Genomic DNA, 56,430 nt, shown 5'->3' on the forward strand with positions numbered 1-56,430 from the left:
GCCTGATGCGCCGAACCGTGACAGTTGGAGAATGTCTTGAATTTGCCGGCTACATCTGCAAGGCCGGTTACGGTCTCGTCTGGCATGAAGGAAAAAACCGGCTTGCGCATCGGGTTTCATTCGAGCTACACAATTCTCCGATCACCGGAACGCAGGACGTAATGCACTCCTGCGATAACCGGAAGTGCATCAACCCGGCGCATCTGAGCCTCGGTACGCGCTTGGACAACATGCACGACATGATCGCCAAAGGGCGCGACCGTCATCCGAAAGGGCTGCACGCTGGCAACGTGAAAGCAACGCCTGAAATCGTTGCTGAGATTCGTCGTCGATTCAAACCGTATAGCCGTACCGATGGGTCAATGGCACTTGCGCGCGAATATGGTCTTTCACAAGGAGCTGTGTGGGCGATTCTCGAAAGGAGAACATGGAAATGAGCGTCATGGCCAACAGCTACTTCGGACTTCTTCGGCAGGCGACGGCCAGCCATCAGGATCGAGCTCAGCTATCGAATGTCGTGCGAGCCCGCGGCCATGCGGTCGACGTTGCCTTCACAAAGACCTTTCGCGGCTCTGCCGTATAACCATTCATCGCGAGACGATCATGAAACAAGTAATTCAAGACGAAGGCGCGCGTCCGATCAAGATCTGGACAGATGAAGTCGAAGACAGTGCGCTGCAGCAACTTAAGAATATCGCGCGCTTGCCCTTCATCGCTGGGAATGGCGTCGCCTGCATGCCGGATGTTCACGCTGGCATCGGCGCGACGGTCGGCACGGTAATCGCGACAGACAAGGCCATCGTGCCCGCCGCAGTGGGCGTCGATATCGGTTGCGGCATGAATGCTGTTCGTCTGTCGCTGAAGGCATCCGATCTGCCGGATTCGTTGCTGGCCATTCGTCACCAGATCGAGCGCGACGTGCCGCTTGGTGCCGGAGGTTCCCATCAGTCCAACCGTCTGCCAGCGCTGCACGCAGGGCTGCATGATCGATATGCGGAGCTCGCGTGGAAGCATCGCGGCATCCACAACAAGAACATGCACGCCCAACTCGGCACGCTGGGTTCAGGCAATCATTTCATCGAGCTTTGCATCGACGAATCGCAGGACGTGTGGGTGATGCTGCACAGCGGCTCTCGCGGGGTCGGCAACCTGATCGGCCGATATTTCATCGAGCGCGCCAAACGCCGCATGGAGCAGTATTTCGTCAGTCTTCCCGACAAGGACCTCGCCTATTTTCCCGAGGATACCGACGACTTCAAAGACTACGTCGAGGCAGTGCAGTGGGCTCAGGACTACGCTCTGGAGAATCGCCGCGTAATGATGGAGTCCGTGATTGCCGCCCTGCGCCGGCACATCCTGGTCGACTTCACGATCACTCAGGAAGCGATCAACTGCCACCACAACTACGTCGAGAAGGAAAACCACTTCGGCCGAAATCTGTGGGTGACCCGCAAGGGCGCCATTCGAGCGCGCGAAGGCGATCTTGGGATCATTCCGGGATCGATGGGCCAGCGTAGCTACATCGTGCGCGGCAAGGGAAATCTCGAATCGTATTGCTCGTGCTCACACGGCGCTGGCCGGAAGATGAGCCGTGCCGCAGCGCGCCGGACTTTCACGATTGCCGATCTGGAAGCGCAGACGGCTGGCGTCGAATGTCGCAAGGACGATGCGGTACTCGATGAGATCCCGGCATCGTACAAGGACATCGACGTCGTGATGGAAAACCAGCGCGATCTGGTCGAAGTGGTGCACGTGCTGAAGCAGGTCCTTTGCGTCAAGGGTGCATAACCATGAACGAACGTTCCCCGATCACCTGGGAAGTGTGGCCCATCACCAATTCGGGACGGTGCTGCGGCCCGTCTGTCTGGGTCAAGGCACGCAATCGTCACGGCGCCGAGTCCGCCGGCAAGCGCTGGATGCGCACGCTCGGCAGATGCGCGCGCCAGGTGCATGCCGAGGTCTATCGGCCTGAGCTCGACCTTGAGATCCGGATGTACGTGCGCCGAGCATGAGCGAGCGCGAGTGGCACATCCACATGGCGAAGATCTACCTGAATCAGGCGATGGTCGTGCGCCGGCAGGGTATTCACCACGGCTGGCACGCGACACTCCTGCGTTGGGCCGCTTCACGCCGCCTTAAGGCCATAGCGAAACCCACCGAGCCCGCGCAACTAGATTTGTTTTAGTGAGACGAGAATGACCGAATTCGCCATACCGCAGATAGTTCGCCGAAAGTCCACTGGAGAATTTCTCATCACGCAAAAACGCTATGGCGCTACGGAGCATTATCCGGCTGGCTACAGGTGCTCACCGCTCAATAGCCATTCGACGATGGGATATCCAGACGATGACCTGGAGTCCGCACCGCCCCGCAAGTCAGGCGTCTTCGATTACGAGATCGACATCGTGCCGCGAGCGAGTGGGCTACTTGATTGGGAGCACGTCGAGCCTGCGAGGCTCGATCATACGCTCTCAAACGTCGCCGCATGTGCCGGGTGGGTGGCAATGCCGGGTATCGGATGGGTGACGAAGCCAGGATCGAACAGAAAGTCTTGGGCGCGCATCTTTCTGCATACGGCTCAGAACGGCGGCTATACCGGCCAAGCGCATGCGATCGTGTATGAGAGCGGCCCATACGAGTACCCGAAGCGCCTGCGTGAAGCCGTGATTCAGGCCGCAGTAGAGGCTACGCACAAGCGCAATGCGTCGCGCGGAAATCTCGCGGCAGCCGTGCTGGAGATGGAAGCGACGAAGTGCCACGAGAAAGAATGCGCGCTCCCGTCGGCGTGGCTGCTATCGATCTGCAAGCACGAGGTCATCGATTCGAGCACGCCATCGGGACGCATGCGCGGTTGGCATCCGGCGCATTGCTCGAAGTGCGGTATCAACCTGTCGGTCGATTCAAGCGATTAACGGAGCAAGCGATGCCCTGCACACCCTTTCGCCTGCCAGGCGGCATCAGCGGAATCGTCTGCACGCGAGGCCGCAAGCGTGTGCACCGCTGCTCTGTCGACGGCTGCAGCGCGCCGAGCGGCTTCCAGTGCGACTACCAGACGAAGCCGGGAAAGACCTGCGACCGGCACCTGTGCGCAGTGCATGCGCATCAGGTCGGAGCCGACGTTCACTTCTGCCCTGCGCACCTCGCGGAGTCGAGCGGCAAGAAGCAGGGCGATCTGTTCGCGACCACCACTCACGAGGATTGAACCATGGATGCGAAAGAACTGAAACTTGTGCCGATCGAGCCGGATGACGAGATGCAGACCGCCGGTGCTCTAGCGGTCCGCATGGACGCGACGGCTATCAACCGAATCTGGACTGCCAATGCGGTGTTTCGCGCGATGGTTGCCGCCGCACCCGCCGCTCTCCCTTCCGATGCAGCGCAAGCGCCGATCTATCAGGCAAAAGATCGGGACGCCGCAAAATGGCTTGACTGTAGCGAGTATGCGCACGCGCAGATGAGCAAGCAACCGGAAAGCTTCGATACACGTATCATCTACGCCGCTCCCGTCGCCCCTGCTGCGCCAGCACCGACCCATCTAGCAGACGGAACCGTGATCGACAAGAGCGTGGTGAAGCGGCTCGCTGTTCAGTTCGGCTTGTTGCCCGATGAAGCAGACCATAGCGATGAGCCGCGCCTCGACAAACGCGCCAAGGTCGGCAACACGCGCTTCGGCGTCGGCGTGAAGTGGTCTACGGTAATCGGCGCGGCCATCCGTCAATACGAATACGACGTGACGCCTGAGAAAGAGGCTCAACGCATCGCAGACGGGAAGGCGTTCTGGACTGACATCGTGCGGGCGTCAGCAGTACCGCAAGCCGGACTGACGGATGAGCAGATGGAGGCGCTGTCCGATTTCATTTTCCGCGACATGGGGAGCCCGAGCGACTGGACCGGCTTTGACCTCGATGGTGCGCGACGCGCGTTGCTCGCCGCTCATGTCACCGACCAGCGCGTGAGCGAAGATGCTGCGCTAGATCTATTGCCCATCACGGCCAAGGAGTGCGAGGCAGCACCACAATCCGGGGCGACGCTGAGGAATGAAGACACGACAAAAGGCTCTATCAGCATCCCAAGTGTTCAGCTGCATGGCGAAACCGGAGTTTTGATCACTGCCGTCTGGTGGGACAAGGAAAAGCCTTGGTTTCTTAATGTTCAGTTGTGCAATCCCTAAAGGACCTCTAGCCATGCCCCTCGTAGCCCTCATAGTTCTTCTCCCCATCTTCGAATGGCTTGGCGATCATGAATATTGGATTATCGGCGGCAGCGTCTCGCTGATTGCACTCGTCGCGTCTGTCTGGATTCGAGAAGCAAGGAGGGGGTCGTGACGGTCTATGTCGACCAGATGCGCGCCAAATATGGCCGCATGTTGATGTGCCACATGGTTGCCGATAGCGACGACGAGTTGCACGAGATGGCCGCAAAAATAGGCGTCGCACGCAAGTGGCACCAGAAGCCCGGCACGCCGCATTCCCACTACGATGTGTGCCAGGCGATGCGCGTGCGCGCGGTGAAGCTCGGTGCCGTCGAGATCGATAGACACGGGCTGGCCGAATTCATCAAGAGGAAACGGGCCGCCCTACAGGAGCCAGCATGACGACGCACAATGGAATGTTCTGGAGGCTGCGCGAGCTCGTGGACGCGCTCCCTGACGTCGACTTCGAGATCTGGACGAGCAATAGCTGGCGACGCGTCTATTTCGAGCGCGGATGTCCGGCGATAGAGCCTTGCGTGCAGCGCACGGACAACCATCCCGACCTGATGTTCGCGCCGGGCGTGGCCGCATACCTGGAGGCCGTTGGGCCGAAGCGCGTGCGCATGCTGCTTGACCTGATTGACCAGCAAGCGCGAGACCTCGCCGCCATGATGGAAGACAACGCGGCGCAGGCCAAGCTGGCGAGGGAAGCCTGCATAACGGCCGCGCAATGTACTTCGCTGCTACGCGACGTCGCGGCTCTCAAGCGCTATAACGCGAACAAGGCACGGCCGCATCTCGTGAACAACTACCACGTCCTGTCGGCGCCGCGTGACTTGCTGGACCGTATCGATGCGGTACTTGCGCAGAAGGAATGATGATGAGCGAGAACAGCAAGATCGAGTGGACAGATCATACGTGGACGCCGGTAGTCGGCTGCGATGCGGTGAGTCCCGCGTGCGCGAACTGCTACGCCGCGCTGATGGCCGCGCGCCTCGACGCGATGGGCATGGAGAAGTACCGCGGCGTCGCGGTGCGCGCCGGCGGCAAGGGCAAGTGGACGGGCAAGGTCAACTTCAGCGAGGCCGACCTCGTGAAGCCGTTGACGGTCAAGAAGGCGGCGCGTTGGTTCCTGACCAGCATGGGCGACGTCGCGCACGAGAAGCTGTCGGCCGAGCAGATCGCCGAGATGTTCGGCGTGATGGCGGTCGCAGGTGCCGAGGGACCATTCCATCGTGAGCAGGACGGCTACACGATCGACGGTTACTGGACCGCTTCAGACGGCAAGAAGGTGCCCGTCAAGTGGCCCAACATGCTCAGCGGGCCGCATACCTTCATGGTCCTCACGAAGCGCACTGAGCGGATGGCAGACCTGCTGTCGAGCTCGCGCTTCCTCAATTTGGTTGCTGGTGCTGCCTATCGCTGGGCGCACAACCGCGTCGCCGCCGGAGTGCTTTCGGATGGCATTGAGCATGGCCGCTGCTGGCCGCTGCCGAACGTCTTCATCGGGTGCACGGCAGAGGATCAGGAACAAGCTGACCTGAGGCGCCCGCACATGGCGCGCATCGCGGCGGATGGCTGGAACACGTTCGTGAGCTACGAGCCCGCGCTCGGCCCGGTGGACTGGACCGGTTGGGAATTCCTGAAGCAGTTGATCAGCGGCGGCGAGAGCGGGCCTAAGGCGCGGCCGTCACATCCGGACTGGCATCGTGACGCGCGCGACTTCGCTGGCGAGCATGAAATCGCCTACCTGTTCAAGCAATGGGGCGAGTGGGCGCCCGGTGAGAACTGCGGCGGCCCGATGAAGCGCACCGAGCATGTCGCGCACTGGTTCATCGATAAGTGGATGTTCAGCACGCTGACACCGAGCGGCTCGGCCGGCATGCACTATGACGATGAACCAACCGTCTATCGCGTCGGCAAGCGCACGGCTGGCCGCCATCTCGACGGCCGCACGCACGATGAATTCCCGGAGGCGCGATGACCGAGAAGGCGCTCAGCCTGAAGGAAGCCGCCGCGCTGCTCGGCGTCTGCTACTCCACCCTCTACACCCACAAGGAGGAGATGGGATTCTTCAAGGTGGGAGGACAGTGGCGCATTTGGCCAGACAAATTGAAAGGTGCGACGGAGTACAATCCCGACCGACCGGCGCGGACGGAACCAAGGAGTGAAAAATGTCAATCCGTAAGCGCAAAGGCTCCGACGTTTGGCACATTGATTTCCGCGCGCCAGGCGGCGGCCGAGTTCGACAAAGTACTGGAACAAGTGACAGGAAGGAAGCGCAAGAACTGCACGACAAGCTGAAGCACGAGGCATGGCGTGTGGCGAAGCTGGGCGAGAAGCCGCGCCACTGCTTCGAGGAGGGCGCGGCAAGGTTTCTCAAGGAAAGGATGGGCAAGACCACGATCACGAGCATGGCCGCCCAACTGGAGTACTTCTGCGGGATTTTCTCGGGGCGCGACCTGGCGTCGCTTACCCGGGCCGAGATCATGGCCGCCCTACCGGTAGATGCCGTTCGCAAGGGCCGCAAGGCCCCGCTGACGGCAGGCACTCGCAACCGGTATCTCTCGACGATTCGCGCGATGCTTTACGATGCCGCGGACAAGTGGGATTGGATCGAGAAAGCGCCCGCGCTGCCCGAGCTCGAGGAGCCAGCGATCCGCATACGCTGGATTACGCGAGACGAGGCGAAACGCCTGCTGCGCGCCTTGGGTGACGACTGCATGCGGGACTGCACGGCGTTCGGCTTCGCGACGGGGCTGCGGCAGGCCAACATTCTGAAGCTGGAATGGGCGCAGGTTGATCTCGTCGCGAAGCGGGCCTGGATTCACCCGGATCAGGCCAAGGCACGCAAGCCTATCGGCGTGCCGCTTAACGAGGAGGCGCTCACGATCCTGCGGCGGCAGATCGGCAAGAGCGATGAGTATGTGTTCGTGAGCGCGGGCGAGCCGCTCGATCGATGGGACGCGTACTGGTGGAAGGTGGCATGCAGGAAGGCGGGCATCAAGAATTTCCGGTTCCATGATGTCCGCCATACCTGGGCTAGCTGGCACGTGCAGGGAGGCACGCCGTTGCAGGTGCTCAAGGAGTTGGGCGGATGGGCGACATTTGAGATGGTCCTGAAATATGCGCACCTTGCCCCTGACCACCTTGCGCAGCATGCTAGCGCAGTTTTGATGCACGAACCACCGAAGCTCGTGGCAGTGAGCTAAGTCACGGCACGCTTTGGGCACAAACCCGGCGCGACTTTTCTTGAAAATCGCTAGAATCCTCACCGGGTAAGGGCTTGAGAGAGGCTGGCAGATGAAGGCTAACGGAGATCTGATCCGCTACGCGAGTGAACACGGGTTCGCATAATGGAACGGCGCATCGCCTCGATGGCTTCGCCCCTCGGCGCGCTCAAGGCGCTCGAGCGCAACCTGAAGCGCGAGCGGCGCGTTTTCGCCATGCTGATCGCGCTGCTCGCCTTCGCGGGGCTCGTTGCCGCGTGCGTGGCGGCGTTCAGCATAGGCGCGGCCTCGCTCTCGAGCCAGGCCGCGCAGCTGCGCACGATCACGGCGCAAACGAACGAGTTCGTTTCGCGGCGCTATAACTTCCTGTCTAGCCTGCGGCTGCTCTTCTCGCTGCAGGAGGAAGGCACCTTCACGCCGCCGCCTGCTCCCGCGGCACAGCAACGCTGCGCGCCGGCCTTCGCGGGCCTCGCGGGCGCGCCCGAGCTGCGCGCGCTTTGCGAGCGCGCGGCACAGCGCGCTTCGGACATCAGCCTGAACGCGCCCATGCTCTTCGTGCTGCTCGACGGCAGCGCCGCATGGCAATATCAACTCGCGCCCGACCCGCACAGCGCCAGGCACGAGCCGTTGCGCGAGGGCGCGGATGACGCGCGCATGCTGGTGGACGCCGCGCTCCTGCGCATGAGCGCGCGCGGCATCGACCCGCTGGGCTCGGGCCGCTGGCGCGATGTGACCTGGTTCCGCCCGCCGGCCGGGCTTGGTTTTTCTCCCCAGCTCGTGCTGGCGGCGGCGACCGTTCTTAAGGACGACAAACCTTATGCGCTCGTGATCACGAGCGTCGACCTGGCCGCGCTGCCGCACGCGCGAGCCACGAGCTCGCCGGACATCGAGCCGACCTTGTTCGACGGCGACGGCACGATGCTGGCCGGCACCTTGTCCGCGCCCGCCGCGCAATACGTCGATCGCGTGGTCGCGGCGCGGCCGGTCGAGCGCTTTCATTTGCTGCCGCGCTTCGGCTGGGTGCTGCGCGAGCAGCCGCTCGAATATCAGTTCGGCCATTACACGCTCGCGCTGCCCTGGGACGCGCAATTCGCGCTGATCCGCACACCGCTCGCCGTCATCCTGCTGATGACGGCGGCGCTCGTGGCGCTGCTCGTGGCGCTCGCACGCTACTGGAACCGGCATGTGCTCGAGCGCACGTATGCCGAAGCCACCCGTGCGCTCGAAGGCGAATTGCTCAATCACCTGCTCGTGCAAGCGACGCCGGTCGGCTTGTGCATCGTGCGCCAGCGCGACTTCGAAATCGTGATCGCGAACCAGATCGTGCGCAATGTGCTCGGTCTCGACACTCACGCCACCCGGCTGCCCGGCGCGCTGTGCGTGGAGTTCGAGAAGCACATGCCCGATTCGCCCTCGACGGACGCGGAGACCCCAATCCACGTCCTGCCTTTCTCGCTCGTGCGCGAGGACGGCGAAAGCGTGCATCTGGAAATCACCTACGCCCCCGCATCCATGAACCGCGAGGACGTCATGTTCTGCGCTTTCGCCGACATGTCGAAGCACTACGAGGCCGAGCGCCTGTTGCGCGAAGCGAAGCGCACGAGCGATGAAGCCGCGCGCAGCAAGGTGAGCTTCTTCGCGGCGATGAGCCACGAGATCCGCACGCCGCTCGCCTCGCTCGTGGGCAACATCGAGCTGGTGGCGCGCGGGCCGCTTGCGCCCGAGCAGCAAGCGCGCGTCCAGGCCATGCAGGTTTCCTCCTCGGAGCTGCTGCAGATCGTGAGCGACGTGCTCGACTTCTCGAAGATCGACGTCGGCGCGATGACACTTTCTGAGGAGCCCGAATCGATTGCCGTGCTGCTTGTGCGCATCGCGCTCGCCCATGCGCCGCTCGCCGCGCGAGCGCAGTTGCCGTTCTACCTCGTGATGGACCGCGCCATTCCCGCGCGGCTTTATTTCGACCCCGTGCGGCTCGCTCAGATCGTCAACAACCTCTTGAGCAACGCGTTCAAGTTCACGCACTCCGGCAAGATCGTGCTGCGTGCGCACTGGCGCGACGAGGCGCTCGAAATCAGCGTGGCCGACTCGGGCGTGGGCATGGCGGATTCGCTCAAGGCGCGGCTGTTCCAGCCGTTCACGCAAGGCGACGAACACCGGCTCACCGAGGCGCGCGGCACCGGCCTCGGCCTGTCGATTTGCGGGCGCCTCGCAAAACTCATGCACGGGCGCTGCGAGGTGGAGAGCACGCTGGGCGTGGGCACGCGCGTCATCGTGACCCTGCCGCTGCGCACGGACGGCACGCTCACCGCGGGCGAGGAGTGGACCCTGCCCGACGTGCATCCGGCCATGCTGTGCCGCGCGCCCGAGAACCACGAATGGCTGACGAATCTCTTTGACCCCAAGGTCAGCACGCCGACCTGGCTGAACGCAAACGAACCACCGCCGCGCGAAGGCACTTGGGATTATCTGCTGGCGACGGGCGAGCATTCGGCCGAGGAAGTCGAGCGCCTGTGGGGCAGCACGGCCAACGTCGTGTGGCTGCGCCAGGATGGGCCGCTCGTGCCGCTCTCGCGCGCGGACGGCAGCGTGGAAGTGAGCCTCTACAGCCTCGCGGGCATTCGCACCGCCACGCAGATGCTGCGCGAGCGGCCCGGCGCGGCGGCGAACGCGCCCGCCGCCATGCTGTCTGGCGTTGGGCATGGCGTTGGCTCTCGCGCCGCTTCCGCCGAGGCGCAAGCGCTGCAAGGCAGCGATTTCCGGCGGCTGAACGTGCTGATCGCGGAAGACAACCTGCTCAATCGCAGCTTGCTGCGCGATCAATTGCGCACGCTCGGCGCGAACGTAACCGAAGCGAAGGATGGCGAAGAAGCGCTCGCCCGGCTCGACGACGCGCACGTCGACGTCGTGCTCACCGACCTCAACATGCCAAAGATGAACGGCTACGAGCTGCTGCACGCCGCGCGCGCGAAGCAGGCAGCGCTGCCGGTCTACGCGGTGAGCGGCAATGCCCTGCCCGAACAGATCGCGCAGGGCCGCCAGTCCGGCTTCACCGACTATTTGAGCAAGCCCGTGCCGCTCGCGGAGCTCGCACGCGTGCTCGCCGACGTGGCGGCCAATCTGCGCGACGCGGCGCAGGCCGCTGTCGCAGCGCCGGCGACGGCACAACCCCTCGCCGCTCACGCCGGTAGTCGTCCCCAGACGAGCCAGCCCGGAATAGGCCAGCCCCAGATGGGTCAGCCCGAAATGGGCCAGCCCGACGACGATGGCGGCGACGGCGTGCCGCGCTTTCCCGCGTTATCTCCCGCGATGGTGCCGCTATTCGTCGAGCAAGCCGACCACGATATCGCCGACTACGCGCAGATCGCGTCCGCGCGCGATTTCCAGCGCCTGAGCGACTGGGCGCATCGCGTCTCGGGCGGCCTCGCCGTGCTCGGGCCTTCGATGCTCAACGAGGCCTGTCTGGAACTGCGCGCGACGCTGCGCGAGGCCGGCAGATGGACCGATGAAGCGGGCGAGCTCTCGGAGGCGGTGGCGGCTGAACTGGAGGCATTGCGCGAGCAGGCCGCGACGCGCGATTCGGCTTGAGTCTGCTCGATGGGGCTCGATGGGGCTCGATGGGGCTCGATGGGGCTCGATGGGGCTCGATGGGGCTTGAGTCGGCTCGATGCGGCTTGACGCGGCCCGATTTGGCCCACGCGGAGCGCGGCCGCTACACGCGCGGCACAAGCCCGCCGCGAGCCTGGCTCAAGTGAGCTTCTGAAGAAATGCGGGGGTAGCCGCAGGCGCCTGCTCGGGGCACTCACCCTGCTGGCTGCGGATGCACCACAGACGCAGCGCGCTGCCCTCGAGGGGGCAGCCGACCGGATTGTGCGGCGTCGCATGAGTGCGCGCTTCGAGCCGCAATGCGTACCCGTCGGGTAATTCGATACCGCAAAAGGTCGCCCGCACACCGCTTTCGCGGGCGGTCGGCTTAGGGTCCTGCGCCGCGCCGCCATGGCGCAGCGCGCGAACGCCACAGGGCTCGGCAGTGCGGGCCATCCATCTCAGGCTGGGCGCCTGGCGTAATAAAAAGACGGGCATGATCGTTTGCCGCGAAACCAGCGGCGCCATAATCGTTGCAGATAGCAACAATAGTCGCTCGCCGTGCCTGCGCTCGCCATAGAACGCTTTCGAAAAGGCCGGCGCAATCCGGTTTGCGCACCCTCGCGCACGTTCCCGCACCCAATACGGCAAGGCTTATGGCCGTCTTCAGCATGCCGGCCCGCCTCCTCGACTCGTGCGCATCATGGTAGACTGCGCCGCGCTTTTCGCTCACTCCGACATGAAATCACGCAAGCACTCCCTGTTGACCGCATGGCTTGGCCTCGTCGCCATGTGGCTCATCGTGCTTGCGCCGCTCGCGAGTCAGCTGGTTGCCGCGCATCAGGCGCACGTGCCCGACGCGGCGCTCTGCTCGGCGATTCAGCCGGCCTCCACCGCGCCGCATCTTTCGCACGACGATGCATTCGGCGCTTGCGGCTACTGCCACCTGCTCGAACATCACGTCGCGATGCCGGGCGTTCCTGTGCCCGCGCCCTCGCGCGCACTCGTGGCCGCGCTCGATCGCGTCGCGCCGCTCTCCACCCGCCACGCGCCGTTCGGCGCCTTCCCCTCGGGCAGGCCGCGCGCGCCACCGTTCGTTTCCTGACCGCCGTCATCGGCCGCACGTTCGCGTTTCTCTCGCCCGCCCGCGTCTCCAGCCTGCCCGCGCCAATCCATGATCGAGCGCAGGCGCCGGCTTTGTCGATAGCCTCGGCAATGCCCGTTGCCGCGTGCGCCCCGAAACGCGCGCTGTAGCACGCGCTATCCCGCTCGCGGCGGCAAGCGCGGCGCTCACGTGCGGCCGCACGTTCATCGCCTTCGGGAAACCTCATCATGTCCACGCCCGCCCCGCGCGGCGCGCGCATTTGCTCGCACCTGCATGCGTGCCCTCGCACGCGCTTCAAGTCGCCCTTCAAGTCGTCATTCACGTCGCCCTTCACGTCGCCCTTCACGTCGCCCTTCAAGCAACCTTTGAAGCCACCATTGCGCCCGCGCGTGCGTGCAAGTCTCGGCCTTGTGCCGCTGTCCCTGCTCGCGCCGTTTGCCGCTCTCACACCGGTTGCATCCTTTGCGGCCGACGCCACGCTGCCCACCGTCACCGTGAGCGCATCGAGCGGCGGCACGGGCGGCGCCGTCACGCCCGCCGTCGATCCGAACCTGCCCGCCACGGTCGAGACCGTCACGCCCGAGACGTTCGAAAACTGGAACGTGGTCAACACGGAGGACGTGCTCAAGTACATGCCGAATCTGGCGGTGCGCAAGCGCTTCGTCGGCGACCTCAATTCGATCATCGCCGTGCGCGGCACGAGCAACACGCAAAGCGCGCGCGGTCTCGTCTACGCCGATGGCCTGCTGCTCTCGAATCTGCTCGGCAACAGCTACTCCTTTCCGCCGCGCTGGTCGATGGTGTTTCCCGACCAGATCCAGCAGGTGGACGTGATCTACGGACCGTATTCGGCGCTCTATGCGGGCAACTCGCTGGGCGCCACGGTGCTGATCACGACGCGCATGCCCAGGCACTTCGAAGCCAACGCGGATGTGAAGGCGTTCACGCAGCACTTCAGCCTCTACGGCGTGAACCAGAATTTCAACGGCAGCGAAATGAGCGCCTCGATAGGCGATGCGATCGGCAAGTTCTCGTACCTGCTCGGTGTCAATCACCTCGAGAATACGAGCCAGCCGCTACAGTTCGCGACGCTCGCCCAGTCGGGCACGCCCGCGAAGCCCGGTGACATTCCCGTACACGGCGCGTACTTCTACAACAATCAGACCAACGCGCCTACGGCGGTTCTGGGCGTGAACGGCGAAGGCATCGAGCACACGGTTCAGGACCAGTTCAAGTTGCGCATGCAATACGATTTCACGCCCACCGTGCAAGGCGGCGTGACGCTCGGCTACTGGCACCAGACCTACGACAGCCAGACCTCGACGTTCCTCTACGATGCCAGCGGCAACCCGGTCTACAGCGGCAAGGTGTCGATGGGGGGCTACGAGTACACGATCCCCGCCGCCGCGCTCGCGCCCAGCCGCGGCTGGAGCGAAAACTGGCGCTATGGCGTCACGCTGCGCACGCATCAGGCGAGCGGCTGGAACGCCGAGGCGATTGCTTCGTACTACGACGTGAGCAACAGCGTCGCGCGCACCGCCGGGTCCGGCGGCCCCGGCGACGGACCCGGCACGATGACGCTTGGCGACGGCACCGGCTGGAAGACGCTCGACCTGAGGACGACATGGACGCCCGAGCGGCCCGAAGCGGGCCTCGGCGCGCACTGGCTCAGCTTCGGCTACCACTACGACAACTATTTCGTCGACAACCAGACCTGGCGCACGCTCGCCTGGCGTGACGGCGGCGCGGGCAGCTTCGCCAACGCGTTCGCGGGCAAGACCGAGACGCAGGCGATCTACGCACAGGACGCGTGGCGCTTCCTGCCGCGCTGGAAGCTCGTCTACGGCGTGCGCTACGAAGCCTGGCGCGCCTACGACGGCTACCAGGCACTCGGCGCTTCGAGCGTGCCCTATGCGAACGCCAGCGACCATCACCTCTCGCCGAAGGCCTCGCTGTCGTTCGACCTCACCGACGACCTCACGCTGCGCGCCTCCATCGCGCGCGCGTATCGCTTCCCCACCGTGAGCGAACTGTTCCAGGGCCAGGTGAACGGCTCGTCGATCGTGAACAACAATCCGAACCTGCGCCCCGAAGACGATGTTTCGAAGGAGCTCAGTGCCGAATGGGCGCACTGGAACGGGCTATGGCGCTTCACACTCTTTCAGGATGACGTAAAGAATACGATCTTCAACCAGACCGACACCACGGTCATTCCCAGCGTGACGAACTTCCAGAACATCGGCAAGGTGCGCTCGCGCGGCGTGGAGACGAGCTACCAGGGGCAGGACGTGATGTTGCGCGGCCTCGATCTGGCGGCAAACGTGGCGTATACGCAGTCGAAGATTCTGGCCAATGCGCAGAATCCCGCGAGCGTCGGCAAGTACTTCTACCGGATTCCGCTGTGGCGCGCGAATCTCGTCGCAACGTACCGCTTCGACGCGCGCAGCGCGCTCACGCTCGCGGCCCGCTATTCGGGGCGCCAGTACAACACGCTCACCAACACCGACACCAACCCGAACGTGTTCGGCGGCACGAGCACGTACACGGTCGCCGACATCAAGTACACGTTCCGGCCCACGAAGAAGAGCGAGATTGGCGTGGGCATCGACAACCTGTTCGACGCGCGCTACTTCGTCTACCACCCCTATCCGGGCCGCACGTACTACGTCGAAGCGAAGCTCGGCCTATGAACCCGCGCCTGCCTTCGTCCCTGCAGCAATCGCAATCGCAACCCCCGGCCCGGCGCGCGTCGCACGCCGCCGCGCCGGACCACGAGGAGCCTCCGATGTCCGCTACCCTGCCCGCTTCCGGCACGCCAGGCACGCGCGCCGCCCCCGCTGCCGGCGCCGTTCAACCCGGCTATCGCACGCTATGGCGCTGGCATTTCTACGCCGGCCTGTTCGTCATGCCGTTTCTGATCGTGCTCGCGATCACCGGCACGATCTATTGCTTCCAGCCGCAGATCGAGCCGTTGCTGTATCCGCACCGGCTCGTGGTCGCGCCCGCCGCGACGCCGCGCCTGAGCGCCGACGCCCTGCTCGCGCGGGCGCGGGCCGCGCTGCCGCCGGGCGCCCGGCCCGTGCGCGCGCATATCGAAGCGGATCCGGCACGCAGCGCGGAGTTCGTGTTCGCGCTCGACGGCGGCGCCAAGGAGAGCGTCTATCTGAACCCGTATAACGGCGAAGTGCTTGGCACGCTCGACGTGGAGCGCCGCTTCATGCAGGTGGACCGCATGCTGCACCGCAAGCTGCTGCTCGGCAAGCCCGGCGAGCTGCTGATGGAGCTGGCCGCCTGCTGGACGCTCGTGATGATCGTGACCGGCGTTGCGTTGTGGTGGCCGCGCCAGCCCGGCGAGCGGGGCCTGGCATGGGGTTCGACGCTACGCGCCGCGCTGTGGCCACGCCTGGGCGCAAAGGGCCGGCCGTTCTGGAAGAGCCTGCATGGCGCGATCGGCATCTGGCTTGCGGTGGGTGCGCTCGCGTTCGTCGTGAGCGGCTTGCCGTGGACGGGCTCGTGGGGCACGCAGTTCAAGGCGCTCGCGACGCGCGCGAGTCTCGGTGCGCCGCGTGGCGCGTGGGGCGGCGGCCTGGCGCTGCAGTCGACGCCGCCCGGCGCGCAAGGCACGCCGGCGAGCGCTGCCGCGGGCCACGCCGAGCATGCCAATCACGCCGCCGCCGATGAGCACGCGGGCCACGACATGGCGTCGATGCCCGGCATGGTGATGGACGACCTGCCGCTGCCCAACGTGCCATGGGCCGTGGGGGCGGTGCCGGTGCCGCAGTCGCCCGGGGGGCGCGCGCAGCCCGCGTCGCACTGGACGCTCGATCAGGTAGTCGCGCAGATGCGCGCACTTGGCGTGCAGAGCGGCTACGACGTCGCGCTGCCCGCAACGGCAACGGGCGTCTATGTCGCGTCGTACTTTCCAGCGGACCCGAAAGAAGAACGCACGGTCTATATCGACCAGTACAGCGGCAAGATGCTCAAGGACATCCGCTACGCCGATTACGGTGCGGTTTCACAGGCCATTTCGTATGGCACGTCGCTGCACATGGGGCGTTACTTCGGCCTCGCGAACCAGCTGATTTGCGCGGCGATCTCGCTCGGGCTCGCGGCGCTCGCCGTCACCGGCTTCGCAATGTGGTGGCTGCGCCGCCCCGCCCGCGCGTCTCGCGGGCTCGGTGCGCCCTCGCGCGAGCGAGCCGCGCCGCCCATGCGCGCCTGGAAAGCGGGGATCGTCATCCTCGGCGTGATCTTCCCGCTGATGGGCGCGACGATCGTGGCCGTGTGGGTGCTCGACCGACTCGCTTTCGGCCGCTCGAACGATCTTTCGTCTTCCTGACAAAGCGGCGATCGCGCCTATGCGAGGCTTGCTTTCACGCTCGAGCAGCGTTGAACGCGCTGCGGTAATCTGAGGACACAATTGCCCTTGAACCCGGCCCTGCAATCCGGTTTCCAAGCAATATGAGGTCTCGCATGGGAGCGGAGTAAGCGCTTTGCACTAACTCCGGCCGACCGCGAAGCATGGGACCCGCGTAAGAGCCTTGCATGGGGCTGGAGTAAGTGCTGAAGCACTAACTCCAGCCGACAGCTAAAGCACTAACTCGGGTCGACCGCAAAGCATGGGACCCGAGTAAGCGCTAAAGCGCCAACTCGGGTCGACCGCGAAGCATGGGGCCGGAGTAAGTGCTGAAGCACTAACTCCGGCCGACAGGAGGTAACAGTGTTCCGGCTCATTTCTGCATTGGGGATAGCTGCGGCGCTTGCAGGCTGCGTGGCGTACCCTGGCTACTACGACGGCACGTACGGCTATGGCTACCCCTATCCCTACGATTACGGCTATCCGTACGGGTACGGCTACCCCGCCTACTATTACGGACCAAGCTTCGGCTTTGCCTACTGGGGCGGCGGCGGCGGATGCTGCTATCACGGCGGGCACGGAGGCTGGCATGGCGGCGGCGGTTGGCACGGAGGCGGTTGGCACGGCGGCGGTGGCAGCAGCTGGCAAAGCGGCGGCAGTCACGGCAGCGGGCACGGGCACTAGCCCCGCACCCGCAAGCCGTGACCACGTCGGCGTGGGCCGATGGCGCTAGCGGCCCAAACGCAGCGCAAACGCAGCCCGAGCGCCGCCAGGCGCGCCCCAAAGCAGCCCGCGCCAAACGCCCCCCCAAACGCGCCTTAAACGCGCCCGTTCACCGCAATCCCGGCGCCAGTGACCGCGCGCGCGTCCGAGGAAATCAGGAACGCGATCACCGCCGCGATTTCATCGGGCTGCACCCAGCGCGTAAAATCGGCGTCGGGCATGTCCGCGCGGTTCTGCGGCGTATCGATGATGCTCGGCAGAATCGCGTTGACCGTCACGCGCTTGTCCTTGAGCTCTTCGGCCAGCGCCTCGGTAAGCCGCGCCACGCCCGCCTTCGAAGCCGCGTAGGCGCCCATGCCAAGCCCGGCCTTCTGACCCGCACCCGCGCCGATGTTCACGATGCGGCCCGCGCCGCGCGCGAGCAGGTGCGGCAGCGCCGCCTTCGACGCATTGAGCGCCGTCTTCACATTCAAGTCGAACATCAGGTCCCACGTGCGCGCGTCGCCGTCGGCGATCGTTTCCCAGCGGAACGCGCCCGCGATGTTGATGAGCGCGTCGAGTCCGCCGAGCGCCTGGCTCGCCGTCTCCAGTGCCTGGTTCGCCGCGCCGGCGTCGACGAGGTCGATGCCGCCGATGCGCACCGCCTGTGCGAGCGTGGCGGGCCACGCGTCGTCGGCGGGTGCCGCGCCCCGGCCGATCAGCGCCACGCGCGCGCCGCGCGCCGCGAGAAACTGCGCGCTCGCCATGCCGAGACTGCCGAAGCCGCCGGTGATCGCCACCGTCTTGCCATTCACTGAGTTATCCATCTTGAGCGCCTGTGAGTCTTGCGTTCGGGTGGTTTCGAACGATGGGTTGAAAATCGCCGCGGCGCCCGGTATTGCGCCAGCCGCCGCGTGCCGCCACGGTAACCGAGCGCGCCGCTCCCATCAACTGCAGCATCCATTGCCGCGTCATCGGTGCGCGGCCATGCGCAGGCGCGCTGCGGGCAGCAACGGCTTGTTTGCCTCAGGCCTCGGTGCGCACCGCTGCCAGACTGCGCCGGCGCAGCTCCTCGGTGGTTTCGCCCTTGCCGTCCGCGCGCCAGCCCGGCGGCAGGATCGCGTGGCGCACGGCCGTCCACACATTAGGCGCGGTAGCGATGTCACGCGCGAGGCTCACCCAGTGCTCGAATTCGACGACGAGCGGATTGCGCGAGCGTGTGGGCGTGACGAGCCCGTAGCGGCACGGCTCTTCCGCGCGCTCGGCCACGTAGGTGCCGAACAGGCGGTCGAACACGATCAGCACGCCGCCATAGTTCGCGTCGAGATAATCGACGTTGGACGCATGGTGCACGCGGTGCGCCGAAGGCGTATTGAACACGTATTCGAGCCAGCCGAGCTTCGGCATCCAGGTGTTGTGCAGCCAGAACTGATAGAGCAGGTTGAACGAGAGAATCGCCACCGCGATTTCGGGGCGTACGCCGAGCCAGACGAGCGGCGCGAAGAAGATGACCGGGCCGGCAAGCTTGCTGGTCCACCCGAGCCGATATGCCGAAGACAGCGTGAGCTGATTGGGCGAATGGTGCACCGCGTGCGAGGCCCAGAAAAAGCGCATGCGGTGCGAGGCGCGGTGATAGCAGTAGTAGCAGAATTCCTGGCCGACGAAGACGAGCAGCACGAGCAGGACGTTATCGATCGTGAGCGTAAAGAGACGATGCTCCCAGGCGAAGTGGAAGACCGGCGTGGCGAGCGAAATGGGCAGGAGCGCGAAAAGTTTTCGTCCGACGAGATCGGCGAGCGAGAGCCAGACCTCGGACCAGTCGAAGGGAGCCTGGCCGTCGCAGCGTTTGCGCAGCCAGAGCACCGCCGCCTCGATCAGCGAGGCGGCAACGATGAAGAGCGTGACATAAGACGCGAGTTTGCCTGTCGATAGCATGTGAATAGTGTGCGAGTAGTAGCGCCTGGCGCGGTGTTGAAAAGGACGCGTCGTGCGCTGCGGGATCGGCCGTCGCGTCGGATGAACCGCACTTTAGTGGCGCGGGACGCGCAGAACCACTCACAAAATATGTCGCCGCATGTCGTGCGTGCGCCGTGAAATACCGCGACATGGTTTTGCGCGAGACTCGCCCAAGGGATCGCCCTATAGTTCGTTCCGCTGACACGCCGACTGCGTGCCCCGAACCGAAACGCAAGGATCCCCGATGAAATCGCTCACCCGCTCCGCCCTCGCCGCCGCCCTCTTCGCCCTCGCCAGCGCACCGGCTTTCGCAGGCTGGTCTGGCCACGGCACGGCCTACACGCCGCACGGCACGTATAACGGCGCGCATTACGGCTCGTGCGGCGGCGGCAGCTGCTCGCATGCGGGCGGCGTGGCCGGCCCGTGGGGCGGCGTCGCGACCAACACCGGCACTGTCACGCGCACCGCGCCGGGACAGTTCTCGAACAGCGGCACGGCAGTCGGCCCGAACGGGCGTTCGGTCGAGCATTCCGGCGACACGAGCTGCGCCGGCGGGACCTGCTCGCACACCGGCACCATGACGGGCGAGGACGGCCGCAGCGCATCGACCTCGGGCAGCGTGACGCGCACGGCGCCGGGCCAGTACTCGTCGACGGGCACGGTCACCGCCGCGAACGGCAATAGCGTGAGCCACAACGCCTCGACCAGTTGCGCCGGCTCGACCTGCTATCGCTCGGGCACCGACACGGGCAGCGATGGCGGCACGGTCACGCACTCGGGCAGCGCCACGCGCGTAGCACCTGGCGTGGTGACGACGTCGGGCGGCTCGACCGTCGTCCATGGCGGCACGGTCACGACGGGCGGGACCACGGTGGTCCAGGGCGGGTCCACGGTGGCCGTGGGCGCCACGGTTGCCGTCGCGCCGGTCCCGGCGCCCGTGCCTGCGCCGGTGGTTGTCACGCCGCCGCCGGCCAACACGGTCTATGTGGCCCCGCCGCCGGCGCCGAACACCGTCGTCGTCGCCCAGGCACCCAAGACCGTGTACGTGGCGCCGCCGAAGCACGTTTATGTTGCACCGCCCGCGCCGAAGGTCGTGTATGTGGCGCCGCCCGCGCCCAAGGTCGTGTACGTCGCGCCGCCCGCGCCGCGAGTCGTGTATATCGGGCGCCCGCTGCCGCACGCTGTCTATGTCGCACCGCGTCCGGTCTACGTCGCGCCCGCCCCGCGCGCCGCGATCTGGGTGCCGGCACACTGGGCAGGCCGCGTCTGGGTGCCTGCGCATTGGGCCTGATAGCTAACGCGTGGTGCCCGTTTCCACGGGCGCACCCCGACCGCCCCGCTGTGTCCTGAGTGCCCACCCGGCAAATCCGGGCGCCACGGCCACGAACAGCGCGGCGAGCGTCGTGGCGTCGGGCGCGCGCAGCGCCTGCAGATAAGGCGCCAGATAGGCAAACAGCGTGAAATGTCCGCCGATCATCGCGATCGACACGCACTGTGAGGCCATCAGCCGGCGCTCGGGGAACACATTACGCGACGCCCGCGCGCCGCGAGTTCCCGCGCAACGTGCGCGACGCGACGTTCGTGCGCGCGCATCTCATCTAATATCGAAGGAGCCGCCGCGAGCCGATAGCAGCCCTTATCAATGGGCTTGAATCGCGCACCCGAATAGCGGCGCCGCAGCGCCCCCAGGCATCCCCACCACGAAGCGCAACGACCACCGCCGGAGGCGGCCCATGGAGCAGGCAAACCGGATCATCGTGCTCGACGACGAAGCCGAGCTGCGCCACATGCTGCAGCGCTTCTTGAGCGGGCATGGCTTCGAAGTGCGCGCCGTCGCCGACGGCAAGCGCCTCGACCGCATGCTGCAGCGCGAGCCTTACGACCTGCTGGTGCTCGATCTCATGATGGAGCCCGAAGACGGCCTGAGCGTATGCCGCCGGCTGCGCGCCGAAGGCCACACGCTGCCGATCCTCATGCTCACGGCCAAGGGCGATGCCGCCGACAAGGTGATCGGCCTCGAAACCGGCGCCGACGACTACCTCGCCAAGCCCTTCCTGCCCGACGAGCTCGTCGCGCGCGTGAAGGCGCTGCTGCGCCGCCAGAAGATGGCCGCGGGTGACCCCACCGTCACGACACAGCGGCTGCGCTTCGGCGATTTCGTCTTCGACGTCGGCCAGCAAACGCTCCTGCGCGACGGCGTGCCCATCGAGATCCACTCGGCGCAAATGCTGTTGCTGCACGCGCTCGGCTCCTCGCCCAACCGCGCCGTGAGCCGCGAGAACCTGCTCGCGCGCGCCCGCGGACGCGACCACGCCGCGCTCGACCGCAGCGTCGACGTGCAGATCCTGCGGCTGCGCCAGATCGTCGAGGAAGATCCCGCCAAGCCGCGCTTCATCAAGACCGTCTGGGGCATCGGCTACATGCTGGTGGCCGGCGTCGACCGCTGATGCGCCACTCGTTCATGCTTACGCCCTCGCGCTGGCTGCCGCGCTCGCTCCTCTCGCGCAATATCGCGCTGCTGGTGGCGCTCGTCGCCCTCACTCAGGTGTGCTCGTTCGCAGCGCTGCTGCATTTCGTGCAGCGCCCGCGTATCGAGCGCGCCTCGATCATCTTCGCCGATTACGTCGAGATGCTCGACGGCACGCTCGCCGCGATGCCGCCGGCCGAAGGCCGCGCCGCCGCCGCGCGCCTGAATGCGCGCCATGAGGCGCCCGCCGCGAGCGTCGACTTGCCCGGCGTGAATCCGCTGCACGTTTTCCAGACGTGGCAGCGCGACGTCTTCATCGAGGCGCTCCAGCGTCATCTGCCCGCCGACATGCCGGTGCGCTGGGAAACATCAGACGAAGAGCGCCTGTGGATACGCGTGCACGCGGCGGGCGAGCCCATCTGGGTGGCCCTGCCGATGACCGCCGACGCGCGCGCGAGCGGTATCACCACGGCCATCGTGCTGTCGATCGGCCTCGCGCTGCTTGCGGCGTTCACGGGCTGGCTGATCCAGCTGCACCTGAACCGCCCGCTCGACGATCTCGCTCACGTGGCGCGCCGCTTGAGCGCGGGCGAAGCGCCCGCACCCCTGCCCACCGACGGCCCGACCGAGATCGCTCAGGTTAGCCAGGCGTTCAATCAAATGACCGCCGCGCTGCAACAAGCCGAAGCGACGCGTGCGCTGATGCTCGCCGGCGTCTCTCACGACATCCGCACGCCGCTCACCAAGCTGCGCCTCGCCATCGCCATGGCGCTGCCGCGCGGCACCAACGACAAGCTCGTCGATTCGGCCGAGGGCTATCTCGACCACATCGACACGATCCTCCAGCAGTTCATGGACTACGCGGGCAGCGGCGAGCGCGAAGCACCACAGCCGGGCGACCTCAACGCGCTCGCGGGGCAACTCGTGGCCGACTTCGCGGGGCTCGGGCACGAATTCGACTTCGAGGAAGGCGAGCTGCCGAGCTTCGCGTTCCGGCCCGTGGCCGTCATGCGGCTCTTGATGAACCTGATGCAGAACGCCGTCGTATATGGCCGCACGGGCCTGTGCGTGCGCACGTGGCAGGCCGACGGCCACGCCTGCGTGGCCATTTGCGACCGCGGCGGCGGCATCCGCGCAGAAGAACTGGAGCGGCTCAAATCACCCTTCAGCCGCGGCACCAACGCGCGTGGTCACTCGGGCGGCACCGGCCTCGGGCTCGCAATCGTCGAACGAATCGCGCGGCTGCACGGCGGCTCGCTGACCTTCGCCGACCGCGCTGGCGGCGGACTCGAAGCCGTAGTGAAGCTGCCGCTCGAACGCGCCCCGTTTGCGCAGCCCGCTGCGCACGGGTGACGCGCGGGCGACACAGGGGCGAAACACGGGCGAAACATATGGGCGAAACACAGCGACATAATTTGCGCGTGGCATGAGCAAGCGCCTCCCCCCATACTTGCGCCTGTACCGAGCGACACGCGCTGCCACGAGACAAGAGCAGGCAAGACGCCCAGCCGGCCCTCATGAACCCGATCCAATATTTCGCCATCCTGATTAACTGGCGAATGGCGGATCCAGCACCCAGGCGACCCTAGATGAACACGATGCTCCGCTCCCTCTTCAACAAGACCCGTCGTTGCGCGGGCGCGGCCCTGCTCGCAGGCTCGCTGTTCGCTTCGGGTTGCGCGTCGGCCGCGAATGCGCTGCAGGCGGCCGGCCCGCTGCCGCAAGTGCGCGCCGAGGTGATCTACGTATCCGCGTTCGAGATCTCGCCCGATGTCGTGAAGCTCGACAGCGGCATGGCGCAGAAGCTCAAGATGATGGCGAGCGGCGAGTCGTCGGCGCAGCAGCAGCAACAGATGGCGCTCGCGGCGCGCGAGAAGCTGGCCGACGACATCGTCGCCCAGTTGCAGAAAATGGGCCTGCCCGCCATGCGCGTGGACGGCCCCGTGCCGGCGGGACGCAGCGCGATCGTCGTCGAAGGCCGCATCGACACCGTCGACGCGGGCAGCCGTCGCCGTCGCGTCCTGATCGGGCTCGGCGCGGGCAAGAGCGAAGTGGGCGCGACCATCGCCGTGTCGTACCTGCCGGCTAACGGCGCGCCCCAATCGCTCGTCACCTTCGAGGCGAAGGCGGACAGCGGCCATATGCCTGGCATGGCGGAAACGGCGGGCGTGGGCGCGGCAGCGGGCCATGTGGCCATGTCGGCGGCGGCGGGCGCGGGGTTGCACGGCGCGTCGGAGGCGAAGCGCGACACGACTTCCGCCGACGCCGGCAAGCTCGCCACCTCGATCGCCAAGCAGCTTGCGCAGGCCGCCACGCAATACGGCTGGGTGCCGGTCAGCAAGGCCGGCTGATAACAGCCCGAAAACGCAGCAACTTGCAGACCCGTCCGGCGGCGCACATGCGCCGCCGTTTTCTATTGCGCGGTCTCGCGGTAATGCGCGAACTTCAAGGTCTGTCCGATGCCCGGATTGAAGCAGTTGCACGGATCGAGGCTTTCATAAAACGCCTTGAGCGCGGGCTTCGCAGGATGGAGCGCGCAGTGTGAAGCGAACTGCGCGTGCGTCCACCTGGATGGAGCAATGGTCAATTCAGCCCGTGCCCATGCGGGTCTCGTCGACGAACTTCTCGGTGGCGTCGTCGATCTTGCGGCCCTTGCGCCCTGCCGGGCCGTGGATATAGATGGTCTTCATGTCGACCTGACGCTCGCCGGTCATGCCGGGCGGCGGCGTCATCTCGTAGTGCACCTCGCGCGCGTGGTCGGCGAGCTGCAAGCGCGGATCGAACACCGAGTTGAACTTCCACAGCATGCGCACGAAATTGGTCTGGCCGCGCAACAGCAGATGCGTCGCCAGCCCGAGCGCACCGCGCAGCGCCGTCCAGCCGAGGTGCTTGCGATTCAAAACTTGTTGCGTGCGCACCAGTTCAGCGTAGAACTCGGGCAGCGGCAGCTTCGTCGGCACCACGGCATGCTGGATGTCGTAGAGCCGGTAGTCGAGGCTCGTCAGGCGCCGCGCCTCCTGCTGCCAGTTTTCGGTGCCAGGATACGGCGTGTTCACGCTGATGTTCACGATCTCAGGAATCTCCATGCACCACTGGCGTATCGTCTCGAAGCGTGCGTGGTCCCAGTCGGGGTCCGCAATCAGGTTGACCGCGACCGTGATGCCCAGCGAGCGCGCGAACTCCAGCGCCTCGAAATTGCGGTCGAGGCTGATGCGCTTGCGAAACGCCTTGAGTCCCGCGTCGTCGATTGCTTCGAGGCCGAGGAACATGTACTTCAGGCCCAGCGTCTGCCACGCGCGGAACACCTCCTTGTTGCGCAGGAGCACGTCGCCGCGCGTTTCGAGGTAGTAGCGCTTGTGAATGCCGCGCCGGCGGATCGCGTCGGCGATCGCCATGCCGTGCTCGGCGTGCACGAAGGCCACGTCGTCGACGATGAACACACCCGGCTCGCGCAGCGACGCCAGCTCCTCCACCACGACCTCGGGGCTGCGCGTGCGGTAGCTGCGCCCATAGAACGTCCACGCGCTGCAGAACGTGCAGTCCCACGGGCAGCCGCGCGCGAACTCGATCGAGGCGCACGGATCGAGCGTGCCGATGAAATATTTGCGCCTGTGCCGCAGCAGATCGCGCGCGGGCCTCACCGGGTCGAGATGCTCGACGAAGTGCGGCGGCGGGCCGGACCCTTCGCGCGTGACCACGCCCGGCACCGCGAGCAGATCGCCGTTTTGCGCGACAGCCTCGAGCAGCGTGTTGACCGACGCCTCGCCCTCGCCACGCAGGACGCAGTCGATGGCGCCATCGGCGTGACGCAGCAGATCGTGCGCCGTGAACGACACGCTATGGCCGCCCACGAACACGAAGCACCCAGGCAGCGCGGCCTTCACGGCCCGGGAGAGGTCGATGATCTCGGGAATGTTCGCCAGATAGTTGCCCGAAAAGCAGAGCGCCTCGGGCTGCCAGCCGCGCACCCTGCGCATCAGGTCGCGATGGGTCTCCACTTGCAGGTCGATGAGGTGCACGTCGTGGCCCGCGTCGCGCGCCGTGCCGGCAACCGATTCGAGACCCAGCGGCTCGAGCCGCAGGAACACGCGCGTATACATCAGCCCGCTCGGGTGGACAGCGAGCAATCTCATGAAGCCTCCTTGCGAGGCGCCTGCCCGACGCGGTGTGCGTCGCGGCGCGCCTGCCGTCCGGCACTGTTCCGGCACCGCTCCGGCACTGCTGCTTCGTGCGAGTCTACGCGCCTTCGCACCGCGGCGCTCGCTGCGCCGCTGTGTCGAGTGCGACGAATATCGGTGTGCGATCGGGCGTCCGTATGCCAACCGTCGCCGGCCGGCGGCGCCCGGCCATGCAAGGCGTCACGGCACGCTGCGCGCCTTTGGTAGACTGGGACTCCCACTCGCCCATCGCCCGAATCGCCATCCCGCCGTGTCGAATTCCCGCTCGCTCCCGCGTCTGTTGACCGAAATCCGTGCTTGCCGTGTCTGTGCCGGGAGCTTGCCGCTCGGCCCGCGTCCGGTGCTGCAGGCGAGTGCGAGCGCGCGGCTCCTGATCGTCGGCCAGGCGCCCGGCGCGAAGGTTCATGCCTCGGGCGTGCCGTGGGACGACGCGAGCGGCGAGCGCCTGCGCGACTGGATGGGCATCGACGCGCAAACGTTCTACGACGCCGCGCGCATCGCCATCGTGCCGATGGGCTTTTGCTATCCGGGCCGCGGCAGCGGCGGCGATAACCCGCCGCGTCCCGAATGCGCGCCGCTCTGGCACGAACGCCTGCTCGCGCTCATGCCCGACGTGCGCCTCACGCTGCTGGTGGGCCAGTATGCGCAGCGCTATTTCCTCGGCAACCGGCGCAAGGCCTCGCTCACCGAGACCGTGGAGGCCTGGCGCGAGTACGCGCCCGCCTGTGTGCCGCTGCCCCACCCCTCGCCACGCAATACGCCGTGGCTCCAGCGGCATCCGTGGTTTGCGCACGACGTGCTGCCCGCGCTGCGCGAGCGCGTCGCCGAGGCCTTGTCGATCACGCAGCAAGCGGGCGCGGATCCGCACAAAAAGGAGAACCAGAAGATGACCCATCCAGCGATCACCGTCCAGCGTGTCTACGAACCGCTGCCCGAGGACGGACAGGCGTGCTTTCTGGTCGACCGCCTATGGCCGCGCGGCATGCGCAAGGAGAAGCTCGCGCACGTGAGCTGGGTGAAGGACGTCGCGCCAAGCACGGAATTGCGCCAATGGTTCCACAAGGACCCCGCGCAATGGGACGAGTTCGAGCGCCGTTATATCGCCGAGCTCGATGCGAACCGTGCCGCATGGGAGCCGATCGCCGAGGCGAGCAAAACGCGCCCGGTAGTGCTGCTCTATAGCTCGCACGAAACCGTGCGCAACAACGCCACCGTGCTGCGCGACTATTTGATGAAGAAGCGACGCAAATAACGCCGCGCGCCGTCCTCGAGCAGCGACATCCCAGCCCGACGAAACTCCACTATTGGACCACCGGCACGCCTGCAAAGTGCGTTAATGTACGAGCAGCGCTTATCCCACGGAGAACCCACATGAAAAAGATCGTCGTGAACGCCGGCCCGTACCGCTTCGTCGGCCGCCTCGAGGAAGAGAAGGCACCGCTGACCTGCCAGCGCTTCCTGCAGTTGCTGCCGTTCAAGAACAAGGTGATTCATTCGCGCTGGAGCGGCGAAGCGGTGTGGATTCCGCTCGGCGATTTCGATACCGGCCTCGATTTCGAAAATCATACGAGCCACGCGTCGCGCGGCGACATCCTGCTGTATCCGGGCGGTTTCAGTGAGACCGAGTTCCTGTTCGTGTATGGCAGCTCGATCTTCGCAAGCAAGATGGGCCAGCTCGCTGGCAATCACTTCTTCACGCTGCTCGAAGGACACGAGCATCTCGCCGCGTTCGGCAAGCTCGTGCTGTGGGAAGGCGCGCAGGACATCGAATTCCGCCTCGCCGACGAATGACGTCCGCGTGAGGCTCAGCGTGGCGGTCGCGCTGAACGTGGGCGCGGCGCTCGTGTATTCGGCACGCGTGCTCGACGCGCTCGGCGACTGAGCGGTTGCGCACGGCCGGCGGCACGCACCCAGCGCGAGCCGGTCTCGCGAAGCAATGTCCCGTTACATACGCAGCCGCGCCTCCAGACACATATCTGCTACCGTTACGGTTACGAATTGGTTGAAATCGCAATAAATATTCGTCGGGCAGTACCCATCGAGGAGGAACAGCGATGCGCAAGCAGCTCGTCGGCGCGGCGCTCGCCGGTCTGGCCGCAGTGTCGGCAACACCGGCGCTCGCGCAGACTCAGGCGTTCACCAGCACGACCGTCAATCTCTATGCAGGACCGGCCGGCGACTATCCCGTCGTGGCGCAAGTCCCGGGCGGCGTCTCGCTCGCCGTGATGGGCTGCGTGGCTGGCTACAGCTGGTGCGATGTGAGCCTGCCCGGCCTGCGCGGCTGGGTCTACGGCGCTTATCTCGCGTATCCGTATCAGGGCGCGAGAGTGCCACTGATGAACTACGGCCCGACCATCGGCCTGCCCATCGTCACGTTCTCGCTCGGCGCGTACTGGGGCAACTATTACCGCGACCGCCCGTGGTACGGCAATCAATCGCGCTGGTATCGGCACCCTGGACCGCGTCCGGGGCCGCCTCCGGCCATCCGCCCGCCCGGGCATGGCCCGAAGCCGCCCGGCGGCCATCACGGCAACCGGCCCGGCGGCGGCAACGGGCACGACCATCGCCCACCCAACCAGGGCGCGCGGCCACCAGGACACGGCGGCGCGAGGCCACCGGGACAAGGCGGGGCACGCCCGCCGGGCAACAGCGGTGCGCGCCCGCCGGGCCAGGGCGGCAAGCCGCCGGGCGGCGGCAACAACCGGCCACCCGGCGGTGGTGGCGGTGGACGCCCCGGCAACGCCGGCAACTGAGCGGTGTTGATCAAAATGCTCGCCGATCCCGCCCGGGATCGCATCGGTATTGCGGCTATGGCGCATGACGACGAAGCTCAAGCGCATGCGCCCCATTAGATTCGGATTCCTGACTATATGTTGGCAAAAAAACCGCACCGAAGTGCGGCATGGCGTTTGGCGTCAATCAACGCACGTGGTGGCAAACGCGCACGGCGTGATGGTTATGGTGCTCGACGTGACACACTTCATGGTGGTACGGCGCGGCGACGGCAACCAGCGGTGCGGCCAGTGCGGCGCAAAGCATCAGGGCGGACAGGCGGGCGAACGGCTTGGCAACGGATTTCACAGTCAGACTCTCTCGATATCGGCGTGGGTTAAACAAGAGGGGGCACTGTATCGCAGAGTGCGCAACACTTCGTTACACGCTTGTAACGAGCGTAGCGTCAAATGTCAGAGGCTTGACAGCGGGACCACGGCAACCCGTATTGCAATGTGATGACAGCTTGCTGCAAGATCGCAAGCCCGTCACCGCCCTCCACCTTCGCCACCGTGCTGGCTACCCTGCGTCAGCCGCCGCAGCAATTCCTCGCCGCGCATCGTAAGGCGCGGCGCGTAACCGTCTTCGTCCTCGTCCATCTCGACGAGGTGGTAGCGCGTCAGCGCCAGAAAATCGGAATCGAGCGTCTGAAGCGGCGCATTGGTGTCGCGAATCAACAACAACGCCGCCAGTTCGTGATGGCTGAGCATCGAGGTTCTCCTGTTCAGAACTCACCTTGGACATCAGCATAGCGAGCAAAACGTACAGTTTCGCTACAGCCGTGTTTCTTCGTGTTACTCGCGCGATCGATGTGCCAGATGAAGCAACGCGCCGCGCGTCATATGATGTCTTCAGCGTGTCATGCATTACCGCGCAAAAAATAAATCGGATTCCTGACTATATACACGGGAAATCAATGCCTGCGCGCGGATGGGCAATTGCGGATGGATCCTGCGCCGGCAATGAAGCCCGTTTCGCCCCGGCACACGAACGCCACCGGCACTGCGGCCCCGACGTGCCGTCCAGCCGGGGGCTGCGTCACCGCTGACTCGGAGATGCCCCGGCTATTCGCGATACCGGGACCATCACCCCAGCGGTGACGAATTCGCCCCGTCTAGCGCCCATGCTGGGTGCCCTTCGCGTTCGCCTGAGTCTTGCCGTCCGCGCGAGCGGCGCCGCGGCCCTGCCCCTGCTGCCCCCCAGCCGCGCTCTGCGTGCCCGCGGCCGCTTGTGTCGCGTCGTGCGCCGTGTCGCCCATCGCGCGCTCGAACGCGGCCATCCACTCGCGCATGGGCATTGCCGCAGCGCCTTTCACGCCCGGCGCGCCCTGCTGCAGCGCGGTCAACGTGTCCTGCCATTGCTGCGTCATGTCGCGCGCGAGCTGGTTCCATGCGCCGGCGTCCTGCAGCGCGGCCGCGGCCCCCTCCTGCCAGAGCGCGGCGCTCGCGCTCAGGTAGTCGCGCCAGACCGACTGGCTCGCGGCGGCGAAATCATTCCAGTCGCGCGCGTCGCGCAACGTCTCCAGCGTGCCTTCCAGCGCGGCGCGGTCGCGCTCCATGCGGCGATACATGAGATTGAGCGCTTGCTCGCGCCATTGTTGTTGATGGACGAGCCATTGCAGGGCGGCCGTAGCGCCGGTGCGGCATGCATTGAACGAAGGATGGGAAGCAGTGGCCATGATCGATTCCTTACGAAAGTACGGGCCCGGTCCGCGGACGGGCAGGCAATGGCGTGACCGCGAAGAATGACGGGGCAAGGCGCCCCGGCGAGACCGGCAGTGACAAGGACTTGCGGCGGCGCGGCGCTCCAGGATGGCGGACAGCGGAACGCCGGCAAACCCGGTTGCGATTCACGCCGCGTGGACTGCAGCGCACTGCGCCCGTTCACGCGAAACGGCAACCGATGATTCGGGATGCAGCGCGTACGGCCATTACGCGGTCGAATTCACATGATAAGCAAGATGCTCGCCCCCGGCGTGCCAAACGCTGCCGGGAAACTTGATCGAAATCGCAATTCAAGATATTTGCACCGTATAAATGCGCGCCAGGCAATGCCTGTGCGGCTATTTTCCGATGCAAGCGTGAGTGCGCAGGTGCGCTGGCGGGCGCTGCCGCACCTGCGCGGCAGCGCCCGCTTATCTCCAGCTTGTCATCCGCTTGTTGCCCGTGAAAGCTGTGGAGTCAGGCCGCCTGCGGCTCCTCGTGACGCACGAGCATGACCGGACGGTCGGCCATGCGCAGGAACGACTCCGCCACGCTGCCGAGCAGCAACCGCTTCATGCCCGACAAGCCGCGCGTGCCCATCACGACGAGGTCTGCCTCATCTTCCGCTGCGATGCGGTAGATCACTGCCGCAACTTCCTCGCCCATCGAGTCGGCGGCGCGCGCCGTGCCCGTCACGCCGGCCTGCGCGAACACCGTCTTCGCTTCCTCGAGTGCGGCGGTGGCGACATCGGCCTCGGCCGACTGGCGCGTCTGCTCCTCCGCAAAACCGGTACTGATATCGACGAGACGCGCCGGATGCTGGACCACGCAGAGCGCCTCTACGGCCGCACCTGTCGCCTTGGCGATCTTTACGGCCTCGTCGAGCGCGCGGCGTCCGCTACGGCTGCCGTCGACGGCCACCAGAATCAGCTTGTACATTGTTACCTCCCGGGCCAGGCCCATGATGCGCGGCATCCGCCGTGCGCGGCCCCGGTCGTCCGAGGCGCGCGCGACGGCCTTGCCGGCCGTTGCGTCCCACGCGAGCCGCCTTGCAGGCTCGCGCAATCGAAAAACTGCCTATTCGTTCGCATTCACTGGTCTTCGTTGCTACTCGCTGGTCGCCGCGGGCACCAGCGCGCCCACGGGCGCGAACAGCAGCGCTGCGTCGAGCGGCTCAGGCGGTGCTTCGTCGCTGCCGCCTGCCCACGCCGCGCCCAGGCGCCGGGCGAAACGCTGCGCGTCGTGGTCGCCGGGACGCGTGAACGCATAGACCATGCGCCCCTGGTGCCGCGCGATCTGCGCGACGATGTGCGCCGCCGCGCCAAATCCATAAATGCCGATACAGGGTGCAACGCCAGCCAGCGCGAGCGTGCGATAGCCGATCAGCCCCGCGCACAGAAGCGGTGCGGCTTCGACATCGCTGTATTGGCGAGGCAGATGGAAGCAGTAATGGGCATCGGCAACCGTGCGTTGCGCGTAGCCGCCGTCGATCGTGTAGCCCGTGAACCCGGGCGCGTCGCAGAGATTTTCGCGGCCGCGCTGGCAAAAGCGGCAATGGCCGCAGGTGTGGCCGAGCCAGGGCACGCCCACGCGATGGCCCGGCGCGAAGCCCGTGACGCCCGCACCGAGCGCCGCCACCGTGCCGACGATTTCGTGGCCGGGAATCAGCGGACGTTTCGGCTGCGTCAGGTCGCCGTCGACCACATGGAGATCGGTGCGGCACACACCGCACGCATGAACGTCGATGAGCAGTTCGCCCGCAGCGGGAACCGGATCGGGCAGGTCCGCCTCTCGCAGCCGCGGACTCGTACCGTCGAACAGCATGGCGCGCATCGCCGTCCTCCCGTTGATCGGAGTTGGTGCATCAGCTGCCGGCCGAAGTGAGTGCTTTAGCTGTCGGGCGCAATGAGTGCTTTGGCACTGACTCCGGCCCCATGCAGCGCGCTGACTCCGCCGCACACAAAACTCGCGTTTCACGTCCCGGAAGGCGCTCAGGAAGCTCGGCGCAGCGCACACCGCGCGCGGGGACGCATCATCCATGTTACGCGGTCGGCGCGCGCACGGCGACGAGTGCGCGCGGACACCCGGAGGAAGCGCTCCCAGCGATCGTGGGACCCTGCCTCCGACCGACAGCTTTGCATGGGATGGAACCACGCTCCATCGACCAGGAGCAGCAAATGAGCCCGATCAGCCCTGAAGAAGGCATGGCGAGGCGCTTCAAGCAGTTCAGCTCGAAGCCGTGATCGATCGCGTGGATGGACTCGCGCAAAGCGCCGAGCATGTGCGGCAGACGCTGCACGACAAGCTCGCCGCGCACCGCCCGCTCGTGGACGAATACGGCGACGACATGCCCGGGATCCGCAACCGGCGATGGTCGCGCACGAACGCGCCTGCGCCGGGTGGCAATGACCGGGAACGCGCGGGACGAAGGATGATGCGGGCCACACGCGCTCTGCTGGCCGTGTGGCTCGCGCGCGAGGCGCTCAGTGCGGCACGGTGCGTCCGAACACGCGCACGAACGCGGTGACGAACAGGTCGAGCCGCTCCGAGTCGAGACAATCGATGCCCGCCGCGCCCACCCGCCCGCTGCCGCCCGGGAACGCACGGCAGAGCTCGTCGGCGCCACGCGGACGCACGAGCGGCGCGCGCACGCTCACCGCGTAATTGCCGTCGGGATTGACGCTCAGCACTGCATGGGCACACGCCGGCTCCTCGATCGCGAGGGCATTGGCGAACACGCCGCGCACGCGACGCGCCCAGGGCTCGTCGGGGAGCACGCACACGCTGCCGTACTGCACCGTGAACAAGGGTGTGATCTCCTGCGCGCGTTCGAGATCTTCGCGGCGGCACGCCGAAAGACGCGCGACGAGCGGCTCCGAGACCACGAAGTCGAACGGATCGGCGTAACGCTTGAGCGTCTCGTAGAGCGTGGCAGGCGCGATGAACAGGTCTTCGACACTGTCGCCGTAGGCGTTGTAATTGATCGACTCACCCAGCTCGCACAACTGTGCGGCCTGCGCTTCGTCGAGCCCGGCTTCGCGCGCGAGCTCGTGCGCGGTGGCCTGCAGGTTGTCGCCGAACGCCGCCGCGATCGCCCACGGCCGGTACTGCCCGCGCAGATGGCGGTCGACCAGCACGCTCGTGCAGACCTGCGCCGTGGTGTCGATATGCGCGGCGAGGTTGAGGTTCATCGGCAGCTCGCCCGCGTGGTGATGATCGAAGTACTCGACGTGGACGCCCTGTTCGAGCAGCGCGCAAAGCGCTTCGCGGTTCGCGTCGAACGAAATGTCGAGCACCGTGAGCGAGTCGCCGGGCCGCGCCTGGACGCGCTTGACGAGCGCGATGTCGCGCTTCGTGCCCGTGACGAGCGTGGCCTCGCGCGGCCGGGCGAGGCGAAGCTGGTGCAGCGCGCAGATACCGTCTGCATCACCGTTGAATACGTCGAAATGCGCCATGTCCTGTGGGTTCCGTTGCGTTGAGCTTCACAGTATCGCGCACCCAATGCGAATCCCACAAAGGGCGGATTTGACCGATCACAGCGAAGGGTGATTCGCACACCACATCACACAACTTCGCGCCCAGCAATTCACGCAGATGGACTGACAACGACATACCGCCTCGAGCCAGCCTGCATGCTCAAGCGTCTGGCGGACTCATCAGCCGCCGCACGCTTGCGCAGCCCGATCTGCCTGCGGACGCTCAGGTGCGGGCCAGCGGCCAGCGCAGCGAGAAAGCGACCGGAAAGCGCGGCGCCTTGCGTCCGGCCGGCGCGCGCCACGGTTGCATGCGCGCGCTCATGGCCGCGCACATGGCGACGCCTTCTTCGCCGTAGAGGCGCTCCATGGCCTGCTGCACGAGGCCGGCGTCGTACCACATCTTGAAGCGACGATGGCAGGTGCGGAAGTCGGGGTAGCGCTCGGGCAGCTTCGCCCAGACGGAGCCCGTTGAAAGGACCCACAGAATGGCTTCGAATACGGCGCGCGAGCAATGCGCGGGACGGCCGCGGCGCGGACCGCTGGAACGGATTTCATGGAAGAGCGGTTCGACGTTGCGCCATTGGGCGTCGCTAAGCTCCATCGAGGGACGAGGCTGCATCTGATATTCCAAGTTAGGTTGTCTGACACACAACGACTAAATTAGCCTCACGTCCTCGGGGAAAGTATCGGACTATGCCTAAAACGGTCTGAAAATTAGCGTGACGGTAAAGTCGGCATGGCATTGCACCTGCCTGGCCGTGCTTTCGAAATCTTGCTATTGCAACGGTGTCGTTTCGGCCCGTAACGCTAAAAAGCCGCGCTAAACTGGGACATTCCGGACTCGACGGTGCAATTCCAATGGCACGCTTACCTGTTTCGCCCGCGAAAACCGGCCGCATTCGCGTCGGCATCGGAGGATGGATTTATCAGCCGTGGCGCGGCACGTTCTATCCCGAAGGGCTCGCGCAGCGGCTCGAACTCGATTATGCGAGCCGCCACCTCACCTCGCTGGAAATCAACAGCACGTATTACGGCGCACAGCGCCCCACGAGCTTCATGCGCTGGCACGACGAGACGCCTGACGATTTCGTGTTCTCGGTGAAGGGCCCGCGCTTCGCGATGAACCGCCGCGTGCTGGCCGAGGCCGGCGCCACGATCGAGCGCTTTCTGGCCGGTGGCGTGCTGAATCTGCGCAACAAGCTCGGGCCGATCAACTGGCAATTGTTGCCGGGCAAGCGCTTCGATCCAGAGGACTACGCACGATTTCTCGAGATGCTGCCCGTCGAAGCCGATGGGCAGGCGCTAAGCCATGCGCTGGAGGTCCGGCACGAGAGTTTCTGCACGCCGGAGTTCGTCGCGCTGGCGCGGCAGCGCGAGGCCGCGATCGTGGTGTCCGGCGATTCGGAGTACCCACAGATCGCCGACGTTTCGGCGCCCTTCGTCTATGCCCGCATCATGGGCACGGCCGATGGCGAGCCCCTCGGCTATTCGCCCGCGGACCTCGACCGCTGGGCCGAGCGCGCGCTCACGTGGGCACAGGGCGGCAACCCTGGCGACCTCGCGACCTTCGACGCACCGCTCGCGGCCACGGCCGCACGCGACGTCTATCTCTACGTGATCAGCGGCTACAAGGAGCGCAATCCCGCCGCCGCGATGGCGCTGATCGAGCGCCTGCGCGAGCGCGGCGCGCAATGAGCACCAGAAGCGCATCGAGCGCGCCGACCGCACTAGACGGGCGGTGCGCAGCGGGATCGATCTCGCTGCGCACCACGCGTTGGGCGACGCTCAAAGCTGCCGGCGCATTTCCGCCGCTGGCAGCTTCATCATCTGCCGGTACTTCGTGACAGTGCGGCGCGCCACGCGCACGCCCTGCTTTTCCAGCTCCTGCGTGAGCACGACATCCGAGAGCGGATCGCGCGGATTCTCCGCGTCGATCATCTCCTTGATGAGCGCGCGCACCGCGGCGGCGGAACAGGTGCCGCCCGTGCGCGTCTCGAGCTCGCGCGGGAAGAAGCGCTTGAACTCGAAGATGCCGCGCGGCGTGGCCATGTACTTGTTGCCGGTCGCGCGCGACACGGTCGACTCGTGCAGGCCGAGCTCGTCGGCGACATCGCGCAGCAGCATCGGGCGCAGCGCGATCTCGCCATACTGGAAAAAAGCCTTCTGGCGCGCGACGATGCATTCGCCCACGCGCAGGATCGTCTCGCAGCGCTTGTGCGCGTTGCGAATCAGCCAGCGCGCTTCCTGCAGTTGCTGCGCGAGCGGCGAGCGGCTCGTCTGCTCCGAGCGCGCGAACAGCTCCGCATAGAGCTTGTGGATGCGCGCGCGCGGCTCGATGGCCGGATTGACGCTCACCACCCAGCGGCCGCGCACCTGGCGCACGATCACGTCAGGCACCACATAGCCGCCGTCCGCGCGACCGTAGTGATTGCCCGGCTTCGGATCGAGGCGCCGCACGAGTGCGCTCGCCGCCTGCAGCGACTGCGCATCGCAGCCCAGCTGACGTTGCAGCTCGCCGTGCTCGCGGCGCGCGAGACGCTCCAGATGCCCGGTGACGATGCGATGCGCAAGCTCGCGGTACGGGGTGTCCTCGGGCATCGCTTCGAGCTGCAGCGCAAGGCACTCCGCAAGCGAGCGAGCGCCGATGCCGGGCCGGTCGAGCGTCTGCACGACGCGCAGCGCGACGCGCAGGCGGTCCTCATCGAGCGTGTCGCCTATGCCCTCGACGCCGGCGAGATCGGCGAGCTCCTGACGCAGATAGCCGTCGTCGTCGAGCGCCTCGATCACCACCTGGACCGCTGCGCGGTCGCGGTCTTCGAGCGGCGAGAGCCGCAGCGCCTCATGCAGCTGCTCGCGCAGCGAGATCGGCACGCGCACCCAGTCGGCGGCATCGGCTTCGCCGTCTTCCGAGCCGCGATAGCCAGACGACGCGCGCAGCGCACCCGGCAACGGCAGCTCGGAGGCGTACGATGCGCCGTCGTCGCTGTAGCCGGAAGCTTCGTCGCTGTACGCAGTCGGCTCGCCGCCATAGCTCGCGGCATCGGGTGCCATGCCGCCGTCCGCGGCACTTTCCATGCCGCCGTCCAGGTCGCCCTCGGGCGCATTGGCGGAGGCTGCGGGCGCGACGCTCGTGGCCGCGCCAATGCCGGCGGCGCCTTCGGCGGCCTCGGCGGCTTCGCCAGTCTCCTGGGCGGGCGGCACATATTCGAGAAACGGATTGGTATCGAGCGCTTCGCGCAGCTCCTGCTGGAATTCGAGCGACGATAGCTGCAACAGGCGCACGGCCTGCTGCAGACGCGGCGTCAGCGCCAGATGCTGGCGTGCGTGTAACGCGATGGAAGGCATGGCTGTCCTGTTCTTGAATTTGATGTGAATGGCCCAGTCCACGCAACACTCATGCCAGTTTTTTCAAGCACTTGTTTTATAACGGGATCGACTCTTGCGACGAAGCAATTCCGGCTCCCGGACCCGCCGTGCAGCGAACGTTTTTACAATCGCCCGAACAAAATTGCGTGCCTGATTCCGTGCTCATTGCGTGCTCATTGAGTACACATCGAGCCCTCGTGCCCCCCAATCCGCCTCGCGCGGCCATGCCTGAATCCCACATAGTGCGCGCCGTAGCGCCGCCACGCTGGCCGCAATTGGCGCGGCGCGGCATGGACCTTGCGCCACGCTTGAGCGAACACCAACGGAAAAGGAGAAACGCATGAAGCGCATTCCAATGCTCAAGACCGTTGCAGGTGTGGCCTGCATGACTTTCGCGCTCGCTGCCGGCGCGCAGACGACCACGACCGCGCCTTCGGCACCGCCCTCGGGCAGCTCCGAAAGCATCGGCCAGCACGTTGACGACACAACCATCACGACCAAGGTGAAGACCGAATTGCTGGCCGCCAGGAACGTGAAGTCCGAGCATATTCACGTGAAGACGCGCAAGGGCGTCGTGTCGCTCACGGGCACCGTGCCGAGCGCGGAGGATCGCGACAACGCCAAACAGGTGGTCGAAGGCGTGTCGGGCGTGAGCTCGGTGAAGAACCACTTGAAGGTGGCGGCAGCGGAATAACCGTGGACTAGCCGCGCTTTAACCACGTATTGGCCGCGTATTGGCCGCGCATGGACTCGCCATGCGCGGCGCTCGCCGTGACTGCCGCCCACCGGCGGGCGTGCCACGGCGCCATGCAGCGGGACGCGTGCGGCGCGCGCCCCCCGCTGCTCTTCGCTACGTCCCTCAGCGCTCCTCGCGCTGCGCGTCGCGCAACTGCGCAAGCCGCGCGTCGCCCTGGCGCGCGAGCATCCAGCCCGGATATTCGGCGGGCAAGCCGCTCACGTCGTCGAGAATCGCGAGCTCTTCCGTGGAGAGCCTCACCTTGGTCGCCGCAACGTTGTCGTCGAGCTGGTCGGTGCGCTTCGCGCCGACGATCACCGTCGTCACCGCGCGCTGATGCAGGAGCCATGCGAGCGCGATCTGCGCCACCGAAACCCCCTTGCTCTCGGCGATCGGGCGCATCGCGTCGATGCAATCCCATGCGCGCTCGCGCTCCACGGGCGGAAAGTCGAACGTCGTGCGGCGGCTGCCCGCCTCGCCCTGGCGGTCGCGCCCATACTTGCCGCTCAGGAGGCCGCCCGCGAGCGGGCTCCACACCATCAGCCCGAGCCCTTCACTCGCGAGCATCGGCACGATTTCGCGCTCGAGATCGCGGCCCGCGATCGTGTAATACGCCTGCAGCGACTCGAAGCGCGCGAGCCCGTGGTGATGCGCAATGCCCAGCGCCTTCACGATCTGCCATGCGGCCCAGTTCGAGACGCCCACGTAGCGCACGTAGCCCTGCTGCACGAGCGTGTCGAACGCGCGCACGGTCTCTTCGATGGGCGTGACCGGATCGAAACCGTGAATCTGGTACAGGTCGATGTGATCGAGCTGCAGGCGGCGCAGGCTCGCCTTCACGCCCTCCATGATGTGATAGCGCGTCGCGCCGCGCTGGTTCGGCGAGGGGCCCATCTCGCCGAGCACCTTGGTCGCCACCACGACCTGGTCGCGCACCACCTTGAGATTCTTCAGCGCCTGGCCGGTCAACTGCTCGGAAATGCCTTGCGCGTAGATGTCGGCGGTGTCGATGAAATTGATGCCCGCATCGAGCGCGCGGCCGATCAGGCGTTCGGCATCGGTCTGCTGCAGATCGCCGATCTGGTTCCAGATGCCGGCGCCGCCGCCGAAGGTCATGGTGCCGAGGCAAAGTTCGGAAACGAAGAGGCCGGTACGGCCAAGAGGATGCATTCGCATGGGGAAACTCCGACGTGGACCGAGGGAACATCCAACAACGGGGCAGAGGATACTGCGTTCAAGCAAGACGTGCCCGAGGTGCGCCTCAGGCGTTTCGACGTGCGGGGCTTGGGTACGCTTGTGGGCAAGCCCCGCGGCCGCGCAGGCCGCCGCGCTCCCGAAGCGCCGCCTGGCAGCCGCGCGCGAAACCTGCCAGACTGGCCTTTCGCGATGTCTTTCGTGCTGTCTTTCCCCACCCATCCGATGAACCGCGCAAGCCCCACGAGCCGTATCTGCCGCACGCGCCGCGCGTCTTGCAGCCCGGCACTTGAAACCCGCGCGGCGCGCCCTCAAACCTTGTGCGCATGAGCCTGCTTTCGCCCGCCTCCGTCCAGCCCGATTCGCCCAGATCCGCGCTCAACGCGCCAGACGCCCCCAACGCCGCTGATCTGGAGGATCCGCTCGCGCTCTTCCATCCGGCCGTGGCCGCATGGTTCCGGAGCAGTTTCCCGGTCCCCACCCCCGCGCAGCGCGCCGCGTGGCCGCTCATCGCGGCCGGCCGCGCGACGCTGGTGGCCGCGCCCACCGGCTCGGGCAAGACACTCACGGGCTTTCTCACCGCGCTCGATGCGCTCGTGCGCGAAGGCCTCGCGAACGGCGGCGCGCTGCCCGACGCCACGCTCGTGGTCTATGTCTCGCCGCTCAAGGCGCTCTCCAACGATATCCACCTGAACCTGGAGCGCCCGCTCGAAGGCATCCGCGCGGAGTTGGCGCGCCGGGGCCTGCCGCCCGTCGAGATCCGCGCTGCCGTGCGCACCGGCGACACGCCGCAGCCAGAGCGCGCCGCGCAACGCAAGCGCGCGCCGCATATTCTCGTGACCACGCCCGAGTCGCTCTATGTGCTGCTCGGCTCGGAGTCGGGCCGCCGCATGCTCGCTGGCGCGCGCAGCGTGATCGTCGACGAAATTCATGCGCTCGCGGGCAACAAGCGCGGCGTGCATCTCGCGCTCAGTCTCGAGCGCCTCGACGCGCTGTGCGGGCAGCGCCTCCTGCGCATTGGGCTTTCGGCCACGCAAAAGCCTGTCGAAACGGTCGCGCGCTTTCTGGTCGGCATGGGCAGCGACGCCGCAGCGCCGCCTGCGTGCGCGATCGTCGATGCGGGCCATGTGCGTGCGCGCGACCTCGCGCTCGAAGTGCCGCCCGTGCCGCTCGAGGCCGTCATGGCCAACGACGTGTGGGAGCGCGTGTACGACCGCATGGCCGAGCTCGTCGCGCAGCACCGCACGACGCTCGTGTTCGTGAACACGCGCCGCATGGCCGAGCGCGTCGCGCGCCATCTCAGCGACCGCCTCGGCGCCGAGGTCGTGGCCGCGCACCACGGCAGCCTCGCGCGCGAGCATCGCTTCGACGCCGAGCAGCGCCTGAAGCGCGGCGAGCTGCGCGTGCTGGTGGCCACGGCCTCGCTCGAATTGGGCATCGATATCGGCGACGTCGATCTCGTCTGCCAGATCGGCTCGCCGCGCTCGATTGCGGGCTTCCTGCAGCGCGTCGGGCGCTCGGGGCACCAGGTCGGCGGCATGCCGAAGGGGCGGCTCTTTCCGACCTCGCGCGACGACCTCATCGAATGCGCGGCGCTGCTCGACTGCGTGCGGCGCGGCGAGCTCGACCGCCTCGCGCTGCCGCACGCGCCGCTCGACGTGCTGGCGCAGCAGATCGTCGCCGAGGTGGCCTGCGAGGAATGGTCTGAGGACGCGCTCTTCGCGCTCGTGCGCCGCAGCGCGCCGTTCGCGCAGCTCGAGCGCGCGCGCTTCGACGCGGTGCTGCGCATGCTCGCCGAGGGCTACACGAGCCGCCACGGGCCGCGCGCCGCGTATCTGCACCGCGACGTGGTGAGCCAGACGCTGCGTGCCCGGCGCGGCGCGCGCCTCGTCGCGCTGACCTCGGGCGGCACGATCCCCGACAACGCCGACTACGCCGTGCTGCTCGAACCGCAGGGCGTGCAGATCGGCACCGTGAACGAGGACTTCGCCGTCGAAAGCCTCGCGGGCGACGTGTTCCAGCTCGGCAACGCCTCGTACCGGATCCTGCGCATCGAGGCGGGACGCGTGCGCGTGGAGGACGCGCAAGGCCAGCCGCCGAACATCCCGTTCTGGCTCGGCGAGGCGCCGGGCCGCAGCGACGAGCTCTCGTTCGCGATCTCGCGCTTGCGCGCCCAGATCGAGACGGCGCTTGGCGCGCACCCTGTTGAGGACGCGGCGAGCGATCTCCCCCAGAACGCCCGGCCCGGTATCGCCGAGGGCGCGAACGACAGCGCAGACGCCGCGGCGAGCCCAGGCGTTGCGGCGAACGCCGCCGCCATCGAGCGCGCCACGGCATGGCTCGCCGCCACGCTCGATCTGGACGACGCCCCCGCGCGCCAGATCGTCGAGTACCTCGCGCGCGCCCGCGCCGCGCTCACCGTCCTGCCGACCCAGGACACGCTCGTGATGGAGCGTTTCTTCGACGAGGCGGGCGGCACCCAGCTCGTGATCCACGCGCCGTTCGGCAGCCGCGTGAACCGCGCGTGGGGCCTCACGCTGCGCAAGCGCTTTTGCCGCCAGTTCAACTTCGAGCTGCAGGCCGCCGCCACCGAGGACGCGATCATCCTCTCGCTCACGCACGCGCACAGCTTCGCGCTCGACGAAGTGTGGCGCTATCTGCATTCGAACAGCGCCGGGCATCTGCTCGTGCAGGCGCTGCTCGACGCGCCGCTCTTTGGCGTGCGCTGGCGCTGGAACGCCACCACGGCGCTCGCGCTGCCGCGCCAGACCGGCGGGCGCAAGACGCCGCCGCAAATCCAGCGCATGCGCAGCGAGGACCTGCTCGCGGCCGTGTTCCCCGACCAGGTCGCGTGCGTCGAAAACCTCGCGGGTGAGCGCGAGATTCCGCGCCATCCGCTCGTCGATCAAACCCTCGACGACTGCCTGCACGACGCGATGGACACCGAAGCATGGCTCGCCCTGCTGCGCCGCATCGAGTCGAATGGCGTGCGGCTCGTGACGCGCGAGCTGCCGGCGCCCTCGCCGCTCGCAGCGGAGATTCTGAGCGCGCGCCCCTATGCGTTCCTCGACGACGCGCCCCTCGAAGAGCGGCGCACGCAGGCGGTGCTGTCGCGGCGCTGGAGCGACCCCGAGTCCACGGACGACCTGGGCGCGCTCGATCCCGAGGCGATCGCGAGCGTGCGCGAGGAGGCCTGGCCCCAGGTGCGCGATGCGGACGAACTGCACGACGCGCTCAACACGCTCGGCGCGCTTGCGCAAAGCGAGGCGGACGCGCACGGCTGGAGCGCATGGCTCGCCGAGCTGGCCGCCGCCGGGCGGGCGACGCGCATGCCGGTCGCGCAACACGACGCGCTGTGGGTGAGCATCGAGCGACTCGCCTGCGTGCGCGCGATCTATCCTCAGGCGCAATGCGAGCCGCCGCTGGCTGCGCTCGCTGGCGTCGAAGCATCTCGCGATGAACCGTGGAACGAGGACACCGCGCTGGTGGAGATCGTGCGTGCGCGGCTGTCCGGATTCGGACCCCTAACGGTTTCGCAAGTGGCGCGGCCGCTCGCGCTGGAGGCGAGCGTGGCAGCGCTTGCGCTCACCCGGCTCGAAGCCGAAGGCACGGTCATGCGCGGCCGCTTCACGCCGGGCGCGCGCGAGGAAGAATGGTGCGAGCGCCATCTGCTCGCGCGCATCCACCGCTACACGGTCCGCAAGCTGCGCCGCGAGATCGAGCCGGTCGAGCGTCAGGATTTCATGCGCTTCCTGTTCGAGTGGCAGCACGTGGGCGCCGACGCGCGCGGCTCGGGCCGCGACGCGCTTGCGGCCATGCTCGAACAGCTCGAAGGCTGGGAGGCTTCGGCGCTTGCGTGGGAGGACGAGATCCTGCCCGCGCGCATCGACGATTACACGCCCATGCTGCTCGACGAGCTGTGCCGCTCCGGGCATCTCGCGTGGGCGCGGCTACCCGCGCGGGCCGCGGCATCGACGGTGCGCAGCACGCCCGTCGTGCTGCTGCCGCGCCGTGAGCTCGCGCGCTGGACCGCGCTCGTCGAGGCCCCCGAAGCGGCAGAGCTTTCGGCGCGCGCGCGGCGCGTCCATGAAGCGCTGCTGCGCCACGGCGCGATGTTCTTCGACGAACTGGCCGCCGATGCGCACCTGCTCGGCGTGGAGCTGGAGAACGCACTGGGCGAGCTGGTGGCCGCGGGGCTCGTGAACGCCGACAGCTTCGCGGGGCTGCGCGCGCTGGTCCGCCCCGCGGCGAAGCGCCATGCGCAGCACGGACATTACGGACGACGGCGCCCGCGCGGCTTCGGGCCGCTCGTGGGCGGCATGGCCGATGCCGGGCGCTGGGCGGTGCTGCGGCGCGTCGCGTTGCCCGCTGCACAGGCGGCGCCGGCGTCGGCGGAGGATCGTGCGGCCATGGATGTCGTGTTGGGTTCGTCGGCACAGGGAGACGCAGCGGCGACGGTCGCAGCGAGCGAGATGCAAGCGGTGCGCGCGACGCGCCTGGCAACATCGCCGACACCATCGCGCCGCCCGCCAGCCGACCCCGCTCTGCTGGAGCACGTCGCGCACGTGCTGCTGCGCCGCTATGGCGTCGTGTGCTGGCAACTGCTGGCGCGCGAAGCGCCCTGGCTGCCGCCGTGGCGCGATCTGCTGCGCGTGCTGCGGCGCATGGAGGCGCGCGGCGACGTGCGCGGCGGCCGCTTCGTCACGGGCCTCTCGGGCGAGCAGTTCGCCCTGCCGGAGGCCGTCGCGCTGCTGCGCGAAGTGCGCAGGCGCGGTAGCACAGGCAGTCCGGCGAACGGGGCACCGGGCGCAGAAGGCGCGCTCGTCTGCATCGCCGCCTCGGATCCGCTGAATCTCGTCGGCACCGTGTTGCCTGGGGAAAAAGTACCCGCGGTCGCGGGCAATCGCATCGTGTTTTGGGATGGCGCACCCGTCGCGACGCTGATCGCGGGCCGTTGCGAGTTTCTCGGCGATTTCGACGAGGGCACGCGCGCCGCCCTGCGCACGGCCCTTGGTCGCTCAGGAAGCGTTGCGTCGAGCGCCTAGCGGCGGCACCGCGAGTTCCGTTTTCGGTGCCACGGTGAACGTTGTCGGGGGGTGCGAGCGGGATGGGCTGTTAGTTGCGTAAATTAAAGTGCCGGCGAATGTCGGCCGTTAGTTGCACACATATCCGCGCAGGCACGGCCAAGGCATGCTCCACCTCAACCGTGCTTCCCCCTCTGCGCGTCCCCGCAGTACCACACGAACCACGCGCAACTAGGCCTTCGCAACGAAATGCCGCCGCACGCGCAACCCGTTGGCGACGACCAGCAGGCTCGCACCTACGTCCGCGAACACGGCCATCCAGAGGGTCGCCTCGCCCGCCAGCGCCAGCACGAGGAACACCGCCTTGATCCCCAGCGCGAGCGCGATGTTCTGCACGAGCACCGCCGACACCTTGCGGCTCAAGCCGATGAACGCCGCGATCTTGCGCGGGTCGTCGTCCATGATCGCGACGTCGGCGGTTTCGAGCGCCGTCGCCGTGCCGGCCGCCCCCATCGCAAAGCCGATGTCGGCGCGCGCGAGCGCGGGCGCGTCATTCACGCCGTCGCCGACCATCGCCGTCATGCCGTACCGCGCCGAGAGATCCGCCACCGCGTCCTGCTTGTCCTGCGGCAGCAGATTGCCGCGCGCGTCGTCGATACCGAGTTGCGCCGCAATCGCCCGCGCGGTCGCGGGGTTATCGCCGGTCAGCATCACCGGCGTCACGCCCAGCTGCTTGAGCGCACGCACGGCGCCCAAGCTCTCGGGCCGCAGCGCGTCGGCGACCGCGAACAGCGCCACCGGCTCGCGCGGCGAGCACAGCACGATGGCCGTCTTGCCCGCCGCTTCGAGCTGCGCAAGCCGTGCTTCGAGATCCGGCGAACACAGGCCCAGCGACTCGACGAGCCGATGATTGCCCAGATGCCACGCCTCGCCGCCAATGCGTCCCGTCACGCCGAGGCCGTTGAGTACCGCGAAGTTGTCGACTGGCTCGAGCGGCGTTTGCGTGCCGCGTTCGCGCCAGCCTGCCACGAGCGCGCGCGCGACCGGATGCGTGCTGGCATCGTCGAGGCTCGCAGCGAGGCGCAGGGCCTCTTCCTCGGGCAGCGCCGCCAGCGCGAGCGTGTCGGTGAGCACCGGCGCGCCGCGCGTGAGCGTGCCGGTCTTGTCGAGCGCGACGGCCTTGAGCAAACGCCCGCGTTCGAGCCAAACGCCGCCCTTCACGAGCATGCCGTTGCGCGCGGCGGCCGCGAGGCCGCTCACGACCGTCACCGGCGTCGAGACGACGAGCGCGCACGGGCAGGCGATCACGAGCAGCACGAGCGACTTGTAGAGCCATGCGCCCCACGCGCCACCGAACGCGAGCGGGCCCGCAATCGCGATCAGCGCCGCGAGCGCGACGACGGCTGGCGTGTAGTAGCGCGCGAACTGGTCGACGAAGCGCTGTGTCGGCGCGCGCTGCGCCTGAGCGTCCTGGACCGCCGCCGCGATGCGCGCGAGCGTGCTGTCGCGCGCGGCCGCCGTGACGATCGCCTCCACGACGCCGTCGACGACGATGCTGCCCGCAAAGAGCGCGTCGCCTTCGGCCTTGTCGACGGGCAGGCTCTCGCCGGTGATGGGCGCCTGATCGAGCGCCGCGCGGCCCGTGGCCACGCGTGCATCGACCGGGACGCGCTCACCCGTGCGCACGCGGATGCGCTCGCCCACCGCCACTTCAGCGACGGCGCGGGTGCGCCATTCGCCCGGCTGCTGCGCGGTCTGTGAGGACGACTGTTGAGTCGACTGAGCGGCGGCGCCTGCCATCCACACCTCGGCCGTTTCGGGCGCGAGCGCGGTCAGCGAGCGGATCGCGTGGCGCGCGCGTTCGAGCGAAAGCGCCTCGATTTGCTCGGCGAGCGCGAACAGGAACACGACCATGGCCGCCTCGGGCCACTTGCCGATGACAACGGCGCCCGCCACCGCAAGCGACATCAGGAAATAGATGTTGATCGTGAAATTCTTGAGCGCGATCCAGCCTTTGCGCAGCGTGGGCAAGCCCGCGCACAACAGCGAGACGACCGCGCAGACTAGCACCGGCACGCCGGTTTCATGCCCCGTGCTCCATGCAAGTACCTCGGCGGCCGCCGCAGCGATACCGCTCGCGGCGAGCAGCAGTTTCTCCCGCATCGCGACGCCGGGGCTGCGTGCCGGCGCGTCCGCGCTGGCGCTGGCCTGCGCGCCTTCGTCGAGCAGGCGCGGCGCCATGTCGAGCGCGCGCAGCGAGGCTTCGAGCGGCTGCGCATCGGGCAGCCGATGGTAGACCGTCAGCTCGCGCGCGAGCAGGTCGAAGTCCAGGCGTACGACGCCCGGCATCGGCTCGAGGCGTTTGCGGATGAGCCGCTCCTCGGTCGGGCAGTCCATGTTGTCGATGCGGTAGCGCGCGCGCTTCGCACCCTCGGGCGCGCTCGCTGGCGCGCCGCTGCGCGCCGATTGCAGCGCGGCAGCGCCGGCGCAGCAGGATGCGGCTTCAGCGCCGGCGTGCGCGTGGGCATGGGCATCGTCATGGCCGGCGGCGTGATCGTGGCCGCATGCGTCGTGATCGTGACCGTCGTGATCGTGCCCGTGATCATGGTCGTGGCCGTCGTGACCGTTCCCATGATCGTGGGCATGTTCATGGTCGTGCCCCTGGCTGTGCGGGTGATCAGACCCGTGATCGTCGGCACCGGCGCCCGCATGACCGTGCGCGTGGTCCTCGCCTGCGTGCGAATGCGCGCAGCCGCGCGCGTGATCGTCCTCCGCTTCATCGAGCGTGACTGCCGATTCCGTCGAGCGCGACGCCGCAGCGTCCCGCCCTTCGTCGCGCGCCCGAAAGCGTTGCGCGTGCACAAACCGCGACCAGAAAGCCTGGACCATGGCCGATTTCTCCCAAAAGTGACAGAATCATTGAACAGCCTGTAGCCGCTACAGGGTCAAGCCATTTTTGGAGAACTACGACCATGAGAATCGGTGAACTGGCGCGCCAGGCCCATTGCGACGTCGAAACGGTACGTTTCTACGAACGCGAAGGCCTGCTGGACGAGCCGGAGCGCGAAACCAACGGATACCGCCGCTACACGGGCACGCATGCCGCGCAGCTGAACTTCATCCGCCATTGCCGCTCGCTGGGCATCGGGCTCGCCGACATCCGCATGCTGCGGCGCTACCAGGCCGACCCGGGCCAGCCCTGCGACGAAGTGAATCAGCTGATCGATTGCCAGATCGCGCGCATTCACGAGCAGATCGAGTCGATGCGCGTGCTCGAGCAGCAGTTGCGCACGCTGCGCGAGAGCTGCAATGCCCACCACAGCAGCAGCGCCGAGTGCGGGATCATGAAGAATCTGGAGCAGCCGATAGACGAAGAAAACTGCTCCTGCCACGCGGATGCCGTGCACGACGACACAGCGGCGAAGGGATAAAACGCAAACGGGGCGGATGGTGCGCGGCTGGCACGCGCACCATCCCTTCAGGGCCTGTCCACGCTAATTTCACGCGAATAACAGGCCTTGGCCCTTTGAGCCGCTCCAGCCCCTCAAGGCGCCGAAGCAATGACCTCGGCCACCGCGGCAGTGAGCTTCTTCGCGTACGGCACGTACAGGAATTCATTGGGCCCATGCGCGTTCGACTTCGGCCCGAGCACGCCGCACACCATGAACTGCGATTTGGGGAACCCTGCTTGCAGAACGTTCATCAGCGGAATCGTGCCGCCCTGGCCTAGATACGCGCAGTCCGCGCCGAAATGCGTGCGCGAAGCCGCATCGAGCGCTTGCGAGAGCCACGGCGCGAGTTCCGGTGCGCTCCAGCCGTTGGCCGCGCCCGTGTCCGGCTTGAAGGTGACTTTCGCGTTATAGGGCGGGTCGAGCTCGAGCAGCGCCTTGAGCTCGGCGACGGCCTTCGACGCCTCCACCAGCGGCGGCAGCCGCAGCGAAAGCTTGAACGCCGTGCGCGGACGCAGCACGTTGCCCGCGTCGGCGAGCGCGGGCAAGCCCGCTGCGCCGGTCACGGAGAGCGAGGGCCGCCACGTCGAATCGAGCAGCGCCTGCTGCGGGTCCGTCGTCTTGGGCAGCACGGGGCGCCCGTCCTGGCCGCACGCCCAGGGCAGCCCCCTCCAGACGCTCTCGCCGAGAATCTTTGCCGTGGCCTCTGCCTCGGAAAGGCGGCTGGACGGAATCGCGCAATGAAAGCCCTTGGGCAGGAGCGTCCCGCTCGCGGCGTCTTCGAGCCGCTCGAACAGCTGGCGCATCACGCGGAAGCTCGACGGCGCAATGCCGCCATAAGAGCCCGAATGGATGCCCTCTTCGAGCACCTCGACTTCCAGATCGCCCGATACGAGACCGCGCAACGAGGTGGTGAGCCAGAGCTGGTCGTAGTTGCCCGCGCCCGAGTCGAGACAGACCACGAGCCCGACATTGCCCAGGCGCTCGCGCAGCGCGTCGACGTACGGCAGCAGGTCGTAGCTGCCCGACTCCTCGCAAGTCTCGATGAGGCCCACACAGCGCGGGCGCTCGATGCCCTGGGCGTCAAGCGCGGCCAGCGCCGTGACGCTCGCGTAGATGGCATAGCCGTCGTCGGCGCCGCCGCGCCCATAGAGGCGGCCGTCTTCGAGCTTGGGCGTCCAGGGCCCGAGGTCGTTGCGCCAGCCGGCGAATTCAGGCTGCTTGTCGAGGTGCCCATAGAGCACGACGGTCTCGCTGCTACCCGAGCGCGTGGCCGGCACCTCGAAGAAGATCACCGGCGTGCGGCCCGGGAGGCGCACGATTTCGAGTTTCAGGCCGCGCACGGGCTGAGTTTCGGCCCATTTCGCGGCGTCCTGCACGACGCGCTCCAGATAGCCGTGCTTGGCCCAGTCGGCGTCGAATGCCGGGCTCTTCGCCGGCACCGCGATGTAGTCGGTGAGCGCAGGGACGATTTCGTCGTTCCACTTGCGCTCCACGAATGCGCGCAATGCGTCGTGATCCAGTTGGCGAATGTCCTCTGTCGTGTCTGAGCTCATGGTGCGAATACCGTGCGGGAAAAACACAAATCATAGACCCGAACCCCGCTTTGCCGACAGGCCCCCGTCACAAACTCGCCATGCGCTGGCCATCCGGCCAGGGACTCGGGGCGCACCAGGCACGCGAGGCCGATCCGCGCGACAATGAACGATTGGGGGCGTGACGCCCCGTTGGGGGGACCGGCCATGGTGAGCCATTCCGTCTTCGAGATCATCGTTCTGCTGGCAGCGGTCGCGCTCTATTTCCTGCCCGCGCTGATCGCGGAGCGCCGCCTGCGCCACGATTTGCTGACGATCGCCCTCTTCAACGCGGTGATCGGCTGGACGGTGTTCGGCTGGCTGCTTGCGCTCTACTGGTCGCTGCAGCCGAATCCGCCGAAGGACATCGGCGGCAACGTGAAGGAAAGAAAGCGGCGTCTGGGCATGCTGCTGTTCTCGCGCAGGCTCGACGACCGCGTCCACGCGCGCGAGGCGCGCGAGTCCGAGCGCGGACGTTCCTCGCATTGAAACCCGGCCCGCGACGCATTCGGGTAACCGGCGCAACAGGCGATCGACGCCCACGCGAGATGCCCGTCCTGGCCGAACGGTCAAACCGCCCCACGACCGGCCCGACGCGCCGCGCATGTGCCTCGATTGCATGAAATAATCACAGACACAGCCGCCGCGCACGCGGGTCTCCCACCCTGCGTGCCCCTATTTTTCCCAGCTGCTTGACCCGCAGGACCACGGAGCCCGCCATGCCGCATGTCGCCCCGCTGCTCGCCTTTGCCGCCGTTGCTCTCGGCATGGCGCTCACGCCCGGACCCAACATGATCTACCTGATCTCGCGCTCGATCTGCCAGGGCCGCAAGGCGGGCCTCATCTCGCTCGGCGGGGTCGCGCTCGGGTTCGTTTTCTACATGCTGTGCGCCGCGTTCGGTATCACCGCGCTGCTGATGGCCGTGCCCTTTGCGTACGACGCGCTGCGCCTGGGCGGCGCGCTCTATCTGGCCTGGCTCGCCTGGCAGACGCTCAAGCCGGGCGGGCGCTCGCCGTTCCAGGTGCGCGAGTTGACGCCCGACCGGCCGCGCAAGCTCTTCCTCATGGGCTTCGTCACGAACCTGCTGAACCCGAAAGTAGCGATCCTCTATCTTTCGCTGTTGCCGCAGTTCATCGACCCGGCCAAAGGCAGCGTGCTCGCACAATCGATCGAGCTCGGCGCGGTGCAGATCGCGCTCTCGGTCAGCGTGAACGCCACCGCGGCCATCACGGCCGGCACGATTGCAGCGTTCCTGTCCGGCCGGCCAAAGTGGCTGTCAATTCAGCGGTATCTGATGGGGACGGTATTGGCCGGATTGGCCGTGCGAATCGCCGCGGAAGGCCAGCGTTAAGCGATCGCGTGAATTGAATTAGCGGCCGCCCGGTAGACGGCGGCCGGCTCGCTGCGCGCCGCGGCACCGCACGCCGGCGTTCAGCGCGTCACATGCAGGCACAAGCAGGCGCAGGCAGGTTCAACGGGACTTGAGCGCGAAACTCAAGCACGCCCGCTGGCGCGGACTGCCGGCATGCGCAGCTTGACCGAAGCCGCCGAAATCAGGCGCGGCTCGCTTTGCACCATGTCTTGCGCAAACATGTCCTGGCGCAGTTCACCCGCGTCGTCGAACCACTGGCAGATCAGCCAGTGGCCACTCGCAAAGCCTACAGGCCCTGCGTACATGACAGTCATGCGCGGCCCACCCGATCTGAGGGTGACCACGTCGCCAACGCCGGCCACGGCGGCGGGTTCGTTTTCTGCAAGCTCAATGGACGTATCCAGCATGGCATTACCTCCCAGGCAGGTCGCTCTTCGAATAATGCCCGGCGCGGGTTCCCTTCTCCCGCACGCAGGCCTCGTTTGTCGATAATGTTATTCGGGCGACCGTTAATAAGTCCGGCAAGACTAACAACGCGAAATAAAGCCTGCAAGCGATTTTGATGTAAATACGGGAAAACCGTAATTAATCCACGGGGACTGGCTCCGCATAATCGCGCCGCGCATGACGGCACGGTCCGGCGGGCCTTCAGGCCTTGCCGCAAGCCTGCACTGCGCAAACAGTCAGATTATTTCACGCATGCAGGGCTGATTTGAGCAATGCGTAACCTGACTTTAAGGCGAAAATCGTCCGCCCGTTTTATTTTCCACCTTGAATCAGTCCGATATTTGTGCGTTGCAATGCGCGACATTAACCGTTTGGGTAAAAAATCCTCGCCTGAAATATGGCCGTCACGATTATGGGTTGACGCAAAAAAAAAGCGCCTCGCCCAGCTAACCCGGACAAGGCGCGCGATGGTGGCGGACTCGTCGCCGGTTCGCTCTTACTCGGGAAACGGCAGCGAAGTCTGCCCTTCAGCGCGCATGCCGAACACGTTGAGTGTCATCGCCACGAGCGCGTAGTAGCCGAGCAGACCGACGAGATTGATCGTGGTCTCATGCCCGAAGCGCTCCACCGCACGCGCGTAGGTCGCGTCGGAGACGCGCTTGGCGTCGTAGAGCTCGGTCACGAATGCGTAGATGAGCGCGTCGTCGGCTTCGTCGAAGAGCGGCTGCGCGCCGGTGCGGATCTGCTCGGCCAGCGTCTCGGGCACGCCCGCCTTCAGCGCGATCGGGTAGTGGATGTACCACTCCGCCTGCGCCTGCCAGCGCGCTGCCGTCACGAGGATCGCCAGCTCCGAAAGGCGCAGCGACAATCCCGTGTTGTAGCGGCAGAACGCGCCCAGACGCTGCGCATGCTGAGCAAGCTGCGGGCTGTGGATCCAGCCGAGGAACGGCCCGTTCAGGTTGCCGCGCGGGCCGGAAAGGATTTCGTCGAGCACCGCTTTCTGCTCGGACGTCGCGCTGGCCGCGTCGAAGGCGGGCAGGCGCGAGTTCGGGGGTAGCGTCATCAATAGGCTCCGGAAAAAGAAAACGCGGACAAGCGTATCAGGCGGCGTTGGCCACGCCCGTCGCGCTCAGCGCTGCGCCGATCGCGGCGGCAAGGCGCTCCTCGATCGTATCGATATCCTGGGCCGTGCAGATGAACGGCGGCGCGAGCAGCACGTGATCGCCGTTCTTGCCGTCGACGGTGCCGCCCATCGGGTACACCATCAGGCCGCGCGCGAACGCCTCGCGCTTGATGGCCGCGTGCAGCTTGAGCGAGGGATCGAAAGTAGCCTTCGTCGCGCGGTCCTTCACGAGCTCGACGCCCACGAAGAGGCCCCGCCCGCGCACGTCGCCCACATACGGATGCCCGGCATAACGCTCGCGCAGCCGCGCACGCAGTTGCTCGCCGCGCGCGAGCACGTTATCGAGCAGCTTGTCTTCGGCAATCACGCGCTGCACTTCGAGCGCCGCGGCGCACGCCGTGGCGTGGCCGATATAGGTGTGGCCATGCTGGAAGTAGCCGCTGCCGCCCACGATGGTCTCGTAGATGCGCTGGCTCACGAGTGTCGCGCCGATCGGCTGATAACCCGCGCCCAGGCCCTTCGCGATCGTGAGCAGATCGGGCGCTACGCCGTCTTCCTCGCACGCGAACAGATAGCCCGTGCGGCCCATGCCCGACATGATTTCGTCGAGGAGCAGCAGCACGCCGTAGCGGTCGCACACCGCGCGGATCTTGCGGAAGTACTCACGCACCGGCGGCACCGCGCCGGCCGTGGCGCCCACCACCGTCTCGGCGACGAACGCCGCGACGTTTTCCGCGCCGAGCTCGAGGATCTTTTGCTCGAGCTCGTCGGCGAGGCGCTGCGCGTAGGCCTCGTCGGTCTCGCCCTCATGACGCTCGCGGTACGCGTAGCACGGGCTCACATGATGCGATTCGATCAGGATCGGCAGGAACGGCTCGCGGCGCCACGCGTTGCCGCCGATCGCCAGCGCGCCGAGCGTGTTGCCGTGATAGCTCTGGCGGCGCGCGATGAAATGACGGCGCGTGAGCTCGCCCTTCTCCACGAAATACTGGCGCGCGAGCTTGAGCGCGGCCTCGATCGCCTCCGAGCCGCCCGAAACGAAATAGACGTGGTCGAGCCCCGCGGGCGCCGCGGCGATCAGGTGATCGGCGAGCTGTTCGGAAGCCTCGGTCGTGAAGAACGAGGTATGCGCGTACGGCAGTTGCTGCGCCTGGCGCTTGATCGCATCGATCACGCGCTGGTTGCTGTGGCCGAGGCACGAGACGGCAGCGCCGCCGCTCGCGTCGATATAGCGCTTGCCGGTGGAATCGATGATCTCGATCCCCTCGCCCGCCACCGCGACGGGCAAGGTTTGCTTCGGCATCCGATGGAAGACTTTCGTGGACATGGGCTTTCTCGCTGAAATCGCTGAAATCGGGTTGATGCGTTGAAGTTGATCCGCCGAATCAAGTGAAGCGCCCCGCTCACCGCCGGGGCCGGGCGCCCTCACCCGCGCGGCCCCTCAGGCGCCGCGCTCGACCTGCAGGCCGAGCGTGCGCACGCCGTCCTGCCAGACGTCGAACGTCACGCCGCGCGGCTCCACGCGCATGCAGGCCGTGGCGAGCGTGTTCTCGTCGTCGGGGTCGCGAGGGTCGTCGCGGTAGATCGGCAGGCCCGCGCCCGCGCGGTCTTGCAGGGTGCGCACGAACGCCTCGCCGTCTGGCCGCGCGCCAAGCGCGGGCAGCAGCTCGGCGATCCGTGCCTGGCGGTCGCGCGAGGAATCTGTGACGATCTGCGCCTCGTTCTCGCATCCCGCGTGAATCAGGTGGTTGGCGTGCCCCGAAGGCGCGCCCAGTTCAACGATCGAGCTGCGCTGCGCTGTGGCTTCCACGCTATAGACGCGCACCTGGCCCGCCGCATCGGTCCCGCCGAGCGTATGGTGAAAGCCGCTCGCGCGCGGCGTGTCGCGCAGCAGCGCCAGCGCGTCGGCGAGCGTTGCCGCATCGAGCACGGCGCGCGCGAGGATCATGCGCGGCACGCCCACGCGCGGCTCGCGAATGCGCACGTTATTGATTGCCTGCGCCAGCCCCGCACGCGATGCCGCGAAGGTGTGGCCGGGCAGCGATCCGGGGTAGTAGAAGCTCACGAAGCCGGGCTTGCCCACGGGCTCAATCTCGACCACGGCGCAGCGCCCGCGCAGGTGCGGATCGCCGTCTTCGTTGTGGGCAATCAGGCCGGCCTCGGGCGTGCACACCGCAAGCGTCGTGCAGCCGTCCGGTGCGTTATGGATCAGCTCGCCGCGGCAATTCCACAGGAACAGATCGTGCGCCGGCCAGTCGAGCGCCGCTGCCATCGCGTCGATTTCCGCGACGTGGGCCGGAAAATGCCGCTCCGCCGCCGCCCGCAGCTGCTGTGCAAAGGCGCTGCCGCGCCAGCGGCTCACCGCGGCCCACGCGCTGCTCTGCGCCATGTAGGCGGCGAAGACGGGCTTCGCGAGTTCGCCGAGCCGCCGCCCGATCGCCTCGGGCGTGCCGCCCATCCGGAATGTCCGGAATGTCTTGAGTTCCTGCATCGAAATTCTCGCCTGAATGCCTGAAACGGCCGATGCCCGATTTATACGCCATACAACATTTGTTGTCAAATTAAACGAGCACCACAACAAACGCAATGTGCGAGACGTAAAAAAGCCGCCTCGCGGGCGGCTTGACGAACGTGCGGACGAGCCGGAGGACCAGGCAGCGGACGAGCCCAGACTCCGGTGCCACGCCTGCTCCTGTGCGGCAGCTTTATCGCAGCTTCACGGCACATAGGCGCCTCGCGCGTTGAGCGTACGCTCGGACTGCTCGAGCTGCGCCACGGCGCCCGCGCCCTCGAGCGCGAGCAGATGCGCGACGAGCGACTCGGAGAGCGCTGTCGCGGCCACCAGCGAGGGAAAGAACGACGGGCTTTCGTGCGTGAAGATCAGCGCCTTTTCGGCGTTCAGCGCGATGGGGGCGACGGCGCTATCGGTAATGGCGATCAGCCGGCTGCCCTTTTCGAGCGCCGCCTCGGCCACGCGCACGGCCTCCACCGAGTATGGCGCGAAGCTCACGACGATCGTCGCGCTGTCGCGCTCGATGCCGAGCAGCTGCATTTCGAGCGTGCCGGCCTCGCCACCCAAGAGCGAGACCGAGGGCCGAAAGAGCCGGTAGCCGTACACGAGGCCGAAGGCCACCGCGTAGCATGAGCGAAACCCCGCCACGTGCACGTGCTTCGCCTTCTTCAGCACGCGCGCGGCCTCGACCATCGCGCGCGCGTTATGCGCCGCGCTCGCTTCGAGGTTGTGCTGCTGGGCTTGCAGCAGATCGCGTGCGAGCGCGTCCTTCGCGTTGCCCGCGACGAGCGAGCGGGCACGGCTCGAAAGCGGCTCGGGCCGCGTGCGCACCCGCGCGACAAACAGATTGCGCAACTCGTTCCAGCCCGGAAAGCCGAGCTGCTGCGCGAGCCGCACGAGCGACGCGGGCTGCACCTGGGCGCGCTCGGCGACCTTGCGCATCGAGGAAACGGCGACTTCGTCGGGATGGTCGAGCAGGAACGCCGCGCCGGTCTGAAATTGCGGGCTCAGATCGGAGAAGCGCGCGCGAATGAGCGCGGCAAGCTGGTCGAAGCTTTCTGGCATGCGGATGGCTGACAGGCAGTGGATGACAACAAATGTTACCACCGGTGTTGCGGGATGTTGCAAACGGGGTGCGGACCGTCTCGAAGTCCGATAGGGGCGTCGACCAAGCGATTCCAGCTCACACCGTGCAGACCGAAATGCAAATGGACTTTCGCAACTCCCAGTCGTGATCCAAATCGCTGCCGCGTTCGTTGCGGTGACATCTCACGCACAGGTTCCAGTCTGTCGCGAGGACGGAACTGGCAGAGATAGCGCCGTTTGCGCACATCAAGCGATGCCATGTCGAATGTCTACCGGTCAAGCAAGCGAAGGGGCACTCCGACCCAACGTGGGCGCTCGGGCTAGCTCTCGTTATGCGCGACGGTTATGCGGCGACGGGTGCGGGCCTCCACGTCGTACATGTTGAAGTCATTCATCGTTCTGCCATAGAGGTGCAGGCTGACTGCGCGGGGGCGCTCCTGGGGTACGCCGGTAACGTGAATGTGATCGGGATTGGGTACGAAGCTGGTCACGGAACCGCGCCGCAGCAGGACGATGCCCCCACGCACCAGGTCGATTTCTTCGTCGGCTCCGCGATCGGGTGACAGCCTCACATAGCTACGTTCTTCCAGAACGCCTTCGACCACGCCAACGACACCCCAACTTCCGTGGTCATGCACCGGCGTCCACTGACCAGGAAGCCAGACGAGCGAGTACAGCGAGAGACCTTTGTCCGGCGCCTCGTAGATGAGGTTACGGGTGTAGCTCACGTCGCTGCTTCGATAGTGACCGGGTTGCAGAAACGTCCCGGCATGATCGATCAGATCGAGCATCAGCGGCGCGAGCGCGAGCACACAGTCGGCCGGGG

General features: G+C 66.8%; 51 protein-coding genes and 4 pseudogenes (2 of these 55 cut by a window edge). 33 read left to right on the forward strand and 22 right to left on the reverse strand.

Annotated elements, in window-relative coordinates:
- The 13 genes from EYW47_RS00600 to EYW47_RS00655 all read left to right on the forward strand — a co-directional run.
- A protein-coding gene (locus EYW47_RS00600) for an HNH endonuclease signature motif containing protein (protein WP_133192956.1) crosses the window boundary here: on the forward strand, positions 1-437 show its 3' portion. It extends 16 nt beyond the left edge of the window; 437 of the gene's 453 nt are visible here — the last part of the coding sequence; its start codon lies beyond the left edge, outside the window; the stop codon is at positions 435-437.
- Positions 438-603: 166 nt separating this feature from the next.
- Positions 604-1,788 (forward strand): RtcB family protein, encoded by a 1,185-nt coding sequence (locus tag EYW47_RS00610; RefSeq protein ID WP_133192957.1) that lies wholly within the window; start codon positions 604-606, stop codon positions 1,786-1,788.
- 2 nt (positions 1,789-1,790) lie between these two features.
- The gene (locus EYW47_RS00615) at positions 1,791-2,012 is read left to right on the forward strand and encodes a hypothetical protein (protein WP_133192958.1); all 222 of its coding nucleotides are present in this window, start codon (positions 1,791-1,793) and stop codon (positions 2,010-2,012) included.
- Entirely contained in the window at positions 2,009-2,185 is a 177-nt protein-coding gene (locus EYW47_RS40685) for a hypothetical protein (RefSeq protein WP_165976462.1), read from the forward strand. Before EYW47_RS00615 ends, EYW47_RS40685 begins: the two co-directional genes overlap by 4 nt.
- A gap of 10 nt (positions 2,186-2,195) precedes the next feature.
- On the forward strand, positions 2,196-2,912 hold the full coding sequence (locus EYW47_RS00620; protein ID WP_133192959.1) for a hypothetical protein: 717 nt from the start codon (positions 2,196-2,198) through the stop codon (positions 2,910-2,912).
- A gap of 11 nt (positions 2,913-2,923) precedes the next feature.
- Complete coding sequence (locus tag EYW47_RS00625) at positions 2,924-3,202, forward strand: hypothetical protein (RefSeq protein WP_133192960.1); 279 nt, start codon at positions 2,924-2,926, stop codon at positions 3,200-3,202.
- A gap of 3 nt (positions 3,203-3,205) precedes the next feature.
- Positions 3,206-4,171, forward strand: coding sequence for a hypothetical protein (locus tag EYW47_RS00630; protein WP_133192961.1), 966 nt, complete (start codon positions 3,206-3,208; stop codon positions 4,169-4,171).
- Between the two features lie 150 nt (positions 4,172-4,321).
- Positions 4,322-4,594 (forward strand): DUF4031 domain-containing protein, encoded by a 273-nt coding sequence (locus tag EYW47_RS00635; RefSeq protein ID WP_133192962.1) that lies wholly within the window; start codon positions 4,322-4,324, stop codon positions 4,592-4,594.
- Positions 4,591-5,070 carry a hypothetical protein gene (locus tag EYW47_RS00640; RefSeq protein ID WP_133192963.1) on the forward strand — a complete coding sequence of 160 codons (480 nt, stop codon included), beginning with the start codon at positions 4,591-4,593 and terminating at the stop codon, positions 5,068-5,070. Before EYW47_RS00635 ends, EYW47_RS00640 begins: the two co-directional genes overlap by 4 nt.
- A 2-nt stretch (positions 5,071-5,072) precedes the next feature.
- Positions 5,073-6,176, forward strand: coding sequence for a DUF5131 family protein (locus EYW47_RS40690; RefSeq protein WP_165976463.1), 1,104 nt, complete (start codon positions 5,073-5,075; stop codon positions 6,174-6,176).
- On the forward strand, positions 6,173-6,496 hold the full coding sequence (locus EYW47_RS41565) for a helix-turn-helix domain-containing protein (RefSeq protein ID WP_240763474.1): 324 nt from the start codon (positions 6,173-6,175) through the stop codon (positions 6,494-6,496). Before EYW47_RS40690 ends, EYW47_RS41565 begins: the two co-directional genes overlap by 4 nt.
- A 17-nt stretch (positions 6,497-6,513) precedes the next feature.
- A complete protein-coding gene (locus tag EYW47_RS00650) occupies positions 6,514-7,404 on the forward strand; it encodes a tyrosine-type recombinase/integrase (protein ID WP_240763475.1) in 891 nt (296 codons plus the stop codon).
- A gap of 165 nt (positions 7,405-7,569) precedes the next feature.
- Positions 7,570-11,007: a hybrid sensor histidine kinase/response regulator gene (locus tag EYW47_RS00655; RefSeq protein ID WP_165976464.1), complete on the forward strand. Its 3,438-nt coding sequence runs from the start codon at positions 7,570-7,572 to the stop codon at positions 11,005-11,007.
- 159 nt (positions 11,008-11,166) lie between these two features.
- Here the strand turns inward: EYW47_RS00655 and EYW47_RS00660 are convergent, their stop codons facing one another.
- Entirely contained in the window at positions 11,167-11,532 is a 366-nt protein-coding gene (locus EYW47_RS00660; RefSeq protein WP_133192966.1) for a hypothetical protein, read from the reverse strand.
- A 211-nt stretch (positions 11,533-11,743) separates the two neighbouring features.
- On the opposite strand from EYW47_RS00660, the gene EYW47_RS00665 reads away from it, so the two are divergent.
- The 4 genes from EYW47_RS00665 (at position 11,744) to EYW47_RS40695 (ending at position 17,150) form a co-directional block, all read left to right on the forward strand.
- Positions 11,744-12,109 carry a DUF2946 domain-containing protein gene (locus EYW47_RS00665; RefSeq protein ID WP_133192967.1) on the forward strand — a complete coding sequence of 122 codons (366 nt, stop codon included), beginning with the start codon at positions 11,744-11,746 and terminating at the stop codon, positions 12,107-12,109.
- Positions 12,110-12,336: 227 nt separating this feature from the next.
- Entirely contained in the window at positions 12,337-14,799 is a 2,463-nt protein-coding gene (locus tag EYW47_RS00670) for a TonB-dependent receptor (protein WP_240763476.1), read from the forward strand.
- Between the two features lie 95 nt (positions 14,800-14,894).
- On the forward strand, positions 14,895-16,448 hold the full coding sequence (locus tag EYW47_RS00675; RefSeq protein WP_133192968.1) for a PepSY-associated TM helix domain-containing protein: 1,554 nt from the start codon (positions 14,895-14,897) through the stop codon (positions 16,446-16,448).
- A gap of 381 nt (positions 16,449-16,829) precedes the next feature.
- The gene (locus EYW47_RS40695) at positions 16,830-17,150 is read left to right on the forward strand and encodes a hypothetical protein (protein WP_165976465.1); all 321 of its coding nucleotides are present in this window, start codon (positions 16,830-16,832) and stop codon (positions 17,148-17,150) included.
- A 134-nt stretch (positions 17,151-17,284) separates the two neighbouring features.
- Here the strand turns inward: EYW47_RS40695 and EYW47_RS00680 are convergent, their stop codons facing one another.
- Positions 17,285-17,995 (reverse strand): SDR family NAD(P)-dependent oxidoreductase, encoded by a 711-nt coding sequence (locus tag EYW47_RS00680; RefSeq protein WP_133192969.1) that lies wholly within the window; start codon positions 17,993-17,995, stop codon positions 17,285-17,287.
- Between the two features lie 199 nt (positions 17,996-18,194).
- On the reverse strand, positions 18,195-19,103 hold the full coding sequence (locus EYW47_RS00685) for a sterol desaturase family protein (RefSeq protein WP_133192970.1): 909 nt from the start codon (positions 19,101-19,103) through the stop codon (positions 18,195-18,197).
- 265 nt (positions 19,104-19,368) lie between these two features.
- On the opposite strand from EYW47_RS00685, the gene EYW47_RS00690 reads away from it, so the two are divergent.
- The gene (locus tag EYW47_RS00690; protein ID WP_133192971.1) at positions 19,369-20,415 is read left to right on the forward strand and encodes a hypothetical protein; all 1,047 of its coding nucleotides are present in this window, start codon (positions 19,369-19,371) and stop codon (positions 20,413-20,415) included.
- Between the two features lie 3 nt (positions 20,416-20,418).
- Here EYW47_RS00690 and EYW47_RS42615 read toward each other — a convergent pair whose 3' ends face one another.
- On the reverse strand, positions 20,419-20,628 hold the full coding sequence (locus EYW47_RS42615) for a hypothetical protein (RefSeq protein WP_377785214.1): 210 nt from the start codon (positions 20,626-20,628) through the stop codon (positions 20,419-20,421).
- A gap of 229 nt (positions 20,629-20,857) precedes the next feature.
- Between EYW47_RS42615 and EYW47_RS00700 the strand changes: the two genes are divergently transcribed.
- The 3 genes from EYW47_RS00700 to EYW47_RS00710 all read left to right on the forward strand — a co-directional run bounded on the left by EYW47_RS00700 (position 20,858) and on the right by EYW47_RS00710 (position 23,942).
- Positions 20,858-21,571 (forward strand): response regulator, encoded by a 714-nt coding sequence (locus tag EYW47_RS00700; protein WP_133192972.1) that lies wholly within the window; start codon positions 20,858-20,860, stop codon positions 21,569-21,571.
- A complete protein-coding gene (locus tag EYW47_RS00705) occupies positions 21,571-22,944 on the forward strand; it encodes an ATP-binding protein (protein ID WP_240763477.1) in 1,374 nt (457 codons plus the stop codon). Before EYW47_RS00700 ends, EYW47_RS00705 begins: the two co-directional genes overlap by 1 nt.
- Before the next feature lie 236 nt (positions 22,945-23,180).
- Positions 23,181-23,942, forward strand: a complete 762-nt coding sequence (locus tag EYW47_RS00710) for a DUF4410 domain-containing protein (RefSeq protein WP_133192973.1) — start codon at positions 23,181-23,183, stop codon at positions 23,940-23,942.
- Between the two features lie 62 nt (positions 23,943-24,004).
- Here the strand turns inward: EYW47_RS00710 and EYW47_RS00715 are convergent.
- Both EYW47_RS00715 and hpnR read right to left on the reverse strand, forming a co-directional pair.
- A pseudogene (locus EYW47_RS00715) lies at positions 24,005-24,124 on the reverse strand (hypothetical protein); the annotation flags it as partial.
- A gap of 55 nt (positions 24,125-24,179) precedes the next feature.
- Positions 24,180-25,724: a hopanoid C-3 methylase HpnR gene (gene hpnR / locus EYW47_RS00720; protein WP_133192974.1), complete on the reverse strand. Its 1,545-nt coding sequence runs from the start codon at positions 25,722-25,724 to the stop codon at positions 24,180-24,182.
- Between the two features lie 295 nt (positions 25,725-26,019).
- Here hpnR and EYW47_RS41570 point away from each other — a divergent pair.
- From EYW47_RS41570 to EYW47_RS42360, 5 genes and pseudogenes are all read left to right on the forward strand, one after another.
- Positions 26,020-26,595, forward strand: a pseudogene (locus EYW47_RS41570) (uracil-DNA glycosylase family protein); the annotation flags it as partial.
- A 60-nt stretch (positions 26,596-26,655) separates the two neighbouring features.
- On the forward strand, positions 26,656-27,021 hold the full coding sequence (locus EYW47_RS41575) for a DUF488 domain-containing protein (RefSeq protein ID WP_165976487.1): 366 nt from the start codon (positions 26,656-26,658) through the stop codon (positions 27,019-27,021).
- A gap of 119 nt (positions 27,022-27,140) precedes the next feature.
- Positions 27,141-27,560: a DUF3830 family protein gene (locus tag EYW47_RS00730; protein ID WP_133192976.1), complete on the forward strand. Its 420-nt coding sequence runs from the start codon at positions 27,141-27,143 to the stop codon at positions 27,558-27,560.
- A gap of 10 nt (positions 27,561-27,570) precedes the next feature.
- Positions 27,571-27,651, forward strand: a pseudogene (locus tag EYW47_RS00735) (carboxymuconolactone decarboxylase family protein); the annotation flags it as partial.
- Between the two features lie 172 nt (positions 27,652-27,823).
- Entirely contained in the window at positions 27,824-28,522 is a 699-nt protein-coding gene (locus tag EYW47_RS42360) for an SH3 domain-containing protein (protein WP_133192977.1), read from the forward strand.
- 507 nt (positions 28,523-29,029) lie between these two features.
- Here the strand turns inward: EYW47_RS42360 and EYW47_RS00745 are convergent.
- From EYW47_RS00745 to EYW47_RS00770, 6 genes and pseudogenes are all read right to left on the reverse strand, one after another.
- Positions 29,030-29,251: a hypothetical protein gene (locus tag EYW47_RS00745; RefSeq protein WP_133192978.1), complete on the reverse strand. Its 222-nt coding sequence runs from the start codon at positions 29,249-29,251 to the stop codon at positions 29,030-29,032.
- A gap of 404 nt (positions 29,252-29,655) precedes the next feature.
- Positions 29,656-30,219: a hypothetical protein gene (locus tag EYW47_RS00750; RefSeq protein WP_133192979.1), complete on the reverse strand. Its 564-nt coding sequence runs from the start codon at positions 30,217-30,219 to the stop codon at positions 29,656-29,658.
- Positions 30,220-30,721: 502 nt separating this feature from the next.
- Entirely contained in the window at positions 30,722-31,183 is a 462-nt protein-coding gene (locus tag EYW47_RS00755; RefSeq protein WP_133192980.1) for a universal stress protein, read from the reverse strand.
- Between the two features lie 180 nt (positions 31,184-31,363).
- A pseudogene (locus tag EYW47_RS00760) lies at positions 31,364-32,077 on the reverse strand (alcohol dehydrogenase catalytic domain-containing protein); the annotation flags it as partial.
- 650 nt (positions 32,078-32,727) lie between these two features.
- Positions 32,728-33,699 (reverse strand): acetyltransferase, encoded by a 972-nt coding sequence (locus tag EYW47_RS00765; RefSeq protein WP_133192981.1) that lies wholly within the window; start codon positions 33,697-33,699, stop codon positions 32,728-32,730.
- A 244-nt stretch (positions 33,700-33,943) separates the two neighbouring features.
- Complete coding sequence (locus EYW47_RS00770; protein WP_133192982.1) at positions 33,944-34,339, reverse strand: transposase; 396 nt, start codon at positions 34,337-34,339, stop codon at positions 33,944-33,946.
- 239 nt (positions 34,340-34,578) lie between these two features.
- Between EYW47_RS00770 and EYW47_RS00775 the strand changes: the two genes are divergently transcribed.
- The gene (locus EYW47_RS00775; protein ID WP_133192983.1) at positions 34,579-35,415 is read left to right on the forward strand and encodes a DUF72 domain-containing protein; all 837 of its coding nucleotides are present in this window, start codon (positions 34,579-34,581) and stop codon (positions 35,413-35,415) included.
- A gap of 90 nt (positions 35,416-35,505) precedes the next feature.
- Here the strand turns inward: EYW47_RS00775 and EYW47_RS00780 are convergent, their stop codons facing one another.
- Entirely contained in the window at positions 35,506-37,065 is a 1,560-nt protein-coding gene (locus EYW47_RS00780) for an RNA polymerase factor sigma-54 (RefSeq protein ID WP_133192984.1), read from the reverse strand.
- Positions 37,066-37,426: 361 nt separating this feature from the next.
- Here EYW47_RS00780 and EYW47_RS00785 point away from each other — a divergent pair, with 361 nt between their 5' ends.
- Positions 37,427-37,780: a BON domain-containing protein gene (locus EYW47_RS00785; RefSeq protein ID WP_133192985.1), complete on the forward strand. Its 354-nt coding sequence runs from the start codon at positions 37,427-37,429 to the stop codon at positions 37,778-37,780.
- Between the two features lie 165 nt (positions 37,781-37,945).
- Here the strand turns inward: EYW47_RS00785 and EYW47_RS00790 are convergent, their stop codons facing one another.
- A complete protein-coding gene (locus tag EYW47_RS00790) occupies positions 37,946-38,998 on the reverse strand; it encodes an aldo/keto reductase (RefSeq protein ID WP_133192986.1) in 1,053 nt (350 codons plus the stop codon).
- Positions 38,999-39,342: 344 nt separating this feature from the next.
- On the opposite strand from EYW47_RS00790, the gene EYW47_RS00795 reads away from it, so the two are divergent.
- The gene (locus tag EYW47_RS00795) at positions 39,343-44,061 is read left to right on the forward strand and encodes a DEAD/DEAH box helicase (RefSeq protein WP_133192987.1); all 4,719 of its coding nucleotides are present in this window, start codon (positions 39,343-39,345) and stop codon (positions 44,059-44,061) included.
- A gap of 210 nt (positions 44,062-44,271) precedes the next feature.
- On the opposite strand, the gene EYW47_RS00800 is transcribed toward EYW47_RS00795, so the two are convergent.
- The gene (locus tag EYW47_RS00800) at positions 44,272-46,437 is read right to left on the reverse strand and encodes a heavy metal translocating P-type ATPase (protein ID WP_240763478.1); all 2,166 of its coding nucleotides are present in this window, start codon (positions 46,435-46,437) and stop codon (positions 44,272-44,274) included.
- A gap of 129 nt (positions 46,438-46,566) precedes the next feature.
- Here EYW47_RS00800 and EYW47_RS41590 point away from each other — a divergent pair, with 129 nt between their 5' ends.
- A complete protein-coding gene (locus EYW47_RS41590) occupies positions 46,567-46,974 on the forward strand; it encodes a hypothetical protein (RefSeq protein ID WP_240763479.1) in 408 nt (135 codons plus the stop codon).
- A 38-nt stretch (positions 46,975-47,012) separates the two neighbouring features.
- Positions 47,013-47,471, forward strand: a complete 459-nt coding sequence (gene cadR / locus EYW47_RS00805) for a Cd(II)/Pb(II)-responsive transcriptional regulator (protein ID WP_133192989.1) — start codon at positions 47,013-47,015, stop codon at positions 47,469-47,471.
- A gap of 113 nt (positions 47,472-47,584) precedes the next feature.
- On the opposite strand, the gene EYW47_RS00810 is transcribed toward cadR, so the two are convergent.
- Positions 47,585-49,045, reverse strand: a complete 1,461-nt coding sequence (locus EYW47_RS00810; protein WP_133192990.1) for a M20 family metallopeptidase — start codon at positions 49,043-49,045, stop codon at positions 47,585-47,587.
- A gap of 186 nt (positions 49,046-49,231) precedes the next feature.
- Here EYW47_RS00810 and EYW47_RS00815 point away from each other — a divergent pair, with 186 nt between their 5' ends.
- Complete coding sequence (locus EYW47_RS00815; RefSeq protein WP_133192991.1) at positions 49,232-49,552, forward strand: superinfection immunity protein; 321 nt, start codon at positions 49,232-49,234, stop codon at positions 49,550-49,552.
- Positions 49,553-49,782: 230 nt separating this feature from the next.
- Positions 49,783-50,415, forward strand: a complete 633-nt coding sequence (locus tag EYW47_RS00820) for a LysE family translocator (RefSeq protein WP_133192992.1) — start codon at positions 49,783-49,785, stop codon at positions 50,413-50,415.
- A gap of 143 nt (positions 50,416-50,558) precedes the next feature.
- Here the strand turns inward: EYW47_RS00820 and EYW47_RS00825 are convergent, their stop codons facing one another.
- From EYW47_RS00825 to EYW47_RS00850, 6 genes are all read right to left on the reverse strand, one after another.
- Entirely contained in the window at positions 50,559-50,843 is a 285-nt protein-coding gene (locus EYW47_RS00825) for a YodC family protein (protein WP_133192993.1), read from the reverse strand.
- 536 nt (positions 50,844-51,379) lie between these two features.
- Entirely contained in the window at positions 51,380-51,946 is a 567-nt protein-coding gene (locus EYW47_RS00830) for a carboxymuconolactone decarboxylase family protein (protein ID WP_133192994.1), read from the reverse strand.
- Between the two features lie 37 nt (positions 51,947-51,983).
- Positions 51,984-53,333 carry an aspartate aminotransferase family protein gene (locus EYW47_RS00835; RefSeq protein WP_133192995.1) on the reverse strand — a complete coding sequence of 450 codons (1,350 nt, stop codon included), beginning with the start codon at positions 53,331-53,333 and terminating at the stop codon, positions 51,984-51,986.
- 114 nt (positions 53,334-53,447) lie between these two features.
- Positions 53,448-54,497, reverse strand: a complete 1,050-nt coding sequence (locus tag EYW47_RS00840; RefSeq protein WP_240763480.1) for a C45 family autoproteolytic acyltransferase/hydrolase — start codon at positions 54,495-54,497, stop codon at positions 53,448-53,450.
- 225 nt (positions 54,498-54,722) lie between these two features.
- Complete coding sequence (locus EYW47_RS00845) at positions 54,723-55,583, reverse strand: MurR/RpiR family transcriptional regulator (RefSeq protein ID WP_133192996.1); 861 nt, start codon at positions 55,581-55,583, stop codon at positions 54,723-54,725.
- Positions 55,584-55,924: 341 nt separating this feature from the next.
- Positions 55,925-56,430, reverse strand: the 3' portion of a protein-coding gene (locus tag EYW47_RS00850; RefSeq protein WP_133192997.1) for a cysteine dioxygenase family protein. The gene runs 64 nt beyond the window's last position; the window shows 506 of its 570 coding nt (coding positions 65-570); the start codon falls outside the window, past its right edge; the stop codon is at positions 55,925-55,927.

The organism is Paraburkholderia silviterrae (assembly GCF_004353915.1).
Taxonomy (GTDB): domain Bacteria; phylum Pseudomonadota; class Gammaproteobacteria; order Burkholderiales; family Burkholderiaceae; genus Paraburkholderia; species Paraburkholderia silviterrae.

Bases quoted from the DNA above. Each gene is read 5' to 3' on its own strand.
- EYW47_RS00730 (WP_133192976.1), top strand. From the start codon at position 27,141: ATGAAAAAGATCGTCGTGAACGCCGGCCCGTACCGCTTCGTCGGCCGC.
- EYW47_RS00620 (WP_133192959.1), top strand. From the start codon at position 2,196: ATGACCGAATTCGCCATACCGCAGATAGTTCGCCGAAAGTCCACTGGA.
- EYW47_RS00790 (WP_133192986.1), bottom strand. From the start codon at position 38,998: ATGCGAATGCATCCTCTTGGCCGTACCGGCCTCTTCGTTTCCGAACTT.
- EYW47_RS41565 (WP_240763474.1), top strand. From the start codon at position 6,173: ATGACCGAGAAGGCGCTCAGCCTGAAGGAAGCCGCCGCGCTGCTCGGC.
- EYW47_RS00660 (WP_133192966.1), bottom strand. From the start codon at position 11,532: ATGGCGCCGCTGGTTTCGCGGCAAACGATCATGCCCGTCTTTTTATTA.
- EYW47_RS00685 (WP_133192970.1), bottom strand. From the start codon at position 19,103: ATGCTATCGACAGGCAAACTCGCGTCTTATGTCACGCTCTTCATCGTT.
- EYW47_RS00780 (WP_133192984.1), bottom strand. From the start codon at position 37,065: ATGCCTTCCATCGCGTTACACGCACGCCAGCATCTGGCGCTGACGCCG.
- EYW47_RS00615 (WP_133192958.1), top strand. From the start codon at position 1,791: ATGAACGAACGTTCCCCGATCACCTGGGAAGTGTGGCCCATCACCAAT.
- EYW47_RS00610 (WP_133192957.1), top strand. From the start codon at position 604: ATGAAACAAGTAATTCAAGACGAAGGCGCGCGTCCGATCAAGATCTGG.
- EYW47_RS00675 (WP_133192968.1), top strand. From the start codon at position 14,895: ATGTCCGCTACCCTGCCCGCTTCCGGCACGCCAGGCACGCGCGCCGCC.
- EYW47_RS00825 (WP_133192993.1), bottom strand. From the start codon at position 50,843: ATGCTGGATACGTCCATTGAGCTTGCAGAAAACGAACCCGCCGCCGTG.
- EYW47_RS00765 (WP_133192981.1), bottom strand. From the start codon at position 33,699: ATGGCGCATTTCGACGTATTCAACGGTGATGCAGACGGTATCTGCGCG.
- EYW47_RS42360 (WP_133192977.1), top strand. From the start codon at position 27,824: ATGCGCAAGCAGCTCGTCGGCGCGGCGCTCGCCGGTCTGGCCGCAGTG.
- EYW47_RS00845 (WP_133192996.1), bottom strand. From the start codon at position 55,583: ATGCCAGAAAGCTTCGACCAGCTTGCCGCGCTCATTCGCGCGCGCTTC.
- EYW47_RS00670 (WP_240763476.1), top strand. From the start codon at position 12,337: ATGTCCACGCCCGCCCCGCGCGGCGCGCGCATTTGCTCGCACCTGCAT.
- EYW47_RS42615 (WP_377785214.1), bottom strand. From the start codon at position 20,628: ATGGCCTCACAGTGCGTGTCGATCGCGATGATCGGCGGACATTTCACG.
- EYW47_RS00710 (WP_133192973.1), top strand. From the start codon at position 23,181: ATGAACACGATGCTCCGCTCCCTCTTCAACAAGACCCGTCGTTGCGCG.
- EYW47_RS00665 (WP_133192967.1), top strand. From the start codon at position 11,744: ATGAAATCACGCAAGCACTCCCTGTTGACCGCATGGCTTGGCCTCGTC.
- EYW47_RS00745 (WP_133192978.1), bottom strand. From the start codon at position 29,251: ATGCTCAGCCATCACGAACTGGCGGCGTTGTTGTTGATTCGCGACACC.
- EYW47_RS00795 (WP_133192987.1), top strand. From the start codon at position 39,343: ATGAGCCTGCTTTCGCCCGCCTCCGTCCAGCCCGATTCGCCCAGATCC.
- EYW47_RS00810 (WP_133192990.1), bottom strand. From the start codon at position 49,045: ATGAGCTCAGACACGACAGAGGACATTCGCCAACTGGATCACGACGCA.
- EYW47_RS00840 (WP_240763480.1), bottom strand. From the start codon at position 54,497: ATGCAGGAACTCAAGACATTCCGGACATTCCGGATGGGCGGCACGCCC.
- EYW47_RS00830 (WP_133192994.1), bottom strand. From the start codon at position 51,946: ATGACGCTACCCCCGAACTCGCGCCTGCCCGCCTTCGACGCGGCCAGC.
- EYW47_RS00680 (WP_133192969.1), bottom strand. From the start codon at position 17,995: ATGGATAACTCAGTGAATGGCAAGACGGTGGCGATCACCGGCGGCTTC.
- EYW47_RS00775 (WP_133192983.1), top strand. From the start codon at position 34,579: ATGGCACGCTTACCTGTTTCGCCCGCGAAAACCGGCCGCATTCGCGTC.
- EYW47_RS00630 (WP_133192961.1), top strand. From the start codon at position 3,206: ATGGATGCGAAAGAACTGAAACTTGTGCCGATCGAGCCGGATGACGAG.
- EYW47_RS00750 (WP_133192979.1), bottom strand. From the start codon at position 30,219: ATGGCCACTGCTTCCCATCCTTCGTTCAATGCATGCCGCACCGGCGCT.
- EYW47_RS00835 (WP_133192995.1), bottom strand. From the start codon at position 53,333: ATGTCCACGAAAGTCTTCCATCGGATGCCGAAGCAAACCTTGCCCGTC.
- EYW47_RS00640 (WP_133192963.1), top strand. From the start codon at position 4,591: ATGACGACGCACAATGGAATGTTCTGGAGGCTGCGCGAGCTCGTGGAC.
- EYW47_RS00815 (WP_133192991.1), top strand. From the start codon at position 49,232: ATGGTGAGCCATTCCGTCTTCGAGATCATCGTTCTGCTGGCAGCGGTC.
- EYW47_RS41590 (WP_240763479.1), top strand. From the start codon at position 46,567: ATGGGCATCGTCATGGCCGGCGGCGTGATCGTGGCCGCATGCGTCGTG.
- EYW47_RS41575 (WP_165976487.1), top strand. From the start codon at position 26,656: ATGACCCATCCAGCGATCACCGTCCAGCGTGTCTACGAACCGCTGCCC.
- EYW47_RS00705 (WP_240763477.1), top strand. From the start codon at position 21,571: ATGCGCCACTCGTTCATGCTTACGCCCTCGCGCTGGCTGCCGCGCTCG.
- EYW47_RS00625 (WP_133192960.1), top strand. From the start codon at position 2,924: ATGCCCTGCACACCCTTTCGCCTGCCAGGCGGCATCAGCGGAATCGTC.
- EYW47_RS40685 (WP_165976462.1), top strand. From the start codon at position 2,009: ATGAGCGAGCGCGAGTGGCACATCCACATGGCGAAGATCTACCTGAAT.
- hpnR (WP_133192974.1), bottom strand. From the start codon at position 25,724: ATGAGATTGCTCGCTGTCCACCCGAGCGGGCTGATGTATACGCGCGTG.
- EYW47_RS00655 (WP_165976464.1), top strand. From the start codon at position 7,570: ATGGCTTCGCCCCTCGGCGCGCTCAAGGCGCTCGAGCGCAACCTGAAG.
- EYW47_RS00785 (WP_133192985.1), top strand. From the start codon at position 37,427: ATGAAGCGCATTCCAATGCTCAAGACCGTTGCAGGTGTGGCCTGCATG.
- EYW47_RS00820 (WP_133192992.1), top strand. From the start codon at position 49,783: ATGCCGCATGTCGCCCCGCTGCTCGCCTTTGCCGCCGTTGCTCTCGGC.
- cadR (WP_133192989.1), top strand. From the start codon at position 47,013: ATGAGAATCGGTGAACTGGCGCGCCAGGCCCATTGCGACGTCGAAACG.
- EYW47_RS00800 (WP_240763478.1), bottom strand. From the start codon at position 46,437: ATGGACTGCCCGACCGAGGAGCGGCTCATCCGCAAACGCCTCGAGCCG.
- EYW47_RS00770 (WP_133192982.1), bottom strand. From the start codon at position 34,339: ATGCAGCCTCGTCCCTCGATGGAGCTTAGCGACGCCCAATGGCGCAAC.
- EYW47_RS00755 (WP_133192980.1), bottom strand. From the start codon at position 31,183: ATGTACAAGCTGATTCTGGTGGCCGTCGACGGCAGCCGTAGCGGACGC.
- EYW47_RS00690 (WP_133192971.1), top strand. From the start codon at position 19,369: ATGAAATCGCTCACCCGCTCCGCCCTCGCCGCCGCCCTCTTCGCCCTC.
- EYW47_RS00700 (WP_133192972.1), top strand. From the start codon at position 20,858: ATGGAGCAGGCAAACCGGATCATCGTGCTCGACGACGAAGCCGAGCTG.
- EYW47_RS40690 (WP_165976463.1), top strand. From the start codon at position 5,073: ATGAGCGAGAACAGCAAGATCGAGTGGACAGATCATACGTGGACGCCG.